At 63.5% G+C, this 56,890-nt stretch carries 52 protein-coding genes and 1 other RNA gene (2 of these 53 only partly in view); 21 read left to right on the top strand and 32 right to left on the bottom strand.

All coding sequences use genetic code 11. The features are described 5' to 3' along the window. Both ftsH and CMN27_RS13520 read right to left on the bottom strand, forming a co-directional pair. Window positions 1-785, bottom strand: the 5' portion of a protein-coding gene (gene ftsH, locus CMN27_RS13525; RefSeq protein WP_293627232.1) for an ATP-dependent zinc metalloprotease FtsH. 1,177 nt of this gene lie to the left of the window's left edge; the window shows 785 of its 1,962 coding nt (coding positions 1-785); the start codon lies at window positions 783-785; the stop codon falls past the left edge of the window. Between the two features lie 106 nt (window positions 786-891). Next, entirely contained in the window at window positions 892-1,509 is a 618-nt protein-coding gene (locus CMN27_RS13520; RefSeq protein WP_293627230.1) for an RlmE family RNA methyltransferase, read from the bottom strand. Between the two features lie 49 nt (window positions 1,510-1,558). Here CMN27_RS13520 and yhbY point away from each other — a divergent pair, with 49 nt between their 5' ends. Beyond that, entirely contained in the window at window positions 1,559-1,843 is a 285-nt protein-coding gene (yhbY, locus tag CMN27_RS13515; RefSeq protein ID WP_293627228.1) for a ribosome assembly RNA-binding protein YhbY, read from the top strand. A 32-nt stretch (window positions 1,844-1,875) separates the two neighbouring features. Here yhbY and greA read toward each other — a convergent pair whose 3' ends face one another. From greA to ubiA, 3 genes are all read right to left on the bottom strand, one after another. Beyond that, complete coding sequence (greA, locus tag CMN27_RS13510) at window positions 1,876-2,358, bottom strand: transcription elongation factor GreA (RefSeq protein ID WP_293627226.1); 483 nt, start codon at window positions 2,356-2,358, stop codon at window positions 1,876-1,878. A gap of 137 nt (window positions 2,359-2,495) precedes the next feature. Continuing rightward, window positions 2,496-3,854, bottom strand: a complete 1,359-nt coding sequence (locus tag CMN27_RS13505) for an adenosylmethionine--8-amino-7-oxononanoate transaminase (RefSeq protein WP_293627224.1) — start codon at window positions 3,852-3,854, stop codon at window positions 2,496-2,498. Between the two features lie 85 nt (window positions 3,855-3,939). Next, window positions 3,940-4,815: a 4-hydroxybenzoate octaprenyltransferase gene (gene ubiA, locus CMN27_RS13500; RefSeq protein WP_293627222.1), complete on the bottom strand. Its 876-nt coding sequence runs from the start codon at window positions 4,813-4,815 to the stop codon at window positions 3,940-3,942. 203 nt (window positions 4,816-5,018) lie between these two features. Here ubiA and CMN27_RS13495 point away from each other — a divergent pair, with 203 nt between their 5' ends. Next, window positions 5,019-6,383 carry a glutamate--cysteine ligase gene (locus CMN27_RS13495; protein WP_293627220.1) on the top strand — a complete coding sequence of 455 codons (1,365 nt, stop codon included), beginning with the start codon at window positions 5,019-5,021 and terminating at the stop codon, window positions 6,381-6,383. 274 nt (window positions 6,384-6,657) lie between these two features. On the opposite strand, the gene CMN27_RS13490 is transcribed toward CMN27_RS13495, so the two are convergent. Both CMN27_RS13490 and CMN27_RS13485 read right to left on the bottom strand, forming a co-directional pair. Then, window positions 6,658-7,851: a cation diffusion facilitator family transporter gene (locus CMN27_RS13490; RefSeq protein WP_293627218.1), complete on the bottom strand. Its 1,194-nt coding sequence runs from the start codon at window positions 7,849-7,851 to the stop codon at window positions 6,658-6,660. 61 nt (window positions 7,852-7,912) lie between these two features. After that, complete coding sequence (locus CMN27_RS13485) at window positions 7,913-8,641, bottom strand: epoxyqueuosine reductase QueH (protein ID WP_293627216.1); 729 nt, start codon at window positions 8,639-8,641, stop codon at window positions 7,913-7,915. 83 nt (window positions 8,642-8,724) lie between these two features. Between CMN27_RS13485 and CMN27_RS13480 the strand changes: the two genes are divergently transcribed. After that, a complete protein-coding gene (locus CMN27_RS13480; RefSeq protein ID WP_293627214.1) occupies window positions 8,725-9,036 on the top strand; it encodes a hypothetical protein in 312 nt (103 codons plus the stop codon). Between the two features lie 97 nt (window positions 9,037-9,133). Here CMN27_RS13480 and CMN27_RS13475 read toward each other — a convergent pair whose 3' ends face one another. From CMN27_RS13475 to grpE, 10 genes are all read right to left on the bottom strand, one after another. Beyond that, the gene (locus tag CMN27_RS13475) at window positions 9,134-9,523 is read right to left on the bottom strand and encodes an ectoine synthase (protein WP_293627212.1); all 390 of its coding nucleotides are present in this window, start codon (window positions 9,521-9,523) and stop codon (window positions 9,134-9,136) included. A gap of 81 nt (window positions 9,524-9,604) precedes the next feature. Beyond that, window positions 9,605-10,882 (bottom strand): diaminobutyrate--2-oxoglutarate transaminase, encoded by a 1,278-nt coding sequence (ectB, locus tag CMN27_RS13470; RefSeq protein ID WP_293627210.1) that lies wholly within the window; start codon window positions 10,880-10,882, stop codon window positions 9,605-9,607. A gap of 67 nt (window positions 10,883-10,949) precedes the next feature. Then, window positions 10,950-11,492 carry a diaminobutyrate acetyltransferase gene (ectA, locus tag CMN27_RS13465; RefSeq protein ID WP_293627322.1) on the bottom strand — a complete coding sequence of 181 codons (543 nt, stop codon included), beginning with the start codon at window positions 11,490-11,492 and terminating at the stop codon, window positions 10,950-10,952. Between the two features lie 167 nt (window positions 11,493-11,659). After that, window positions 11,660-14,884: a carbamoyl-phosphate synthase large subunit gene (gene carB, locus CMN27_RS13460; RefSeq protein WP_293627208.1), complete on the bottom strand. Its 3,225-nt coding sequence runs from the start codon at window positions 14,882-14,884 to the stop codon at window positions 11,660-11,662. 44 nt (window positions 14,885-14,928) lie between these two features. Beyond that, the gene (locus tag CMN27_RS13455; RefSeq protein WP_293627206.1) at window positions 14,929-15,312 is read right to left on the bottom strand and encodes a GxxExxY protein; all 384 of its coding nucleotides are present in this window, start codon (window positions 15,310-15,312) and stop codon (window positions 14,929-14,931) included. Between the two features lie 27 nt (window positions 15,313-15,339). Continuing rightward, complete coding sequence (gene carA / locus CMN27_RS13450; RefSeq protein ID WP_293627204.1) at window positions 15,340-16,467, bottom strand: glutamine-hydrolyzing carbamoyl-phosphate synthase small subunit; 1,128 nt, start codon at window positions 16,465-16,467, stop codon at window positions 15,340-15,342. Between the two features lie 110 nt (window positions 16,468-16,577). After that, window positions 16,578-17,390, bottom strand: coding sequence for a 4-hydroxy-tetrahydrodipicolinate reductase (dapB, locus tag CMN27_RS13445; protein ID WP_293627202.1), 813 nt, complete (start codon window positions 17,388-17,390; stop codon window positions 16,578-16,580). A 30-nt stretch (window positions 17,391-17,420) separates the two neighbouring features. Further along, window positions 17,421-18,557: a molecular chaperone DnaJ gene (gene dnaJ, locus CMN27_RS13440; RefSeq protein ID WP_293627200.1), complete on the bottom strand. Its 1,137-nt coding sequence runs from the start codon at window positions 18,555-18,557 to the stop codon at window positions 17,421-17,423. A gap of 79 nt (window positions 18,558-18,636) precedes the next feature. Further along, on the bottom strand, window positions 18,637-20,583 hold the full coding sequence (gene dnaK, locus CMN27_RS13435; RefSeq protein ID WP_293627198.1) for a molecular chaperone DnaK: 1,947 nt from the start codon (window positions 20,581-20,583) through the stop codon (window positions 18,637-18,639). A gap of 124 nt (window positions 20,584-20,707) precedes the next feature. Next, the gene (gene grpE / locus CMN27_RS13430) at window positions 20,708-21,337 is read right to left on the bottom strand and encodes a nucleotide exchange factor GrpE (protein WP_293627196.1); all 630 of its coding nucleotides are present in this window, start codon (window positions 21,335-21,337) and stop codon (window positions 20,708-20,710) included. Window positions 21,338-21,521: 184 nt separating this feature from the next. Between grpE and CMN27_RS13425 the strand changes: the two genes are divergently transcribed. The 3 genes from CMN27_RS13425 to bamE all read left to right on the top strand — a co-directional run bounded on the left by CMN27_RS13425 (window position 21,522) and on the right by bamE (window position 24,644). Further along, the gene (locus CMN27_RS13425) at window positions 21,522-22,415 is read left to right on the top strand and encodes an NAD(+) kinase (protein ID WP_293627194.1); all 894 of its coding nucleotides are present in this window, start codon (window positions 21,522-21,524) and stop codon (window positions 22,413-22,415) included. Then, window positions 22,415-24,088, top strand: a complete 1,674-nt coding sequence (gene recN / locus CMN27_RS13420; protein ID WP_293627192.1) for a DNA repair protein RecN — start codon at window positions 22,415-22,417, stop codon at window positions 24,086-24,088. The genes CMN27_RS13425 and recN overlap by 1 nt, the downstream gene beginning before the upstream one ends. Before the next feature lie 115 nt (window positions 24,089-24,203). Beyond that, window positions 24,204-24,644, top strand: coding sequence for an outer membrane protein assembly factor BamE (gene bamE / locus CMN27_RS13415; protein WP_293627190.1), 441 nt, complete (start codon window positions 24,204-24,206; stop codon window positions 24,642-24,644). On the opposite strand, the gene CMN27_RS13410 is transcribed toward bamE, so the two are convergent. Both CMN27_RS13410 and CMN27_RS13405 read right to left on the bottom strand, forming a co-directional pair. Then, window positions 24,630-24,956, bottom strand: a complete 327-nt coding sequence (locus CMN27_RS13410) for an RnfH family protein (RefSeq protein ID WP_293627189.1) — start codon at window positions 24,954-24,956, stop codon at window positions 24,630-24,632. The two genes, bamE and CMN27_RS13410, sit on opposite strands and share 15 nt — an antisense overlap. Further along, on the bottom strand, window positions 24,953-26,362 hold the full coding sequence (locus tag CMN27_RS13405) for a sodium-dependent transporter (protein ID WP_293627188.1): 1,410 nt from the start codon (window positions 26,360-26,362) through the stop codon (window positions 24,953-24,955). The genes CMN27_RS13410 and CMN27_RS13405 overlap by 4 nt, the downstream gene beginning before the upstream one ends. 172 nt (window positions 26,363-26,534) lie before the next feature. Between CMN27_RS13405 and smpB the strand changes: the two genes are divergently transcribed. Both smpB and ssrA read left to right on the top strand, forming a co-directional pair. Beyond that, a complete protein-coding gene (gene smpB / locus CMN27_RS13400; protein WP_293627187.1) occupies window positions 26,535-27,008 on the top strand; it encodes an SsrA-binding protein SmpB in 474 nt (157 codons plus the stop codon). Between the two features lie 68 nt (window positions 27,009-27,076). Then, window positions 27,077-27,439, top strand: a transfer-messenger RNA (tmRNA) gene (ssrA, locus tag CMN27_RS13395). Between the two features lie 171 nt (window positions 27,440-27,610). On the opposite strand, the gene CMN27_RS13390 is transcribed toward ssrA, so the two are convergent. Together CMN27_RS13390 and CMN27_RS13385 are read right to left on the bottom strand one after the other, a co-directional pair. Beyond that, window positions 27,611-28,237, bottom strand: a complete 627-nt coding sequence (locus CMN27_RS13390) for a LysE family translocator (protein WP_293627185.1) — start codon at window positions 28,235-28,237, stop codon at window positions 27,611-27,613. Between the two features lie 46 nt (window positions 28,238-28,283). Further along, the gene (locus tag CMN27_RS13385; protein ID WP_293627183.1) at window positions 28,284-29,063 is read right to left on the bottom strand and encodes a 2OG-Fe dioxygenase family protein; all 780 of its coding nucleotides are present in this window, start codon (window positions 29,061-29,063) and stop codon (window positions 28,284-28,286) included. Between the two features lie 133 nt (window positions 29,064-29,196). Here CMN27_RS13385 and CMN27_RS13380 point away from each other — a divergent pair, with 133 nt between their 5' ends. Continuing rightward, window positions 29,197-30,075 (top strand): LysR substrate-binding domain-containing protein, encoded by an 879-nt coding sequence (locus CMN27_RS13380; protein ID WP_293627181.1) that lies wholly within the window; start codon window positions 29,197-29,199, stop codon window positions 30,073-30,075. 550 nt (window positions 30,076-30,625) lie between these two features. Next, window positions 30,626-32,404, top strand: coding sequence for a potassium/proton antiporter (locus CMN27_RS13375; protein WP_293627179.1), 1,779 nt, complete (start codon window positions 30,626-30,628; stop codon window positions 32,402-32,404). 29 nt (window positions 32,405-32,433) lie between these two features. On the opposite strand, the gene CMN27_RS13370 is transcribed toward CMN27_RS13375, so the two are convergent. Both CMN27_RS13370 and CMN27_RS13365 read right to left on the bottom strand, forming a co-directional pair. Then, entirely contained in the window at window positions 32,434-32,916 is a 483-nt protein-coding gene (locus tag CMN27_RS13370) for a DUF1249 domain-containing protein (RefSeq protein ID WP_293627177.1), read from the bottom strand. Between the two features lie 63 nt (window positions 32,917-32,979). Continuing rightward, complete coding sequence (locus CMN27_RS13365; RefSeq protein WP_293627175.1) at window positions 32,980-33,816, bottom strand: pyruvate, water dikinase regulatory protein; 837 nt, start codon at window positions 33,814-33,816, stop codon at window positions 32,980-32,982. Window positions 33,817-33,961: 145 nt separating this feature from the next. On the opposite strand from CMN27_RS13365, the gene ppsA reads away from it, so the two are divergent. From ppsA to CMN27_RS13345, 4 genes are all read left to right on the top strand, one after another. Further along, a complete protein-coding gene (ppsA, locus tag CMN27_RS13360; RefSeq protein WP_293627174.1) occupies window positions 33,962-36,334 on the top strand; it encodes a phosphoenolpyruvate synthase in 2,373 nt (790 codons plus the stop codon). A gap of 30 nt (window positions 36,335-36,364) precedes the next feature. Next, the gene (locus CMN27_RS13355; protein WP_293627173.1) at window positions 36,365-37,183 is read left to right on the top strand and encodes a sulfurtransferase; all 819 of its coding nucleotides are present in this window, start codon (window positions 36,365-36,367) and stop codon (window positions 37,181-37,183) included. Between the two features lie 164 nt (window positions 37,184-37,347). Then, complete coding sequence (locus CMN27_RS13350; protein WP_293627172.1) at window positions 37,348-38,226, top strand: DMT family transporter; 879 nt, start codon at window positions 37,348-37,350, stop codon at window positions 38,224-38,226. 13 nt (window positions 38,227-38,239) lie between these two features. Further along, window positions 38,240-39,271, top strand: coding sequence for an MBL fold metallo-hydrolase (locus CMN27_RS13345; protein ID WP_293627171.1), 1,032 nt, complete (start codon window positions 38,240-38,242; stop codon window positions 39,269-39,271). 18 nt (window positions 39,272-39,289) lie between these two features. On the opposite strand, the gene CMN27_RS13340 is transcribed toward CMN27_RS13345, so the two are convergent. The 5 genes from CMN27_RS13340 to CMN27_RS13315 all read right to left on the bottom strand — a co-directional run bounded on the left by CMN27_RS13340 (window position 39,290) and on the right by CMN27_RS13315 (window position 45,743). Then, window positions 39,290-40,936: a bifunctional diguanylate cyclase/phosphodiesterase gene (locus CMN27_RS13340; protein ID WP_293627170.1), complete on the bottom strand. Its 1,647-nt coding sequence runs from the start codon at window positions 40,934-40,936 to the stop codon at window positions 39,290-39,292. A gap of 131 nt (window positions 40,937-41,067) precedes the next feature. Beyond that, window positions 41,068-41,838, bottom strand: coding sequence for a molybdopterin-binding protein (locus CMN27_RS13335; protein WP_293627169.1), 771 nt, complete (start codon window positions 41,836-41,838; stop codon window positions 41,068-41,070). Window positions 41,839-41,928: 90 nt separating this feature from the next. Then, window positions 41,929-43,698 carry an isocitrate dehydrogenase (NADP(+)) gene (icd, locus tag CMN27_RS13325; protein ID WP_366515456.1) on the bottom strand — a complete coding sequence of 590 codons (1,770 nt, stop codon included), beginning with the start codon at window positions 43,696-43,698 and terminating at the stop codon, window positions 41,929-41,931. 73 nt (window positions 43,699-43,771) lie between these two features. Beyond that, the gene (gene grxD / locus CMN27_RS13320) at window positions 43,772-44,101 is read right to left on the bottom strand and encodes a Grx4 family monothiol glutaredoxin (RefSeq protein WP_293627168.1); all 330 of its coding nucleotides are present in this window, start codon (window positions 44,099-44,101) and stop codon (window positions 43,772-43,774) included. Window positions 44,102-44,168: 67 nt separating this feature from the next. Continuing rightward, complete coding sequence (locus tag CMN27_RS13315) at window positions 44,169-45,743, bottom strand: hydantoinase B/oxoprolinase family protein (RefSeq protein WP_293627167.1); 1,575 nt, start codon at window positions 45,741-45,743, stop codon at window positions 44,169-44,171. A 333-nt stretch (window positions 45,744-46,076) separates the two neighbouring features. Here CMN27_RS13315 and CMN27_RS13310 point away from each other — a divergent pair, with 333 nt between their 5' ends. The 3 genes from CMN27_RS13310 (at window position 46,077) to argF (ending at window position 48,911) form a co-directional block, all read left to right on the top strand. Further along, window positions 46,077-46,685 carry a superoxide dismutase gene (locus tag CMN27_RS13310; RefSeq protein ID WP_293627166.1) on the top strand — a complete coding sequence of 203 codons (609 nt, stop codon included), beginning with the start codon at window positions 46,077-46,079 and terminating at the stop codon, window positions 46,683-46,685. A gap of 121 nt (window positions 46,686-46,806) precedes the next feature. Beyond that, on the top strand, window positions 46,807-48,012 hold the full coding sequence (locus tag CMN27_RS13305; RefSeq protein ID WP_293627165.1) for an acetylornithine transaminase: 1,206 nt from the start codon (window positions 46,807-46,809) through the stop codon (window positions 48,010-48,012). A gap of 2 nt (window positions 48,013-48,014) precedes the next feature. Then, window positions 48,015-48,911: an ornithine carbamoyltransferase gene (argF, locus tag CMN27_RS13300; protein WP_293627164.1), complete on the top strand. Its 897-nt coding sequence runs from the start codon at window positions 48,015-48,017 to the stop codon at window positions 48,909-48,911. Window positions 48,912-49,106: 195 nt separating this feature from the next. Here the strand turns inward: argF and egtD are convergent, their stop codons facing one another. Further along, a complete protein-coding gene (gene egtD / locus CMN27_RS13295; RefSeq protein ID WP_293627163.1) occupies window positions 49,107-50,105 on the bottom strand; it encodes an L-histidine N(alpha)-methyltransferase in 999 nt (332 codons plus the stop codon). Window positions 50,106-50,195: 90 nt separating this feature from the next. On the opposite strand from egtD, the gene CMN27_RS13290 reads away from it, so the two are divergent. From CMN27_RS13290 to nadC, 3 genes are all read left to right on the top strand, one after another. Then, entirely contained in the window at window positions 50,196-50,963 is a 768-nt protein-coding gene (locus CMN27_RS13290) for a class II glutamine amidotransferase (protein ID WP_293627162.1), read from the top strand. Beyond that, window positions 50,960-52,090, top strand: coding sequence for an SUMF1/EgtB/PvdO family nonheme iron enzyme (locus CMN27_RS13285; RefSeq protein WP_293627161.1), 1,131 nt, complete (start codon window positions 50,960-50,962; stop codon window positions 52,088-52,090). Before CMN27_RS13290 ends, CMN27_RS13285 begins: the two co-directional genes overlap by 4 nt. Before the next feature lie 238 nt (window positions 52,091-52,328). Next, window positions 52,329-53,198, top strand: a complete 870-nt coding sequence (gene nadC / locus CMN27_RS13280) for a carboxylating nicotinate-nucleotide diphosphorylase (RefSeq protein WP_293627159.1) — start codon at window positions 52,329-52,331, stop codon at window positions 53,196-53,198. 189 nt (window positions 53,199-53,387) lie between these two features. On the opposite strand, the gene CMN27_RS13275 is transcribed toward nadC, so the two are convergent. Further along, entirely contained in the window at window positions 53,388-54,056 is a 669-nt protein-coding gene (locus tag CMN27_RS13275) for a hypothetical protein (protein ID WP_293627157.1), read from the bottom strand. A gap of 57 nt (window positions 54,057-54,113) precedes the next feature. Then, the gene (gene metC / locus CMN27_RS13270) at window positions 54,114-55,277 is read right to left on the bottom strand and encodes a cystathionine beta-lyase (protein WP_293627155.1); all 1,164 of its coding nucleotides are present in this window, start codon (window positions 55,275-55,277) and stop codon (window positions 54,114-54,116) included. A 119-nt stretch (window positions 55,278-55,396) separates the two neighbouring features. On the opposite strand from metC, the gene CMN27_RS13265 reads away from it, so the two are divergent. Then, entirely contained in the window at window positions 55,397-56,167 is a 771-nt protein-coding gene (locus CMN27_RS13265; protein WP_293627153.1) for a glycerophosphodiester phosphodiesterase, read from the top strand. A 28-nt stretch (window positions 56,168-56,195) separates the two neighbouring features. Here the strand turns inward: CMN27_RS13265 and CMN27_RS13260 are convergent, their stop codons facing one another. After that, window positions 56,196-56,890, bottom strand: partial view of a glutathione S-transferase family protein gene (locus tag CMN27_RS13260; protein WP_293627151.1) — the 3' portion only. The gene runs 280 nt beyond the window's last position; the window shows 695 of its 975 coding nt (coding positions 281-975); the start codon falls outside the window, past its right edge — the gene reads right to left on this strand; it ends in the stop codon at window positions 56,196-56,198.

The raw sequence follows: 56,890 nt of genomic DNA, 5'->3' as shown, positions 1-56,890 counted from the left end.
CCGACCGCGTCGATTTCGTCGATGAAGATGATGCAGGGCGACTGCTTCTTGGCCTGCTCGAACATGTCGCGCACACGCGATGCGCCCACGCCGACGAACATTTCCACGAAGTCGGAGCCCGAAATCGAGAAAAACGGCACCCCGGCCTCGCCGGCGATGGCCTTGGCCAGCAGCGTCTTGCCGGTACCCGGCGAGCCGACCATGAGCACACCGCGCGGAATCTTGCCGCCCACGCGCTGGAACTTGCCCGGCTCGGAGAGGAATTCGACCAGCTCCTGCACCTCGGACTTGGCCTCTTCCACGCCGGCCACGTCGGCGAAGGTGATCTTGACCTGGTCGGCCTGCATCATGCGCGCCTTCGACTTGCCGAAGGACATCGCACCACGGCCACCGCCGCCGCCCTGCATCTGGCGCATGAAGTAAATCCACACGCCGATCAGCAGCAGGAACGGGAACCAGGAGATGAGAATCTGCTTGAGGAACGAGCCCTGATCCGGCGGCTCACCGACGATCTCGACGTCGTGCTCGCGCAGCGTGCCGATCATCGCCTTGTTGTCGGACTCGGGACTGAAGGTCGCGAACTTCTGGCCGGACTTGAGCTGACCGCGGATGCGCTGGTCCTCGATATTGACCTGCGCGACGCTGCCGTTTTCGACCTGGTCGAGGAACTGCGAGTACGGCACCTCGTTCGCGTTCGACGTCGACGGGGCGAAGCTCGAGAACACGCTCATCAACACGAGCGCGATCACGACCCACAACAGCAGATTCTTAGCTAGTTCGTTCAAGATCTACATCCTCGACCGCGATCGTGCGGCCGTATGATTGGTGTCCGACCTGGTAGCGGACAGTATAAACAATCGGCCTGTCGGCCCGCTGCTTTATCCCACAGCTTCATGTACGCCAGCCCTGGCCCAGCAGATACATTTCCCGGCTGGCATCGCGCGAGGCCTTGGGCTTGCGCACCGCCACGCGTCGAAAGCGTTGTCGCATATCGACCAGCATTTCGTCGAAACCCTCGCCCTGAAACACCTTGATGAACAGATCGCCTTCGGCGTCCAGAACCGAAGCGCACAGGTCCAGCGCGAGTTCTGCCAACTGCATCACACCGGCCTGATCGGCCACCATGATCCCCGTCAAATTGGGGGCCATGTCGGAAAGTACAAGATCGACGCGGTCGTTGCCCAGCGTTTGCATGAGCGTATCCACCCCGGCCTGTTCGGCGAAATCGACGTTGAGGAAATCCACCCCGTCGATCGGCTTCATATTCAGGCGATCCAGCGCCACGACCCGCGCCTGCGGGCGCTGGCGACGGCAATACTGGCTCCAGCCGCCGGGCGCGGCCCCCAGATCGACGATGCACTGCTTGGACTTGAGCAGCTGATCGCGCTCGTCGACCTCGGCCAGTTTATAGACCGCGCGCGAGCGGTAATTATCCTTCTGGGCGGCCCGCACATAGGGATCGTTTCGATGCTTGTCCAGCCAACGGCGTGTATCGCTGCGCTTGCTCATGGGTCGTATACTGTTGCGCTGTTTTCAGCCAGCTGTCGTGAAACCGCCAATGTCCCTAGACCTCGATGCCGCATCCCGCCGGGCACTCAAAAAACAGGCCCATCATCTCAAGCCTGTGGTGCAAACCGGCGCGGCCGGGCTGAGCGAGCCGGTACTGGCCGAGATCGATCGGGCCCTGTTCGACCATGAGCTGGTGAAGGTCAAGCTCGCCACCGAGGAAAAACAGGACCGGCGCGCCGAGGTCGAACAGATTTGCGAACGCCTCGGGGCGGCCTGTGTTCAGCAGATCGGACGCACCGCGACCCTGTATCGCCCCAACCCTGAAAAGGCGTAGTCAGGGGCGCGGCCGCGGCGTCGGGACGGCGATCAGATATAGCGCACCTCGACGATTTCAAGCGTACGGCGGCCACCGGGCACCTCGATATCGACCACGTCGCCTTCGGTCTTGCCGATCAGGGCACGGGCGATAGGCGAGGCAAACGACAGCAGCCCCTTCTTGATGTCGGCCTCGTCCTCGCCAACGATCTGGTAAGTGAACTCTTCGCCGCTGTCCTCGTCGGCCAGATCCAGCGTGGCGCCGAACACCACGCGCCCGTTCGCCTGCGCACCCACACGGGCGACATCGATGATCTGAGCGGTGGCAAGCTTCGACTCGATTTCGTTGATACGGCCTTCGTTGAAGCCCTGCTCTTCCTTGGCTGCGTGGTACTCGGCGTTCTCCTTGAGATCGCCATGGGCACGCGCCTCTTCGATCGCCGCGACGATGCGCGGGCGCTCGGTTTTCTTGAGTCGCTTGAGCTCATCACGTAGCGCGTCGGCGCCGGTCTGCGTCAGCGGTGTCTTGTCCATCGCTCCACCTTGAAAACAACGCACCCGAAAAGAAAACGGCCGCCGTGGTGGCGACCGTTTCTCGTTTGCGGGTGCAAGAATCGGTTGTGTCTGGGCCGGCATCAGCCGGATAGGCTCAGGCTAGCAGCGCTTTCGGCTCAAGTCGAGACAGCGCGTTCTATGCCTTGTGCAGCGACTTTTCCCAGATGCTCGATCTGTTCGGGCGTGATTACGTAAGGTGGCATGAAATAGATCACGTCACCCAGTGGGCGCAGCAGCGCGCCCTGACTCAAGGCATGCTGGTAAACGCGAATACCACGGCGCTCACGCCAGTCGAAAGGCGTCCCGCTGGCCTTGTCGGCGACCATTTCGATGGCCAGCACCATGCCGGTCTGGCGTACTTCGCCGACGTTCGGATGCTCGGCCAGCGGTGCGACCGCGTCGGCCATGTGCTGGGCCAGCTGACGATTCACCGCGATCTGGTCGCGGCGCTCGAACTCGTCCAGCGTCGCCAGCGCGGCCGCACAGGCCAGCGGATTGCCGGTATAGGAATGCGAGTGCAAAAACGCGTTGAGGTTGGCGTAATCGTCGTAGAACGCCGCGTAGATGTCGTCGGTGGTCATGGTGATCGACAGCGGCAGGTAACCGGCCGTCAGCCCCTTGGACAGGCACATGAAGTCCGGCGAGATACCGCGCTCGCCGGCCTGCTCGCAGGCGAACAGGGTGCCCGTACGGCCGAACCCGACCGCGATCTCGTCGGCGATGAGATGCACGCCGTAGCGATCGCAGGCCTCGCGCAGCAGTTCCAGATACACCGGGTGATACATGCGCATATGGCCGGCACACTGCAGCAGCGGCTCCACGATCACGGCACAGGTTTCATGGGCATGCTCGGCAAGCAGCGCTTCCATGTCGGCGAATACCGCACGGCTGTGTTCTTCCCAGCTCACGCCGGGTTCACGCTGGTAGCAATCGGGAGAGCGCGCCGTCAGTGGCTTGAGTAGCAGCGGCTCGTAGGTCTTTTTATAGAGATCGACGTCGCCCACCGCGAGCGCGCCCAGCGTTTCGCCGTGATAGCTGTTGCCCATATTGATGAAACGGGTCTTTTCGCCATGTCCGGTGTTACGCCAGTAATGAAAACTCATCTTGAGCGCGACTTCGACCGCGGCCGAGCCGTTGTCGGCATAGAAGGCACGGGTGAGCCCGGCCGGGGTGAGATCGACCAGCCGCTCGGCCAGTTCCACCGCCGGCTCGTGTGAAAAACCCGCCAGCATGACGTGTTCGAGGGTGTCCAGCTGCGTCTTGATGCGGTCGTTGATGGCCGGGTTGGCGTGGCCGAAGATATTCACCCACCAGGAGCTCACGGCGTCGATATAGCGATTGCCGTCAAAATCTTCCAGCCATACGCCCTCGCCGCGTCTGATGGGCACCGGCGGCATGGCCTCGGTGTCCTTCATCTGGGTACAGGGATGCCAGACGACTTTCAGATCGCGCGCGATCAGATCAGCGTTACTCATAGACGATTACCGTATTCATTGAAAGATGGGCCAGCACGGCGGCCGGCCTTGCATCGAAAGCGAGTACCGAGCGCTTAACGCCCGCCTAGCGAAGGGCGAGATCCGCCACCACGCCGGCGAAGATGACCCCGCCAAGAATGTTGTGCTGCATGAAGGCGCGAAAACAGGCATCGCGCTCGCGATGGCGTGCAAGCCATTGATGATTCACCGCCATCGCCGCGCCGCCGTCCAGGCCGAGGTAGTACAGCCAGCCCAGCTCGAACGCGCTCCCTACACCGATCAGCAGCGCAAAGAACAGCAGCTGGAAGGCACCGATCACGGCCCGATCGTAGCGGCCCCATAGAATGGCGGTGGACTTGACCCCGATCTTGAGGTCGTCGTCGCGATCGACCATGGCATAGAAGGTGTCGTAGACCAGTGCCCAGATGAGCGTAGCCACGAACAGCAGCCAGCCGCCCCACGGCACGAAGCCGGCCTGGGCTGCGAACGCCATGGGTACCGCCCAGCCAAAGGCCGCGCCCAGAAACATCTGTGGCCAGTGGGTCAATCGCTTGGTGAACGGGTACAGCACGGCCAGCCCCGCACCCACGACGGACATCGCAATGGTCAGACCGTTGAGCGTGAGCACCAGCGCGAAGGCGGCCAGGCACAGCACGGCAAAAAGGATCAGCGCCTCGCGTGAACTCACCTCGCCGGTGGCCAGCGGACGCTCCTTGGTGCGACGTACGTAGCCGTCGATCTTGCGATCGGCGAAGTCGTTGATCACACAGCCGGCCGAGCGCATGAGTATCGCGCCGAGCACGAACACGCAAAGCACCCACGGATCGGGCATCCCGCCAGCGGCCAGCCACAACGCCCACAGCATGGGCCAGACCACCAGGAAGATACCGATCGGCTTGTGCAAGCGCGTGAGCCGAAACAGCGCTTCGATATGGGCCGATTTGGAGGTGGCCGTACTCATGATGAACTCCAGACAAACGCGCGCGCTCGCGCCGTCGATTCAGCGCGAATTGCGCACGCGGCCGCTCGCTGGCCTGCGCCCTGTATTGATTGCATTCGCCAACTATCCCGGTAGATGCTTTTTAACGTTACCATGCGCCAAATTCAGACTGCAGCATGATGCGCCTGGCCTGCGGCCAGCGATCATGACCGATTGGAGAATCCATGTCGGCGCCTTCACAATCCGGCGGCGCGACGATCACGGATCGCCGCCAGCTCATCGAATACTTCGAAAACGCCTGCAAGCCGCCGAGCCGTTGGCGCCTGGGTACCGAGCACGAGAAATTCGTGTTTGATCGCGACACCCTCAGGGCCCTGCCCTACGAGGGCGAGCGCGGCATCCACACCTTTCTGGAAAAGCTGCAGCGCTTCGGCTGGCAGCCGATGACCGAGAACGGCAATCTCGTCGCACTTGAACTGGGCCGTTGTCATATCACGCTCGAACCCGGCGGCCAGCTCGAACTCGCGGGCGCCCCGCTGGATAGCGTCCATGAAACCTGCGACGAGATCCATGTGCATCTCAAACAGGTCAAGGAAGTCGCTGCCGAACTGAATGTCGGCCTGCTGGGCCTGGGTTTTCAGCCCAAATGGGCCCGTGCCGACGTGCCGTGGATGCCCAAACAGCGCTACGACATCATGAAGGCCTATATGCCCAAGGTGGGCACGCTCGGGCTCGACATGATGCTGCGTACCTCGACTGTCCAGGTGAATATCGACTACGGCTCGGAAGCCGACATGATCCAGAAGTTCCGGGTCGGCCTGGCGCTTCAACCGGTGGCCACGGCGCTGTTCGCCAACTCGCCCTTCACCGAGGGCAAACCGAACGGCTTCGTGTCGTACCGCAGCCAAATCTGGACCGATACCGACAACGACCGCTCCGGCATGCTCGACTGGGTATTCGACGACGACATGGGCTTCGAACGCTATATCGAGTACGCGCTCGATGTGCCCATGTACTTCGTCTATCGCGACGGGCGCTATATCGATGCGTCCGGCCAGTCGTTTCGCGATTTCATGGCCGGCAAGCTGCCCGCCCTGCCGGGCGAACTGCCCACGCTCTCCGACTGGGACGATCATCTGACCACGCTCTTCCCGGAAGTGCGCCTCAAGCGCTTCATGGAAATGCGCGGCGCCGACGGGGGCCCCTGGCGACGCCTGTGCGCCCTGCCCGCGCTGTGGGCGGGCCTGTGCTACGACAGCGAAGCCCTCGACGCCGCCTGGCAGTTGTGTCGTGACTTCAGCGCCGAAGAACGCAATCGCCTGCGCCGCGAAGCCCCCATCCATGGCCTGAAAACGCCGTTTCGCGATGGCACCCTGCAGGATGTGGCACGCGAAGTGGTCGCCATCGCCCAGGGCGGGCTGGAAAGACGCGCACGGCTGGACAGCCAGGATCGCGACGAACGGATGTATCTCGACCAGCTGGCCGAAATCGCCGAGACCGGCGTCACGCCTGCGGAAACGCTGCTGGATCTGTATGCCGGCCGCTGGAATGAATCGGTCGACCCGGTGTTCACCGAGTTCGCCTATTAGCGGCGGGTCGGCAAACGCCCACTGTGTAACCTGCGGTTTTGTTTTCAAGAAAATAAAACGGTCCGCAAATGAACGCCAATAAACGCGAATGCAAGACAAGACGGCTGATGCACGGCGCTATTCGACCGTAACGGCTTCGTTGCGCTCGATTATGGGGGTAAAACCAATATCAGGCTTGAGCGCTTAAAGCTGACCTGACGCCCGATGATTATCGGTCTTCATGCTTAATCGCGTTTGTTTACGTTCATTCGCAGACGTTATCTTGCCCACGCGATCACTCGTGACGCTGCGTGCGTTGCGGTGCGGCGTAGAGCAGCCGGATTTCGGCAATCGGGCTGATCTCGCGGGCGATGGCATCGAAGGCGGCCTGATCGCGCTCGTGGAACGGTACCCGCGCCAACGGTAGCTGGACCTCGACTTCGATGACGTCGTCGAGATAATGCAGCGTCACCCGCTGAATCCCGTCTGCCGCCGGCAGGTCCTGCCAGGCCCGTTCGAGTTCGGGCAGGATCTGTTCGCGCAGGGGTAGCGCATGGGCCGCGTCGGAATCGGCATGACCGTCCGGCTCGATATGTACGCAGATATCGGCGATCTCGTCCACGTGGCGCACCAGCCTCGATGTGATCGCCTCGCTGATGCGATGCGCCTCTGTCAGGCTCACGTAAGGGTCGACGAACACGCCCACATCGGCGAACGCGTCGTGACCGCCCATCGTGCGGGTGCGCAGGCGGCGCATGTGCCGCACGCCGGGCACGGTGGCGATCTGTTCGCGCACCACCTGAATACGGTCAGCCTTCAGCCCCGTATCCACCAGTTCGCGAAAGCTCTGCCAGCCATAGCGTATGCCGATGAAGGCAAGCATGAGGCCGATGAGAATGGCGCCGAGCGCGTCGAGCGCCGCATAGCCGAGCATGGACCCGCCGATCGCTACGAGGGCCGCGATCGACGACAGCGCATCGCTGCGGTGATGCCAGGCATTGGCTTCGATGAGCTGGGATTTTGCCTTGCGCGCGACGCGCAGGGTGTACCAGAACAGGCCTTCCTTGAGCACCAGCGACAGAACCGCGACCGCCAGCGCGAGCAGCGTGGGTGGCGTGCTGGGCGCGTCGGTGGCCAGATGGCGAATCCCGTCGTAGGCCAGCGCGCCGGCGGTGATGAGCAAGAACAGCGACACCAGCGACGTCGCCGCGGTTTCCATACGGGCATGACCATAGGGATGGTCATGATCGGCCTGCTGCATGCCCATTTGCACGGCGCCGAGCACCACCGCGTCGCTGAGCAGGTCAGCCGCGGAATGCACGCCGTCAGCAATAAGCGCCTGCGAATGCCCGATTACCCCGACCAGCACCTTGATCAGCGCCAGCGGCAGATTCACCAGGGCACCGACGATCGTCGCCCGGCGCTTGGCGCTGAAGTCCGAGCGCGCCTGACGATGCGCGGCGGCGGAATGCACATGGGGGCGGGTCATGGCGAAATTATAGCGAGGCGGTCGTAAGAATGGCGTCAGCCACGCGCCGACGCGCCGCGATTCAGTCCGTGCTCCGATCGAGCGTCGGATATTCGCCACGGCCGGGCACGTTCGCGCTGCGAATGGCCTCGCGGCCGTAGAACTTGATGCCTTTCTGAATCCGGGGCCTACCGCTCGCCGTGCGGTGGCGGTTGGTATCCCGCAGGCTGTACACACAGCCGCAGTATTCCTGCTGGTAAAAGGCCTCGCGCTTGGCGATCTCGATCATGCGGGCAGCCCCGCCCTGCTTGCGCCAGTTCAGCGTCCAGTAGGTGACATCGTCGTAGCGATTGGCCGCGCGCACGCCGGCTTCGTTGATCTGGGCCATGTTCTTCCAGCGCGAGATGCCCAGCGTGCTGGAGACCAGGCCATAGCCGTGCTCGGCGGCATACAGCGCCGTACGCTCGAAACGCATGTCGAAACATACGGTGCAGCGACGCCCACGCTCGGGCTCGTTTTCCAGCCCGCGAATACGGTCGAACCAGTTGTCGGTATCGTAATCGCCATCGATATGCGGGATGCCGAGCTGTTCGCAGTAGCGGATGTCTTCCGCCTTGCGCATCTCGTATTCCTGAACCGGATGGATGTTCGGGTTGTAGAAATACACGGTGACATCGATACCGGCGGCCTTGACCGCGGCCAGCACTTCTCCGGCACAGGGCGCACAGCAGGAATGCATGAGCAGCTTGGCGTCGGTTTGCGGCGGCTCGAGTTCGGGCCGCTCGTAGTTGTCGAGGCTGTAACGATTCATGGCGATTGGCGCTCAAATGCGATAATCGGCGTCATTGTCCGGCTTTGACGGGCACTCGTCCATGCAAGAAAGGTAAAGATCGAATGAAACAAGGCAGTCTCGTCATGGCCATGATCTGGATGGCCGTCCTCTCCCTGCTGCTGTTCTGGCTGCCGCTGCTCGGCCCCCTGATCGCGGGCTTCGTGGGCGGTCGCACCGCGGGCAGCGCCGGTCGCGGCCTGCTCGCCGCCGTACTACCGGCGGCCGTGCTGTGCTTCGTGCTGGTCGGCTTTGGTACGGCGCTGGCCGGCCTGCCGCTGATCGGCATCATCGCCAGCGCGGGCCTGTTCGTGCTCATCGTGGCGCAGAGCCTGCCCCTGCTCGCGGGTGCGCTCGTGGGCGGACTGACCGCCTAGAGCGCCCCGCCCCGCAGACGCCAGGCACAAAAAAGCCCCGGTCTTTCGACCGGGGCTTTTTCAGATCCGTACTGAATCTCGCGAGCTAATCGCGTGATCAGTCTTCCGGCGGCACATAGGCGCCGTCTTCATCATGGATCTCGCGGCCGGTGACCGGCGGGTTGAAGGCACAGACCAGCTTCATTTCCGTCTTGGCCTTGAGCGTATGCTTGTCGTGGTTATCCAGCGCATACACGGTACCCGGCTCGATCTTGTGCTCTTCGCCGGTGTCACGGTTAACGATCGTGCCTTCGCCCTGATAGCAGAACACCGCTTCGAGGTGGTACTTGTACCACATGTCGAACTCGAGGCCCGGCGGGAAGGTCGTTTCGTGAAACGAAAACCCCATGCCGTCGCTTTTGAGCAACCAGCGCACGCTGGTCCAGCCGTCCGGGCTGATGACTTCGCGATCGGTGCCGCGCAGGTCTTCGGTACGCACAATCTTCATATAAGACTCCTAGCGTCTTGTGATGATCCACACCTCTGCATCCTACAGTATGTGTGAAGGATTGCAGTCAAAAACGAACGATCAGGCCGCGCTGTTGAGCAGGCCGTGACGTTCGAGCACGGTGGCCAGCGCCTTTTCGATGATGTCCAGGCCTTCGGCGATATCTTCATCGGTGCTGATCAGCGGCGGCATGACCTTCATGACGTTGTCGTCGGCGCCCGCCGTTTCCAGGATCAGCCCGTTTTCGAAGCATTCGCCAGCGATCTCGTCGGCCAGCTCTGCGTTCTCGCAGTCCATGCCGATGAAAAAGCCACGGCCACGGATTTCAGCTTTGAAGGACGGCTGTGCATCCACCATCGCGTTCAGGCGCTGCTTGATGGTCTCGCTCTTGCGCAGCGTTTCCTTCTCGAGCTTGTCGTCGCTCCAGTAGGTTTTCAGCGCCGCGTTGGCGGTGGCGAAGGCGTGGTTGAAGCCACGGAAGGTGCCGTTGTGCTCGCCCGGGCTCCAGATATCCAGATCCGGACGGATCATGGTGATCGCCAGCGGCAGGCCATAGCCGGACAGCGACTTCGACACGGTGATGATGTCGGGTTTGATACCCGCCGGTTCGAACGAGAAGAACGGCCCCGTACGGCCGACGCCGGCCTGGATATCGTCCACGATGAACAGCATGTCGTGCTCGTGGCAGAGTTTTTCGACCTTCTTGAGCCAGTCGAAGCTGGCGACGTTGATGCCGCCCTCGCCCTGCACCGTTTCAACGATGATCGCCGCCGGCTTTTCCAGACCGCTGGAGCTGTTCTTGAGCATGGCCTCGAGATCGTCGGCGGTATCCCGGCTTTCGCCGAAATAGCCGCAGTACGGCAGCGGGGTGGCGCCCGGCATGGCCACGCCGGCACCACCGCGCTTGGAGGCGTTGCCGGTCACCGCCAGCGCACCCAGCGTCATGCCGTGATAGGCATTGGTGAAGAACAGCACGCCCGGACGCTTCTTGACCTTGCGCGCGATCTTGAGCGCGGCTTCCACGGCGTTGGTACCGGTCGGCCCCGGGAACTGGATCTTATATTCCATGCCGCGCGGCTTCATGATCACGTTCTCGAAGGTTTCGAGGAAACGCACCTTCTCGGCCGTGGCCATGTCCAGGCCGTGGGTCACGCCGTCGGACTGGATGTATTCGATCAGCGCGGCTTTCATGGTCTCGTCGTTATGACCATAGTTGAGCGCGCCGGCGCCGGAGAAGAAGTCGAGATACTCGCTTCCGTCCTGGGCCTTCATGCGGTTGCCCTTCGCCCAGGTAAACACCTTGGGGAAGGAGCGGACATAGCCGCGGACTTCGGATTCAAGACGATTGATGATTTCCATAAATACTCCTGAGCTGTTGCTCGGATAATCGATGACCTGCGGCCGCATGGCAAGCGGCCGAGCGATGCTATTCGGTGTCGTGCGCGATCACGCTCGCGCGGTCGAACGGGCCGATGCGGAAAAGAATTTCCGGCTCGTGGGGTTCGTCGTCGAAATCGCCGAACATTTCGCTGGAAAAAAGCTCGCTTTCGTCGACGGTCGTTTCCAGGCGACGCGCGAGACCACGGAACAACGCGATGGACGGGTCGTTGCTCGGCCCGATGGTGGTATCCAGATAGCGCACGTTCTCGCAGGCCTCGCGTTCGAGGATTTCGAAAAGCATGCGCGTGGCCAGACCGCGACCGCGGCCGGCTTCGGCCACGCCGACTTGCCATACGAAGACGATATCGGGCTGGGCCGGGAGAATATAGGCGGTAATGAACCCCACCAGTTCGCCGTCGATTTCGGCGACCACGCTGGTCGCCGCGTGATGCTCGCCAATGAGCATGTACGCGTAGGCGGAGTTGACGTCGAGCACGCCCAGGTCGTGGACGAGTCGGAGAATGCCGGCGCCGTCCTCTTTACGGGGCGGGCGAAACCGGACTTCGTTTGCAGAATGTTGGTCGCTAATGGCTACAGTCTGTGTTTTGGTTTGATCGCATTATAACGAGTTCGCAGACTTTTTTCGGCCTCGGGCCGCGCACCACTGCCGCAAGGGGTGCCGCCCGACCGTCCAGACCCGCACGTATCGCAGGCCTGGTGCGGGCTTCGAGCCCGCACCACCGGCTGCTGTATCCGCTAGGCCGGGATCGAGGCCTGAATGGATTGCAGCGAATAGACCTGCGCCGCGCGCCCATCCGCGAGTGCCGTGCAGCTGGCCTGGGCACCGGCGATGGTGGTGAAGTAGGCCACCTTGTAGCGCAGCGCGGTAATGCGGATCGAACGCGATTCCTCGATCGCCCGCTTGCCCTCGGTGGTATTGACCACCAGCTGGATTTCGCCGTTCTTGATCATGTCGACGAGATGCGGCCGGCCTTCCTTGACCTTGTTGACCACCGTGCATTCCACGCCGGCCTCGCTGATCGCCCCGGCCGTGCCGTGCGTGGCCACGATTTTGAAGCCGGCATCGGAGAGTTCGCGTGCAAGCTTGACCGCATGGGGCTTGTCGCCGTCGCGTACCGTGATCAGCGCCGTGCCGCCCTCGGGCAGACCCACGCCCCCGGCGAGCTGCGACTTGGCAAACGCCTCGCCAAAGGTACGCCCAACGCCCATGACCTCGCCGGTGGACTTCATCTCCGGGCCCAGCAAGGGATCGACGGTCGGGAACTTGGAGAAGGGGAACACCGCCTCCTTGACCGCGAAATGCTCGATCTTACGTTCGGCGCCAATGTTCTGCTCGGCCAGCGTCTGCCCCGCCATGCAGCGTGCGGCGATCTTGGCCAGCGGCACACCGGTGGCCTTGGACACGAACGGCACGGTACGCGAGGCGCGCGGATTGACTTCCAGCAAATAGACCTCGCCGCCACGAATGGCGAACTGCACGTTCATCAGGCCCACCACCGACAGCCCGCGCGCGAGTGCGGCGGTCTGGCGGCGTACCTCGTCGAGCACCTCGGCGCCAAGACTGTAGGGCGGCAGCGAACAGGCCGAATCGCCCGAATGCACACCGGCCTGCTCGATATGTTCCATGATGCCGCCGATGAACACATCCGTGCCGTCGCAGATGGCATCGACGTCCAGCTCGATCGCATCTTCCAGAAAGCGATCCAGCAATACCGGCGAATCCGGCGAGACCTTGACCGCGGCGGTCATGTAGCGCTGCAGATCCTCCGGCTCGTAGACGATTTCCATCGCCCGGCCACCCAGCACGTACGACGGGCGGACCACCATGGGAAAGCCCACTTCTTCGGCCAGGCGCATGGCCTCGGCCTCGGAACGTGCGCTGCGGTTGGCCGGCTGCTTCAGGCCCAGCTTGTTGACCAGATTGAGGAAGCGATCGCGATCCTCGGCCAGATCGATCGAATCCGGCGTGGTGCCGATGATCGGCGCGCCGGCAGCTTCCAGACGGCGTGCGAGCTTCAACGGGGTCTGGCCGCCGTACTGCACGATCACGCCCTTGGGCTTCTCGACATCGATGATCGACATCACGTCCTCGAAGGTCAGCGGCTCGAAATAGAGCCGGTCCGAGGTGTCGTAGTCGGTGGAGACGGTTTCCGGGTTGCAGTTGACCATGATGGTCTCGTAGCCGTCTTCGCGCATCGCAAGTGCTGCGTGCACGCAGCAGTAGTCGAACTCGATGCCCTGGCCGATCCGGTTGGGGCCGCCGCCGAGCACCATGATCTTGTCGCGATCCGTGGGGTTGGCCTCGCATTCCTCGTCATAGGACGAATACTGGTAGGCCGTGGCGGTCGGGAATTCGGCCGCACAGGAATCCACCCGTTTGTAGACCGGCACGATGCCGTTTTTCAGCCGCGCGCGGCGCACCGCGAACTCGTCGCAGCCGAGCAGCGTGGCCAGCCGCAGATCGGAAAAGCCCTTGCGCTTGTAGGCGCGCAGCGTATCCGCGTCGATATCGCCCAGCGTGGACTGCGCAAGCGCGCCCTCCATGGCGATGAGCTCCTCGATCTGGTCGAGAAACCAGGGGTCGATATGGCTCAGCCGGTGCACTTCCTCGAGGGTGAAGCCGGCCCGGAACGCGTCGCCGATGTACCACATGCGTTCGGCACGCGGCGTCGACAGCTCGGCCCGCAGGGTGTCCTTGGCCGCGTCGCTGGTCAGGTCGTCGAGCTTCGGCTCGAAACCGTCGGAACCGATTTCCAGGCTGCGCATCGCCTTCTGCAGCGATTCCTGGAAGCTGCGGCCGATGGCCATCGCCTCGCCTACCGACTTCATCTGCGTGGTCAGGCGACTGTCGGCGGCCGGAAACTTCTCGAAGGTGAAGCGCGGCATCTTGGTGACGACATAGTCGAGCGCCGGCTCGAACGAGGCCGGCGTGGCACCGCCGGTGATCTCGTTGTCGAGCTCGTCGAGCGTATACCCCACCGCCAGCTTGGCCGCGACCTTGGCAATGGGAAAACCCGTCGCCTTGGAGGCCAGCGCGGAGGAGCGCGACACGCGCGGGTTCATCTCGATGATGATCATCTTGCCGTCGGCGGGATTGATGGCGAACTGCACGTTCGAGCCGCCGGTATCCACGCCGATCTTGCGCAGGCACGCCAGCGAGGCGTCGCGCATGACCTGGTATTCCTTGTCGGTCAGGGTCTGGGCCGGCGCGACGGTGATGGAGTCACCGGTGTGCACGCCCATGGCGTCGACGTTTTCGATCGCACAGATGATGATGCAGTTGTCCGCATGGTCGCGCACCACCTCCATCTCGTATTCCTTCCAGCCCAGCACGCTCTGTTCAAGCAGCACTTCGTTGGTCGGCGACAGCTCCAGACCGCGCGAGAGCAGATCCTCGAACTCCTCACGGTTGTAGGCGATGCCACCGCCGGTGCCGCCGAGGGTGAAGGACGGGCGCATGATGATCGGAAAGCCGATGCGGGCCTGTACTTCGATGCCTTCATCCATCGTATGCACGACCGCCGACTCGGGCGTGGCCAGCCCGATCTCGGTCATGGCCGCACGAAAGGCGCTGCGGTCCTCGGCCATGTCGATGGCCTCCTGCGTGGCGCCGATCATTTCGATGCCGTGCTTGGCCAGCACACCCGAGTTATACAGATCGAGCGCGCAGTTGAGCGCAGTCTGGCCGCCCATGGTGGGCAGCAAAGCATCCGGCTTTTCGGCCTCGATGATGCGCTCGACCGTCGCACAGGTGATCGGCTCCACATAGACCGCGTCCGCCGTTTCCGGGTCGGTCATGATGGTGGCCGGATTCGAGTTCACGAGAATGACGCGAAAGCCCTCGTCCTTGAGCGCCTTGCAAGCCTGCATGCCCGAGTAGTCGAACTCGCAGGCTTGGCCGATCACGATCGGGCCGGCACCGATGACTAGGATGCTTTTCAGGTCTGTGCGCTTAGGCATAAATCACTTGTCCGCAAATTGACGCAAATGAGCGCAAATAAAAGTCAGATCGGCGAAGAGTCGTCGTGCGACTTAACAATGCGCTTCACGCCGAGGCGTTGGGTACCAAAATTCAAGAGCAGGCCAACAGTAATACCCGTCGCCTGCAGGTAATTCATAAGTTGCGCTTCATGGGTCGACGTGATTGCCGCCAACGCCTTGATCTCGATGATCAAACATTGCGCGACCACGATATCCGCGACGTATTGGCCGATCACCACGCCACGGTAATAAACCTTGAGCGCCTTTTGCTGTTCGAATTCGATGCGCTGGTCGCGAAGCTCGATCGCCAGCGCATTCTCATAAACATTTTCGAGAAAACCGCAACCAAGCTGGTTGCTTACCGTAAATGCACAACCGATGACACGCTTTGAAATATTGTCTTCCATTTGCGCTCATTCGCGTTGATTTGCGGACTACCGATGGCTTTCCATCGCCCGCATGAAGCGATCGAAGATCGGCGCCACGTCATGCGGGCCGGGGCTGGCTTCCGGATGCCCTTGGAAGGAAAACACCGGCTTGCCGACGATCTCCATGCCCTGCAGGGAGCCGTCGAACAGCGACCGATGGGTCACGCGAGCGGTCTCGGGCAGGCTGGCTTCGTCGATGGCGAAGCCGTGGTTCTGGCTGCTGATCATCACTTCGCCGGTATCCACGTCCTGCACCGGATGGTTGGCGCCGTGATGGCCGAACTTCATCTTCAGGCTGCGACCGCCGGCGGCTAGGCCCAGAATCTGGTGGCCCAGACAGATACCCAGCGTCGGAAAGCCCCGCTCGATGAGCTCGCGACAGGTCGCGATCGCATAATCGCAGGGTTCCGGATCGCCCGGCCCGTTGGCCAGCAGCACGCCGTCCACGCCCATGTCCAGTACGTCGGCAACCGGCGTGCGCGGCGGCACGACCGTGAGCTTGGCGCCGCAATCGACCAGGCGACGCAGGATGTTGTACTTCACGCCGTAGTCGTAAACGGCAACGTGATAGCTCGGCGGCGCGGCCGAATGCGCGTCGTTGGGCCCGACCCAGGTCGGCTCGGACCAGGTGTAGATCTCTCGCGTACCCGCATCGGCGGCCAGATCCGCGCCTTTCAGACCCGGGAAGGCGCGCGCCTGGGCAAGGGCTTCGTCGGTGTCGATCGTATCGCCGGCCACGATACATCCGTTCTGGGCGCCCTTTTCCCGCAGCAGGCGCGTCAGCCGTCGGGTATCGATATCGCCGATACCGACGATGCCGTTCTCCTCGAGGTATTCGATCAGCCCGCTGGATGCACGCCAGTTGCTCTGGGCCCGCGGGACTTCGCGAATAATCAGGCCGGCCGCCTGAACCCGATCGGATTCGACGTCTTCGGGGTTGGCCCCGGTATTGCCGATATGCGGATAGGTCAGGGTGACCATCTGCTGGCGATACGAGGGATCGGTGAGGATTTCCTGGTAGCCGGTCATGGCCGTGTTGAACACGACCTCGCCCACCGTCGTGCCAGGGGCACCGATTGCACGACCGTGAAACAGGCTACCGTCTTCGAGCGCGAGCACAGCTTTAGGGCGCAACAATGCCTCCAGGATCCGTGGGTTGGGTAGACGTTCCGGCGTTCGACGAACGAAACCGGGCGCGGGCGGCGCCGAATTATAGCGGCTCGAACCTCGCGCGGCCAGTTTCCTCAGTCGCCGCCCAGGCCCAGCACATCGTTCATGTCGTAGCGCCCGGCCGCCTGCGAGACCACCCACGCCGCGGCCCGCATCGCGCCGCCGGCAAAGGTCTGGCGGGAGGAGGCCTTGTGCGTGATCTCGACGCGCTCGCCTTCGCCGGCAAAAAGCACCGTGTGTTCGCCGACGATATCGCCGCCGCGAATGGTCTGAAAACCAATGGTGCGTTGCTCGCGCTCGCCCGTATGCCCCTGGCGGGCATAGACCGCACAGTCGTCGAGATTGCGGCCGGTGGCATCGGCCAGCACTTCGCCCATGCGCAGCGCGGTTCCCGAGGGCGCATCCACCTTATGGCGATGGTGAGCTTCGATCACTTCGATATCGAAATCGTCGCCCAGCGCTTTTGCTGCTGTTTCAAGCAGTTTCAGCGTCAAATTCACGCCAGCGCTGAAGTTCGGCGCGAATACCAGCGGGATTTTCTCGGCCGCGGCATCGAGCCGGGCAAGCTGGTTTTCATCGAAGCCGGTGGTGCCGATCACCATGGCCGCGTTACCCGCCACGCAGTCGTCGAGTGCGGCCAGACAGGGCTCGGGGCGGGTGAAATCCACCAGCACGTCGAATGTCGACGCATCGCGATCGGCCGCGCTGGCAATCGCGACGCCGAGATCCTCGCCGGTGGCCAGACGACCGGCATCCTGGCCCAGCGCCGGGCTGTCCGGCGCTTCAAAGGCGGCGGCCAGGGTCAGCGCCTCGTTGCGCTGGCAGGCGATGATCAGCTCCCGCCCCATGCGCCCGGCGGCGCCGTTGATTGCTACGCGTGTGGTCATGGCCTGCCCGTCCTTGTGCGCTGTTATCGACTAGCCGAGGTGTTCGTTGAAGAAGCGTTTTGCCTTGTCCAGCCAGGAACTGGTGGCCGGGCTGTGACTGCGACCGCTGTTCTCGAGGCTGTCGCGAAACTCTTCGAGCAGCTTCTTCTGCTTGGCGTTGAGGTTGACCGGCGTTTCCACCGACACCTTGCAGAGCAGATCGCCCGGTGCCGAGGTGCGTACCGACTGTACGCCCTTGCCCCGCAGCCTGAACGTCTTGCCGGACTGGGTTTCGGTGGGAATGCGCAGGCTCACCTTGCCATTCAGGGTCGGCACGTCGATCTCGCCGCCGAGTGCGGCCGTGATCATGTCGACCGGCACATTGGCTCGCAGGTTGTTGCCGTCGCGCTCGAAGAACTCATGCGGCTTGACGTTGATCTGTACATACAGATCGCCCGAGGGGCCGCCCATTTCGCCGGCTTCGCCTTCGCCGGACAGACGGATGCGATCGCCGTTGTCTACGCCCGGCGGCACCTTGACCGACAGCGTCTTGGACGACTGCACACGGCCCTCGCCGCCACACTTGCGACAGGGGTTGCGGATCTTCTTGCCGCTGCCGTGGCAATCCGGGCAGCTTTGCTGGATCGACAGGAACCCCTGCTGAATGCGTACCTGACCCACACCCTGACAGGTCGGGCAGGTATCGACCGGCGAATCCTTCTCGGCACCACTGCCGTCGCAGGCGTCGCACTGGTCGAGCGTGGGAATACGAATTTCGACGGTATCGCCGCCGATCGCGGTTTCCAGATCCAGATCCAGATCGTAGCGCAGATCCGCGCCGCGCGAGGCACGCTGACGACCGCCGCCCATGCCGCCACCGAAGATATCCGAGAAGATATCGCCAAAGATGTCGCCAAATCCGCCGGCACCGGCGCCACCGAAGCCGCCGCCTCCGGCCGCTCCGCCGAGCCCGGCATGACCGAACTGGTCGTAGGCCTGGCGCTTCTGGTCGTCCGAGAGCACCTCATAGGCCTCGGAGGCTTCCTTGAAACGCGCCTCGGCATCGGCGTCGTCCGGATTGCGGTCCGGATGGTTTTTCATCGCCAGCCGGCGATAGGCTTTCTTGATTTCGTCCTTCGACGCGCCTTTCGACACGCCAAGCACTTCGTAGTAATCGCGGTTCGCCATGAATCCTTGACCTTTACAACCAAAAACGCCGGGACAACGGCTGGCGCTGCCCCGGCTGTAGGACTACCCGATCGTCAGATCAGGAGTTGGTGCCCGACTTCTTGTCGTCGTCCTTGACTTCCTCGAAGTCCGCATCGACGACGTCGTCGTTCGAGCCGCCCTGATCCTGGGCCTGGCCTTCGCCGGCGGCCGCGGCGTCTTCGCCCTGGCCGTCGCTATAGGCCTTTTCCATGACCGGCGCAGAGGCTTCGGAGAGCTTCTGCGTCTTGGCGTCGATCTCGTCCTTGTCGTCGCCTTCGAGCGCGGTGCGCAGTTCGGCGATGGCGTCGTCGATCGGCTTCTTCTCGTCTTCGCTGACCTTGTCGCCGAGATCGCGCATGGCTTTCTCGATGCCGTGGATCAGGCTGTCGGCCTGGTTACGCGCCGTGATCAGCTCGTTGAACTTGGCGTCTTCCTCGGCGTGCGCCTCGGCATCGGCCACCATCTTGTCGATTTCCTCGTCGGACAGGCCGGAGGAGGCCTTGATGACGATCGACTGCTCCTTGCCGGTCGCCTTGTCCTTGGCAGACACGTTCAGGATGCCGTTGGCGTCGATATCGAAGGTGACTTCGATCTGCGGCGTGCCACGCGGCGCCGGCGGGATATCCGACAGGTCGAAACGGCCCAGCGACTTGTTGCCCGAGGCCTGTTCGCGCTCACCCTGGAGCACGTGCACGGTCACGGCCGGCTGGTTGTCTTCGGCGGTGGAGAACACTTCCGACTTGCGGGTCGGAATGGTGGTGTTCTTCTCGATGAGCTTGGTCATCTTGCCGCCCAGGGTTTCGATACCCAGCGACAGCGGCGTGACGTCAAGCAGCAGCACGTCCTTGGTGTCGCCCGACAGCACCGAGCCCTGGATGGCGGCACCCACGGCCACGGCTTCGTCCGGGTTCACGTCCTTGCGTGCTTCCTTGCCGAAGAAGCTCTTCACTGCTTCCTGCACGGCCGGCATGCGCGTCTGGCCGCCGACGAGGATGACGTCGTCGATATCCGAAGCCTTCATGCCCGCGTCCTTGAGCGCGGTCCGGCAGGGATCGATCGTACGGGCGACCAGATCCTCGACCAGGCTTTCCAGCTTGGCCCGGGTCATCTTCATGTTCAGATGCTTCGGGCCCGACTGATCGGCGGTGACGTAGGGCAGGTTGATTTCGGTCTGCTGCGTGGAGGACAGCTCGATCTTGGCCTTCTCGGCGGCCTCTTTCAGGCGCTGCAGGGCCAGCTTGTCCTTGCGCAGATCCACGCCCTGTTCCTTTTCGAACTCGGCGGCGATGTGCTCGATGATGGCGTTGTCGAAGTCTTCACCACCCAGGAAGGTGTCGCCGTTGGTGGCATGCACCTCGAACTGGTGCTCGCCGTCGACTTCGGCCACTTCGATGATGGAGATATCGAAGGTACCGCCGCCCAGGTCATAGACCGCGATCTTCTTGTCGCCGCCTTTCTTGTCCATGCCGTAGGCCAGCGCGGCCGCGGTCGGCTCGTTGATGATGCGCTTGACGTCGAGACCGGCAATACGACCGGCGTCCTTGGTGGCCTGACGCTGTGCGTCGTTGAAGTAGGCCGGCACGGTGATCACGGCTTCGGTGACCTTCTCGCCGAGATAGTCTTCGGCGGTGGCCTTCATCTTCTGCAGGACCTTGGCCGAGACTTCCGGCGGCGCCATCTTCTGGCCACGGGCTTCGACCCACGCATCGCCGTTGTCGGCCTTGACGATCTTGTAGGGCACCGCGTCGATGTCCTTCTGCGTGGTCGGATCGTCGAAAGTACGACCGATCAGACGCTTGATCGCATACAGCGTGTCGTTGGGGTTGGTGACCGCCTGGCGCTTGGCCGGACGACCGACCAGCGTCTGGTCGTCGTCGGTGAACGCGACGACCGACGGCGTGGTGCGCTCGCCTTCCGCGTTCTCGATCACTTTAGGCTGGTCGCCTTCGAGCACGGCCACGCACGAGTTCGTGGTGCCGAGGTCGATACCGATAATCTTACCCATGTTTAATTCCCTCTACTTCGCACTGCATTGGCAGCGTCTTCAAACTTGACTTGACAATCGATCTGGGGCGCACGGTGTACGTTTTCAAGCGCCCCACCCCTTTATGCGCCGTATTTTCCTTCGCCTATGAGCCGCTGTCGGCCGGCTTGGCGACGACCACCATGGCCGCACGCAGAACACGCCCGTTGAGCGTGTAGCCCTTCTGCATCACCTCGGCGACCGTGTTCGGCTCCAGCTCGCTGCTGGGCTGGGTCGAAACCGCTTCATGGAACTCGGGATTGAAGGCCTCGCCCTTGGGGTCGATCGCTTCAATGCCGACCTTTTCCATGCTCGACACCAGCATGCGCACGGTCATGTCCATGCCTTCCTTGAGCTTGTCGTAGTCGCCGCTTTGTTCCTCGGCGGCCTTGAGACCCAGCTCCAGGCTGTCGCGCACGCCCAGCAGCTCGGAGGCGAATTTTTCGATCGCGAACTTGCGCGCCGATTCCACGTCGCGCTGGGCGCGCTTGCGCACGTTTTCCATCTCGGCATGCGCACGCACGGCCTGATCGCGATACTGCTCGGCTTCGGCGCGTGCCTGGTCGAGTTCGGCCTGCAGCTCGTCGGTTTCCGCGATGCTGTCGGCGGTGACATCACCGGGCTCGACGTAATCCTCGGTGCCGGTCTGGATACCTTCCATATCCGGCTGCGGCGTGTTTTCGGCCGCGGAATCCGTTTCGTCGTGCGGTGTGTTGTGTTTTTCGTCCTGGCTCATCTGTTGCAAATCCCCGCTTGTTGGACGGTGCCGGCGAGAACTGCCCTGCGCCGGCTTGACTGCCTTCACCATTGGGCTGGCTGCAGCCATTTCAAGCACGGCGTACGCCCGGTTTTCGTTGAAATTGTCGGACAAGGCGTGAATGCTTACGCGATCGACTTCCCGGCAGGCCGCAGGCAAGCGCATGGCGCAACAGTTCGAAACCGTCGGCATCCTGGCCAAGAAACACGACGACGGCGTACGCCAGACCCTCAAGAACCTCATCGCCGATCTACAGACCCGCGGCAAGCAGGTGTTGCTTGACGAAGGCCACGCCAGCGCGCACGAGGGGGTACAGACCTGCGCGCGGGCCGATCTCGGCGAACGCTGCGATCTGGTGGTGGTCGTCGGCGGCGATGGCACCCTGCTGGATGCCGGGCGCGCGGTCGCGGCCTCTGGCACGCCGTTGCTGGGCGTGAACCTCGGCCGGCTCGGCTTCATGGTGGACGTACTGCCGGCCGACATGAGCGCCACGCTCGACGATATCTTCGCCGGCGACTACATCGCCGAATCGCGGCTGATGCTGTGCGCACAGATCGAGCGCGCGGACGGCGCTTTCCAGGATGAACTGTTCCCGGCGATCAACGAATGTGTGATCCGCAATCAGGCCTTCGCACGGGTTCTGGATTTCGATACCTACATGAACGGCGCCTTCATCAGCCATCACCGCGCCGACGGCATGGTGGTGGCCACACCGACCGGCTCCACCGCCTATGCCCTGTCCGGCGGCGGGCCGGTGCTCCACCCCGCGCTCAACGCGCTGGCGCTGGTGCCAATCTGCCCGCATACGCTGTCGGATCGGCCGCTGATCGTCGACGCCGATCATGAAATCGAGATCCGCGTGGCCGGGACCCTCGACGGCGCGGCGCTATTCACCAGCGACGGCCAGGTCAGCCAGCCGCTGGGCGCGGGCGACTGCGTGCACATCCGCCGCGGCGCCCACGATCTCAAGCTCATCCACCCGCCCGGCTACGACTATTTCAATATCCTGCGCAACAAGCTGCAGTGGGGCCGCGGCCAGCAGCTGGCGTCTTCCTGATGCTGGCCGAAATCACCATCCGCAATTTCGCGATCATCGATCGGCTGGACGTCGAGTTCGAAGCGGGCATGACGGTGCTCTCGGGTGAAACTGGCGCAGGCAAGTCGATTCTGGTGGACGCGCTCAACCTCATCCTCGGCGATCGCGCGGATGCCCAGGCCGTGCGTGAAGGCGCCGAACGCGCCGAGGTCAGTGCCCGCTTTACGCTCGACGATGCCCCCAGCGCCCGCGAGTGGCTGGCCGAACACGAACTCGACGACGACAACGAATGCCTCATCCGCCGCGTGGTCGCCACGGAAGGACGCAGCCGCTGCTGGATCAACGGCACGCCCATGCCGGCCCGCGAACTGCGCGAACTGGGCGAACGACTGGTGGATATTCACGGTCAACATGCGCATCAATCGCTGCTGCGTCGCAGCGCCCAGCGCGACCTGCTCGACGAATACGGCGAACACGCCAACGTACTCGCCGCCGTGGCCGAGGCCGCCGACAAACTGCGCGAAACACGCGCAGCGATCGCGGCCATCGAACAGGTCGACGATGCCGGCGCGATGCGTATCGATCTGTTGCGCTACCAGGTCAGCGAACTCGAAGCGCTGGATCTGGGTGCGGACGAACTCGACGAGCTGGAAGCCGAGCACCGCCGGCTGGCCAGCGCAGAACGGTTGATAGGCGACGGCCAGCGCGCGCTGACCCTGCTCTACGAAGCCGAAGAAGGCGCGGCCATGGATCAGCTCGGCAGCGCCGAGCGGCTGGTGGGCGATCTGGCCGAAATCGACGACGGCTTCGCGCCCATCCTCGAACTGGTGGCCAGTGCGCGTATCCAGGCACAGGAAGCGGTCGATGCCCTGCGCCACCACGTGGATACGCTGGATATCGACCCGCAGCGCTTCAAGGAAGTCGAACAACGCCTGGGCAGCATTCAGGATCTGGCCCGCAAACATCATTGTGCGCCGGCCGAGCTGCCGGCTCTTGCCGCTCGCCTTGCCGAAGAACTCGACACACTGGAAGGCGCCGGCGCGCGCCTGGAAACGCTCAAGAAGGACGAGGCCCGGCAGACCGAGGGCTATCACGAGGCCGCCGCGGCGCTCAGCACGAAGCGCAGCGCCGCCGCCAAGCAGCTGGGCGCGGCCATCACCGACATCATTCGTTCTCTGGGCATGCCGGAAGGCGAGTTCAGCGTACGCATCACGCCGGGCGCGCACGCGCGCATCAACGCGAGCGGCACCGACGAAATCGAATTCCTGATTGCCGCCAACCCGGGCCAGAGCGCACGTCCGCTCGAACGCGTCGCCTCCGGCGGCGAGCTGTCGCGCATCAGCCTGGCGATCGAGGTGGTGGCCGCCACCCGCACCCGCGTGCCGACCCTGGTGTTCGACGAGGTCGATACCGGCATCGGCGGCGGCGTCGCCGAAATCGTGGGCCGCCAGCTACGCTCGCTCGGCGCCGCCGGGCAATCGCTGTGCGTGACCCACCTGCCGCAGGTCGCCGCGCAGGCCGCCCACCATCTGCATGTGGCCAAGCAGGTGCGTAACGGCCATACCTCGACGCGGATCACCTATCTCGATGCCGATACACGCGTCGAGGAGATAGCGCGCATGCTCGGCGGCGTCGAGCTGACCGCCCAGACGCGCGCCCATGCGGCCGACATGATCGAACGGGCCCGCGATTGAGCCCGCGTATATTCGAGTTCGTACACGCATGCCCGGTGTTCGGGCCGCGACCGTTTGGCAGCCATAAAACGGCTGCCGTATGATGCCCATCGCCAACTACGGGTCCAAGAAGTCTATGAGAACAGCCGCCGTACTCGTCATGCTGCTCATGCTCAGTGCATGCAGCCTACCGGTCTTTTTCCGCGTGCCGGTGGTGCAGGGCAACGTGGTGACGGCCAAGAACGTCAACCAGCTCGAAATCGGCATGACCAAGCGTCAGGTCGAGTACGTCATGGGCACGTCGCTGATCGACAGCAGCTTCGAAAACGATCGCTGGGATTATGTCTTCTACTACCGCGATCCGCGCGCACACGTGCGCAAGAGCGAGCTCAACCTCTACTTCGTCAACGACAAGCTGGCCGAGATCGATGGCGACGAGGAATACACCACGCAGATCATGGACGACGAACCGGTGCCCTCGAGCGTGACCCCCGGCCCGGATAACGACCTGCCCGGCAGCGACGACATCGACCGCTCCGCAGATCGCCAGCTCAGCCGTCCCCTACCCGGCACCTGAGCCGTCGGAGCCCGCCCGCTCGCTGCGGCGACGGGCATCCACGCGCGCTCGGCGTCGCTGGCGCGGGTCGGCCGTAAGCGGCCGATATATTTCCAGGCGTTCACCGTCCTTGAGCAGCTGCTCGGGTCGGATCTTTCGCCCATAGACGCCCAGCGGCGGCACATCATCGCCTACCCGTTCGCGATAGACACGGTCGAGACCGCTGGCCTGAAGCGCATCGGCCGCGCATGCCGGCGTTTGCAGCCGCACGCGCTCGCGCAGGCATTCGCCCGGCAGGGCCAGCACGACCTCCACTTCGATCGATTCGCTCACGGAAACCACACCATTTCGATCAGGCGCAGTGCGCCCAGGGCATAGGCCAACACGAGCACCAACACGATGCGCGTGGGATAGCGAAGCAGCGCATGCCAGAGCGCGAAACCGGTCGCCCGGCTGTATTGGCCGGCATGCTGCCAGGCATCCACCAGCCGCTTGCGGGCCAGCACCCGCCCGAGCAGGATGCACAGCAGCAGCCCGGTCAGAGGCCCGATCAGCTGGGCGGTGATCAGCATCAGCCAGCCGAACAGGTTGTAGCCGCACAGCGTTACCCGATCCAGCACGCCAAACGACAGCAAGGCGGCCATGCCCAAAAGCGCCAGTGCGAGCCCCGCATAAAGCGTTGCGCGCAGGCGCGTATAACCGCTGCGCTGCTGGACCAGTTGGACCACCGGCTCGAACAGGCCGATCGCGGTCGAAAGACTCACCAGCGCCACCAGCACGAACATGATCGGCGCCTGCCAGTCGCCCGCCATGGCCACCGGCAGAGTTTCGAACAGACTCTGGATGCCGACGTCCAACTGGGCTTCGCTGGGGCCCACGAACACGGCCAGCATGAAGGCACAGGCCAGCGATACCGCCAGATCAACCCCCAGGATCACCAGCGAGAGGCGCACCACCGGCGTATTGCTGGGCAGATAACTGCCGAAACAGACCACCACGCCGGTGCCGAGGCTGAGCGTGAAAAACGCCTGATACAGCGCTTCGAACACGCCGCGCCAGCCCAGCGCGGCGAAGTCGACCGCGAATATCGCATAGAGCGCGTCATCGGCGCGCCCGTGCATGGCCGCCGAGACAACCAGCGCGGTCAGCGCCATGAGCATGCAGAACGCGAGCGTGCGCATGACCGGCTCGACGCCACGGCGCAGGCCGTGTGCGGCGGTGGCGACTATCAGGGCAAAGAACAGCAGCAGCCAGCCGAAACCGCGCTCCGAATCGCGCGCAAACGTCACGAACTGCGCGCTCGCCGCCGATACCGAGCTGCCATCGAGCATGCCGGTCACGCCGCGCAGGCTGTAGGCCAGGCTCCAGGCCGCCACAACGCTGTAGGCAGCCAGCAGCATGCCCGCGCCGGCCACCGCGAGATAGCCGCTCCAGATCCAGAGCCGCGAATGCGGCGCGTTACGGGTCCAGGCCGCGATCACCCCCGGCACATCTGCCCGCGTGCCGCGCGCCATGAGCAGCTGCCCGGAAAACAGCGGCAGCCCCATGCTCAAGAGTGCGATGGCATAGACCAGCAGAAACGCCCCGGCGCCGTAATCCGATAACAGATACGGCAGCCGCCAGAGGTTGCCCAGGCTTACCACCGCCGCCGTCATCGCGATGACGAAACGCGATGAGGACGACCATTCCGGACGCTGTGCGAAGGCCACCATCAGCGCGGCATGCGCCCGAATGGGCACCCGCTTGCGTGGGTCCCCGCATGGATTAAGGGCGGGTTTTGGCTGCCTGTATGAAGTCGGTCGTGCACGTACGCCCCGTGACTGACACGCGTTTCGCGCCCACGCGCTGTAAATAAGGCCTGCAAATCGTCCCCCCGGTTCCCTGCTTGCCCTGGCCCGCTATACTAAGGCCATGGCAAAGCAAAAAAACAGCAAACAGCCCAGTTCGACCATCGCGCTCAACAAGCGTGCGCGTCACGACTTCTTCCTGGAAGAGCGTCTGGAAGCCGGTCTCGTGCTCGAAGGTTGGGAGGTCAAGGCGCTGCGGGCCGGCAAGGGGCGCATCACCGAAGCCTATGTGCTGATCAAGGACGGCGAAGCCTTCCTGCTCGGCAGTCATATCCAGCCGCTGGTATCGGCGTCGACGCATGTGGTGGTGGACGCCACGCGTACGCGCAAACTGCTGCTGCACGAGCGCGAACTGGCCACGCTGATCGGCGCGACCGAACAGAAAGGCTTCACCGTGGTACCGCTGGCGATGTACTGGAAGCGCGGCAAGGCCAAGCTCGAGATCGCGCTGGCCAAGGGCAAGGCCAACTACGACAAGCGCCAGACCAAGAAGGAAGCCGACTGGAATCGCCGCAAGGCCCAGATTCTGCGCACCTGATCACGGCGGCTTGATTTTATTTCCGTCGCCCGCACCCTGTTTACTGTTACAATCTGATTGCCTTTTTCGGGGGCGACATGGCTTCGACGCGGATGTCAAAACCCGAGGTGCATGCCGAGGTCGCAAATCAACCTCGTTAATCAATTTGCAACCTAAGCTAGTTGCGAACGACGACAACTACGCTCTAGCAGCTTAAAAAGCCTGCTAGTGCCCGACCGGTAAGTGTCTGTGCTTCCGGACCCGGGTATCGACTCTTACAGACTCGCGGCAAGGCCCCGCTTCGGGCCGACCCGTTAAGAGCAAACGAAGATACGCGCAGGTTTTCCCTTTTCGTCGGGTAACCTCGCGCCGACAATCAAAGACGAAATAAGCATGTAGACCCGAGGGTCGAGAATCCGCGGACGCGGGTTCGATTCCCGCCGCCTCCACCACTCGATAGGAAAAGCCGTCTTCGGACGGCTTTTTTTATTTGCCACATCCACCTTCAAGCCGCTCGTGGTTCAGCGGCTCTTGCTTGAGAGACCCGCCCTGCCGTACGGGTTTAAAGCGCATGGTTCGTCTCGGTGCCGAGCGCAATGCGACAAAGTGACCGATTCGGCTGCTCAGGAAAGGATCAAATGCGCCGCCAGCGCGAGAAGAACCATACCCATCACTCGCTCGATCCAGGGCTTGAGTCGCCAGATCCTGTTCAGCAAAACGGGCGTCGATAGCCAGACGGCAACCCCTGTAAACCAGGCCAGATGCGCTAGCGATATGATCAGGCCACATATCAGCTGGAGCACGAGCGGTGTCGAGGGCTTGATGACCTGGGTGAAAATGCTCAAAAAGAACAGCGTCGTTTTCGGGTTCAACGCATTGCAGAGAAAGCCCGAACTAAACGCGGAGCGGTCACTCACCGGTCGATGCATACCATCGGCGGCGGCGTGCGCGGATGCCGAAGCGAGAATACTCTTGAGACCGAGGTAGACAAGATACCCGGCGCCGATCCAGCGAATCGCGCCGTAGATCGCGGGGAATTGCGTGACGAGCACGGCCACGCCGCTGATGCAGTAAGCCACATGCAGCCAAACCGCGAGCGCTATGCCGATGCTCGCCCATACGCCGGCGCGACGAGAATGCACGATGGCGTTCTGGCTCACGAGGGCGAAATCCTGGCCGGGGCTAATGGCCATTCCGACCGCGATCGCTGTGATGGTACCCAGCAACGGCAGGTAGGTAAATTCGATCATGACGATAGTGGTGCGGCCCTCGCCGCGCGAGGGCCGCCGCTCCTGGTTAGAATTGCTTGCGGAAAGTGACCACCAGCACGTCGCGAACAGCGGGGCGCCGACGGTCTACGGCGCTTATCGGCGACACGCCGTGAAAGACCTGCTCATCGTTGACGATCGCCAGATCCAAAGGCTTGTTGAGCGTGAATTTGCGAAGCGGATTCTTACCCAGGTCGTAGACGGTGGATTCGCCGCTGGCCATGTTCCGATGCTGAACCATCGCCATGATCACGAAGTTCACGCCGTCTCGATGAATGCCTTCTGGCGTGGGCTTGCCGACGAAGTCTCCTTCGGTTTCTATACGGAACTGATGGACTTCGATATGCCACGGGTAATATGGCGCCATGCGGCCGAACACACGGCAGCCCAGTCCGACGAGGCTGGCGAGCGTGTTGCCCCTGAGAACTGAGGCCTCGATCGGCTGGTAATGCCGCGCGATACCGCCGTTGAGCGTATTGAAATCCCGGCCCTGGTAGTGCGGCTGATGGGCCTTTTCGAACCACGTATTGCTGCTGGCAGCCGCGGCGAGGGTGGCATGGCGGCGACGGCGATATGTACCGCCGTCTGCCATATGGCCGTCTCGCGGCATGTTGTCCCAACTCGTCGCGAACGCATCCCAGTCGGCCAGTGCAGCACTGTCGAAACCGGTCAGCAGATCGGCGACCGTCGGACCATCGATCAGCGCATAGCTTTGTTTGGCCACACGGCGGCACACGTCATCAATGTCGATACGTTTCGAGACCGAGGCCACAGGGCGGCCCGATATGGAGGGGTTCAGAATCGCCACGGCTGCTCTCCTTGCTCTGCGGTGAATTCATGGGTTCGCCTTGCAGAAACACGATTGAGCAACAGCACTCAACTGTGAAACGATTAGTTTTCACAAGCGAGAGCGACCTATTTTCAAGCAGGCCGGGCCCACGATGATTCGATCTCTCGATGCGCTTCGTGTCTTCATCGCGGTAGCGCGGGCGCAATCCATGACGGTCGCGGCCGAGCAGCTATTCGTCACGCCCGGCGCAGTGAGCAAGCGGATCCGCGACCTCGAGCGCGAGCTGGGCGCGCGATTGTTCGAACGCGAGCATCACGTTGTCCGTCTGACAAACAAGGGCCGCGAGCTCTACCGTGTCAGCCAGGATCTGTTCGACACGCTCGCAAACACGCTGACGGCTTTCGAAAAAACCACCGACTTCGATCAGCCGCTCGTCGTTTCCTGTGAGCCGACGATCGCGATCCGATGGCTCATACAGCGGCTTCCTGCGTTTTACCGCGCATACCCGCATATCACGCTGCATTTATTCGCAGCCGGCGGGCCGGTCGATTTCCGGGCATCCGCGATCGATGTCGCACTCCGTCGCGATGACTTCGACTGGGGGCCTGCACTCTATAGCCGCCGCATCGCCGACGAGATCACCGGCATTGTCGGACTGCCCGAAGCCGCCGCGGATACATCCCCATGCACGATTCTGCACACAAGCTCACGGCCCTCCGCCTGGCAGGCATGGCGCCCCCAGCTCGCAAAGTGGCGGCCGATCGAACGTGAGCTGACCTTTGAGCATTTTTATCTCAGCCTGCAGGCTGCGCGGGCCGGGCTCGGGTTTGGCATCGGATCGGTCTACATGGTCGAACAGCAGATCGGCGCCGGCGAATTGGAAGCCCCGCTCGGCTTTAAAGCCGACGGATCGGCTTACTGGCTACTTTGTCCCTCCCCGATCGACCACGACCCGCGCAAACGCGCTCTTGTCGACTGGCTTGAAACGCAGATGCAGGCGAGTGCCCGGCGTTGCCTCGAACAACAATAGGTGTGCCAGGCCAGCGTGTGGCGCCCGGTACGCGCTGAACTATCTGTATAGCCATACGCCACCGAGCCGATGGCACCTTGCAAACGGCCTGTTCGAAGCGTGACGCGGGCATGATCCACGGGCGATCCAGGCCACCACGGCGCAACCCGACGACTCGACAATCAACTCGTTCGGGCAGGCATGAGATAACAAGGGTCGAACCCTCTGCGAAGCTGCCAACCGCATGTCAATTCAGACGAAGGTTGCTCTTGGCCTTGTATCATCGCTCTCGTGAGTGCCGGATGGCTTAACGCGCCAGGTTTTCAATACGGTGGGATGCGCTCGGGCCGACGATACGTTTTCCAGGCGCCGTAACGATCATCGGGCGGTGGCGAACAGTGCCCGCCTGGCACTGTCCAAGCGGCGGCGCGGCTCTAGCCGGCGGGATGTTAAGAGCCGCCTTTACAGCCAGTTCTTCGGCACATGGCATAGTTGATGCTGCGCCCGTGCCATGGGTGGCCGCTTCGCGTGCGCCCGGCAGCCTTTGTTTGACGACCGCTATTCGGATTCGATGACCGACACCAACATCATTCTCTTCTTTGTCGGCCTGCTGCTGTTTCTGAGCGTAGTCGCCAGTTCGCTGGCCCGCTTCGGGCCCCCGCTGCTGCTGATCTTTCTGATGGTGGGCATGCTGGCCGGCCAGGACGGCCCCGGCCAGATCAACTTCGACAACGTGCCGCTGGCGTTCTTTATCGCCAATCTGGCACTGGCGATCATCCTGCTCGACGGCGGGCTGCGCACTCATCTGCAGACGTTCCGGGTCGCGCTGTGGCCGGCGTTATCGCTGGCGACCGTCGGCGTGCTCGTATCCGCGTCGCTGGCCGGCGCGTTCATCGCCGTGTGGCTGAACCTGGACTGGCGTTATGGCCTGTTGCTGGGGTCGATCGTGGCCAGCACCGACGCAGCCGCGGTGTTCTCCCAGCTGCGCAGTTCGGGGGTGACCTTGAACCAACGCGTGAGCGCCACGCTGGAGATCGAATCCGGCACGAACGATCCGATGGCCATTTTCATGGTTACCTTTCTGCTGGCAACCATCGATGCGAGCGAGGGTTTCAGCGCCTCGACCATTGCCAGCGAAATCGTCTCCCAGTTCGGTATCGGTATCGCGGGCGGCCTGTTGCTGGGCTACGGCCTGTCCTTTCTGGCTTCGCGTGTGCGCCTTGTGGAGGGCCTGTATGCGCTGTTGGTGGCATCGGGCGGGCTCATGGCCTTCACCGCCATCAACCAGCTGGGCGGCAGCGGCTTTCTGGGCATTTACCTCGTGGGCCTGGTGGTGGGCAACCGCCGCAACCATGCCTCCGAACACGTCTTTCGGGTGATGGACGGGCTGGCCTGGATCGCCCAGGCCGGCATGTTTCTGGTGCTGGGCCTGCTGGTCAACCCGCACCAGCTCTGGGCCCATGCCGGCGCGGCCGCGTTGATCGCGGCGTTTCTGATGTTCGTGGCCCGGCCGCTGGCGGTCTGGCTGAGCCTTTTGCCGTTCAACTTCCCGACGCGCGAGCAGGGTTTCATTGCCTGGGTCGGCCTGCGCGGCGCGGTGCCTATCGTGCTGTCGCTGTTCCCATTGATGGCCGATCTCGAAGGCGCCCAGTTTCTGTTCGATATCACCTTTGCGGTGGTGCTGGTATCACTCATCGTGCAGGGCAGCTCGCTGGCCTGGGCCGCGCGCATGCTCAAACTCGAGGTACCCCAGGAACCGGGGCCACAGGCGAGCTTTGGTTTTCTCGGCCAACGCCGGCAGAACTATGTGTTGCTGGCTTTTCGCATCGAGCCTGCCTCGAGCCTGGCCACCACTCAGGGTGAAGCCTTGCAGCGCTTCGAGGGGCTGCGCTGCGTCGCCGTCACCCGCGCACACCACCTGCTGTTTCCCAAGGCGAAGTTCGTCTATGCGGTCGGCGATCTGCTGTACCTGATCACGCCGGCCCACTACAGCGATGAACTGGGCAAGCTATTTCGTGGCGATACCAAGCATGCGCCCGAGGCTCGCCGCTTTTTCGGCAGCTTCATCCTGCGCGGGGACGCGGCGATGGCGGATCTGGCCGAGATGTACGACCTCGGCCTGTCGGATCACGACTGGGATCTGTCGATTGCCGACTATATGCGTCGGCGTCTCAAGCGCCGCCCGGTCGAGGGCGACGTGGTCGATATCGACGGCCTGCGGCTGACCGTGCGTTCATTGCATGCCGGCATCATCGAGAACGTCGGCCTGCAGCTGCGCACGCCCGACGACGCAGAAGAGGAGCACAAGGGCCACAAGGGGCCGAAGCGCCGTCGGCGCGCCTCCGGGTAGGCCTGCCGGGGCCGTCGGCGTGCCTGCGGCTATGCCTTCTGGGGCCGTTGGCGCGGGCGATTGGCCCCGCCGAACCCGTGGCCCTGGGCCAGACAGTAGGCCAGCCACTTGTTAAGTAACAGATTGCGCGGCCACTGGGTGGCGAGCACGTCTTCGTCGATCTGCGGCACGCCGGCGAGCGCGACATAGCGAGAGCGCGCATCGCAGGAGATGGCTTCGGCGAGCTGGGCATCCTGATAGACGCGTAGCAGCAGGTCCGGATCGGGATGGCGGGCCTCGCCTTCGCCGAACCAGTAGGTCAGATGCACGGTGGTGGTATAGCGACAGCGCTCGACCACGCGCAGATACAGCGTATCGTCCGCGCCGTGCGACTCGGCCGTTTCGAACGGCAGATCCAGCTCCGGCACCAGGCGTTCAAAGCGCCGATAGTTGCTCTCGTAGAGCCCCATCAGGCCCGTAAAGCTCCGGGGCTGTGCCGCGGCCAGCCAGTGATTGCGTTGTAGTGTGGGCATCTAGCGGACTATACGGCAGGGTTGGCGCTTTTCAAATCCGCGGGCGTCCGCCACGCCGGCCCATCAGAACGAGCGCCGGCGGATATTCTTGTCCTGCATGATCATTGTCGCAATCTCTTCGATCGACTTGTTGGTGGTCTCCGAGTAGGACAGCCCGTGGCGCTTGTAGAGCCCTTCGGCCTGGCGCAGCTCATAGGACACCTGGGGCAAGGCCGCGTACTGGCTGCCCTTGCGGCGTTCGCTACGAATCTGGTGCAGGCGCTCGGCGTCGATCCACAGGCCGTAGAGCTTGTCCTTGTGGTCGGCCAGCGACGGCGGCAGCGTGCGCCGCTCCAGATCCTCCTCGGTGAGAGGATAGTTCGCGGCATATACGCCGTGCTGCATGGCCAGATAGATACACACCGGCGTCTTGCCGCACCTGGAAGGCGCGACCAGGATGACCTGGGCCTTGTGATAACCGTTCTCGCCCACGCCGTCGTCGTGGGTCAGCGCGTAGTTCATCGCATCGATACGGGACTCGTAGATATCCTCGTCGGCGATGCCGTGGGCACGGCCTTCGCGATGCGTGGACTTGGTATCGAGCGCGCCTTCCAGCGCCGGCACGAACTGATCGAACAGATCCAGGAACACGACGTTGCCTTCGCGCAGGATCTCGCGCACCTTTTCGCTCACCGTGGTCGAGAACACGATGGGTTTGAGCCCGCTCGCCGCGCCCGTGTGCTCCATGTACTCCAGCGCCGAACGCGCTTTCTCCGGCGTGTTGACGAAAGGCAGCGTCGACTGACGGAAGGAGCCTTCATCGAACTGTGTGAGCAGCGTCGCGCCCAGTGTTTCGGCGGTGATGCCGGTGCGATCCGACAGAAAGAATATCGAGCGTTTGGGGTGATCGTTCGTCGTCATGGGCGCTATCGTGCACGAGCGCCGAGGCTTCGCCTAGTCGGGCCGACCCGAGCATTCGGTCGCGCGCGATGCGTTTTTCGACCCGACAGCATTCGCGAATGTGTAAAATCGCGCTTTCGAACGTTTACCTTTGAGGACTCACATCTTGCAAAGCGAGCACGTGGCCTGGTTCAGCCAGTTGGGAATGAACGACGTCGAGACGGTCGGCGGCAAGAACGCCTCTCTGGGCGAAATGATCAGCCATCTCGCCGATGCCGGCGTGAATGTGCCCGACGGTTTCGCGACCACCGCCGATGCCTATCGCCAGTTTCTTGCCCACGACGGGCTGGCCGATCGCATTAACGCCGCGCTTGATGCGCTGGACGTCGACGATGTCGATGCCCTGGCCGAGACGGGTGACAAGATCCGGCGTTGGGTGATCGACCACCCCTTCCCGCCCGAACTGGAAGACGCGATCCGCGAGTCGTTCGAAACGCTGGCCGGCGACAACGCGGATATTTCCGTGGCCGTGCGCTCCTCGGCAACCGCGGAAGACCTGCCCGACGCCTCCTTCGCCGGCCAGCAGGAAACCTTTCTCAACGTGCGCGGGCTCGACAACGTCATGCTCGCGATCAAGGACGTGTTCGCTTCGTTGTTCAACGACCGGGCGATCTCCTATCGCGTGCACAAGGGCTTCGAGCACAGCCAGGTCGCGCTCTCGGCCGGCATCCAGCGCATGGTGCGTTCGGATACGGGTTCTTCGGGCGTGATGTTCACCATCGATACCGAATCCGGGTTCGACCAGGTGGTCTTCATCACCAGTTCCTGGGGCCTCGGCGAAGCCGTGGTTCAGGGCGCGGTGAACCCCGACGAATTCTATGTCTACAAGGCCAACGTCGACGCCAAGCGCCCGGCGATCCTGCGACGGGTGAACGGCGGCAAGGCCGTGAAGATGGTCTATACGGCCGATCGCAGCCACGGCAAGACCACCGAGTTCGTGGACGTCGACGCCGCCGACCAGAGCCGCTTCTCGATCACCGATGCCGACGCCGAGGCGCTGGCCGCCCAGGCGCTGATTATCGAGCGCCACTACGGCCGCCCGATGGATATCGAATGGGGCAAGGACGGCGAGACCGGCGAACTCTATATCCTGCAGGCCCGTCCGGAGACGGTTAAATCCAACAGCGGCGGCACGCTCGAGCGTTACCAGCTCAACTCCGCCGGCCGCGATGTCCTGGTGGAAGGCCGTTCGATCGGTCAACGCGTCGGCGCCGGCAAGGTGCGCAACGTCAAATCCATCAAGGAAATGAACAAGGTCCAGGCCGGCGATATCCTGGTCACGGACATGACCGACCCGGACTGGGAACCGGTCATGAAGCGTGCCGCAGCGATCGTGACCAACCGCGGCGGGCGCACCTGCCACGCAGCGATCATCGCCCGCGAGCTCGGTATCCCGGCCGTGGTGGGCAGCGGCGATGCCACCGAAAAGCTCAGCGACGGCATGGCCGTGACCGTGTCCTGCGCGGAAGGCGATACGGGCTATGTCTACGACGGCGAGATCGACTTCAACGTCGACGAGGTCTCGCTCGACAAGATGCCCGAGATCAATACCAAGATCATGATGAACGTGGGCAACCCCGAGCGTGCCTTCGACTTCGCCATGACGCCGAACGCAGGCGTGGGCCTGGCCCGGCTGGAATTCATCATCAACCGTCAGATCGGCGTGCATCCGCGTGCCCTGCTGGAATACGACGACCAGCCGGATGACCTGAAGAAGACCATCGATGCGCATATCGCCGGCTACTCCAGCCCGGTCGAGTTCTATATTGACCGCCTGGTCGAAGGCATTGCCACCATCGCCGCGGCCTTTGCGCCCAAACCGGTGATCGTTCGCCTGTCGGACTTCAAGTCCAACGAATACGCCAACCTCATCGGCGGCGAGCGCTTCGAGCCCGACGAAGAGAACCCGATGATCGGCTGGCGCGGTGCCTCGCGCTATCTGGCCGAGGATTTCACCCCCTGCTTCGAGCTGGAGCTGGCCGCGGTCAAGCGCGTTCGCGACGACATGGGGCTGAAGAACGTCCAGATCATGATTCCGTTCGTGCGTACCCTCGGCGAAGCCAAGGGCGTGAGCGAGCTGCTGGCCGCCCACGGGCTCAAGCGCGGCGAGGACGATCTCAAGGTCATCATGATGTGCGAGCTGCCCTCGAACGCCATCCTGGCCGACGAGTTCCTGGAGTATTTCGACGGCTTCTCGATCGGCTCGAATGACATGACCCAGCTCTCGCTGGGCCTGGACCGCGACTCGGGGCTGATTTCGCATCTGTTCGACGAACGCGATCCGGCGGTCAAGGTGATGCTGGAAAAGGCGATCTCGGCCTGCAAGCGCAACAACAAGTACGTCGGCATCTGTGGCCAGGGCCCTTCCGACTACCCGGATCTGGCCAAGTGGCTGCTCGAACAGAACATCGAGAGCATGTCGCTGAACCCGGATACCGTGGTCAGCACCTGGCTCTATCTGGCGGGCGAGACCGTATAGTCCCTGTATTTCGTTAAATCAGGAGACCGTATGTCCGCCAAGCTCCCCCTGTTCGTCGATGCCGAGCAGCTGAACGCCGCGATCAGCGACGTTCAGATCGTCGCGATCGACAGCCCGCAGGACTATGCCCAGGCGCATATTCCGGGGGCGCTGCAGATCACGATGGCCGATTTCACCACCGGCGCACCGCCGGTGGCCGGTCTGCTGCCTGACGCACAGCAGCTTGCCGAAGCCTTCTCCGATGCCGGGCTGTGCAACGATGCCCATATCGTGGCCTACGACCGTGCCGGCGACTCCCAGGCCGCACGCCTGCTGTATACGCTGGACGTGATGGGGCATGACCGTATCTCGCTGCTCGACGGCGGGTTGGCCGCCTGGCATGAGGCCGGCCTCACGCTGGAAAGCGGCCCGCCTCAGGACGGTGCCAGCTCGTTCAAGGTGGAACGCCGGCCCGAAGGCATTGCGGATCGCGAATGGATCCAGGCCCATCTGGACGACCCGGATGTAGCGTTTCTGGACGTGCGTAGCGCCCCCGAATACGCGGGCGCCGATGTGCGCAGCGCCCGCGGCGGCCACATCCCCGGCGCGATCAATCTCGACTGGAACCTGCTCAAGGGCCCGGACGGCCGCCTGCGCCCACGCAGCGAGCTGCTTCAGGTTATCGCCGAGCACGACGTCGAAAGCGAGCACGATATCGTCAACTACTGCCAGAGCCATATGCGCTCCTCGTACAGCTATCTCGTGCTCAAGTATCTCGGCTTCGACAAGGTCCGCGGCTATCCCGGCGCCTGGTCGGACTGGGGCAACGCCCCCGATACGCCCGTCAGCGATACGCTCGACGCAAGCTGACCATGGCCGGCGCTGCAACGCGAAAAGTCGCGTACGCGGCGCACGTCCGACGGGCCGATCTGGCCGATTCGGCCCGTCGGGTATTCGTCTCGAATCGAACCTGCGGTGTGTCGATACACCGCGGCGTCGCGGACCGGCGCTATCGATAGCTCGCCGGGTGCCCCATGAACGCCCGCACGACCGATCTGCGCCGCGGCGCGCTGATGGCCGTCGCGGGGGCGGGCGCGTTTGCCGTGGTCAGTGCCTGCGTGAAGCTCGCCGGCAACGAGCTGCCCAACGCGGTGGTCGTATTCTTTCGCAACCTGTTCGCGCTGCTGGTCCTCCTGCCCTGGCTTGCGCGGCGCGGCCCGTCTGCCGTATCGATGCGCACAGCCCGCCCCGGCATGCATCTGCTGCGCGCCGCGACGGGGCTGGGCGCCATGTACTGCTTTTTCTATGCCCTGTCGCAGATGCCGCTGGCCAGTGCGGTGCTGTTGAACTACAGCCAACCGCTGTTTCTTCCCTTCATCGCCTGGATATGGCTGGGCGAGCGCCCGGCGCCGCGTATCTTTCCGGCCGTGATCATCGGCTTTGTCGGCGTGGTGCTCATCCTCAAACCCGGCCTGGGATGGCAGGGGCCGGCCGGGTTGGCAGGTCTTGCAGCGGGCATTCTCGCGGCCACCTCGATGGCTGCCATTCGGCGCATGTCGGATACTGAGCCGACGGTACGTATCGTGATGTATTTCAGCGTGCTCGGCACCCTCGTATCAGCCATACCGGCAGCCCTGGCCTGGCAGACGCCTACAACCACGCAGTGGCTGGCGCTGGCGGGCGCCGGCAGTATCGCAACGGCCGGCCAACTGCTGCTGCCCCGGGCCTATAGCCTGGCGCCCGCTGCCCATATCGGTGCGCTGATCTATACGACGGTATTGTTCGCCGCCCTGATCGGCTGGGTGGTATGGCAGGAAACGCCCGATCTGCTGAGCGCGCTCGGTGCGGCGGCGGTGATCTGTGCCGCCTTGATCGTGGTCGTCACCCGCCGCCCGCGTCGCCAGCGCAGCTGACGGCCCGCCCTGCATGAAACACACGCTACGCATATTGACCCAACGGCTCTTGCCGAACATCAACGCGGGTGACCGCGGTCCGACGAGCGATCATTTCGATGGCCGGCGTTTTTATAACCCGAGCCCGATCCGGCATAGCGCCTGCGACCTGCTGCGCTGGTGGCGCGAGCGAGACAGTCAGCCGTGGCAACGGGTCGAGCACTTCGAGCCGCCGCCCGCACCGCCGCAGCGCCTGGAACATGGGCTGCGTATTACCTGGATCAACCACGCCACCCTGCTCATTCAGACCGCCGGGCTGAACATTCTCACCGATCCCATCTTTTCCGAGCGCGCCAGTCCCCTGTCCTGGGCCGGCCCGCGCCGCTATCACCCGCCCGGGGTGGCCTTCGATGCGCTGCCGGCCATCGATATCGTCGCCGTCAGCCACGCACACTACGACCATCTCGACCGCGTATCGATAAAGCGCCTGATCGCCCGATTCGATCCGTTGTTCGTGGTGCCGCTGGGTCTCGACGCCCCGATAAAGCGTTTTGGCGGCCGACACATCGTCAGTCGCGACTGGTGGCAGGGCCTCGATTTGAACGAGCGCGTTCGGGTCACGCTCACACCGGCCCGACACTGGTCGCGGCGCGGCCTGTTCGACCGCAACCGCTCGCTTTGGGCCGGCTTCTGGTTCGACACCCCCGCCGGCGCCGTCTACTTCGCCGGCGATACCGGCATGGGATCGCATTTCCAGGCGATCCGGCAACAGCTGGGCCCGCCGCGCATCGCCCTGCTACCGATCGGTGCCTATGAGCCGCGCTGGTTCATGGCCCCGCAGCACATGAACCCCGCCGACGCCGTCGAGGCGCATCAGCTGCTCGGCGCGGACCAGAGCATTGGCATTCATTTCGCGACGTTCAAACTTACCGACGAAGGCCAGCACGCCCCCGCCGCCGCATTAGCGAGGGCGCGCTCCGAAGCCGGGCTGGCCGCCGAGCGCTTTATCGCCCCCGCATTCGGGCAGGCCGTGTCTATCGACGCGCACGGATCGTACCCGCACTAGCTACGCGCCACACCGTGGCTAATAGCTGCCGCGCGCCGATTCACCCACCGCCATGGCCTCTGGCTGGTGGTGCAACTGCCATTCGGCCAGCCACTCGCAGAGTTTGTCGTAAGGCATGGGACGGCCCATGTAGTAGCCCTGAATGATGTCGCAGCCCAGCTCGCGCAGCTTGACGCTCTGGTTCTCATACTCGATACCTTCCGCTACCGCCCGCAGACCCAGCGCATGCCCGAGTTCGATGGTGGCCTTGACGATGGCCATGTCGGTATCGGATTCGAGCATGTCGGTCACGAACGAGCGATCAATCTTGATTTCGCTGGCCGGCAGACGCTTGAGATAGGTCAGCTGCGAGTAGCCGGTGCCGAAGTCGTCGATCGAGATATGGATACCCATATTCGACACCCGCGTCACCACATCCATGGTGCGGCGCTGGTCCGACATCAGGGTATCTTCAGTGATCTCGATGGTCAGCACTTCCGAAGGCACTTCGTAGGTTGCCAACAGGTCAGCCAGCAGATCCGGAAAATCCGGGTCGAGAAGCGAGCGTGCCGACAGGTTGACCGATACGCCGATCGACCAGCCTTGCTTGCGCAAGGCCGCGTTGTATTCGAGCGCCCGGCGCAGCACCCACTTCGATAGCTCGTTCATCAGCCCGGCGCGTTCGGCACGGGGTATGAACTCACCGGGCGGCAGAAAGCCGCGGCGTGGGTGTTGCCACCGCACCAGCGCTTCCACGCCGTGTACTTCATCGGCCTGAACATCGATGAGCGGCTGCAGATACAGCACCAGCTGGTCCTGCTCGATGGCGGTACGCAGTTCGGCGCTGAGGCTGTGCATCTCGGCGTCTTCGACCGGTATCGCGGTCTGGACCAGCTCGAAACCACCGCCGCCCGCTTTTGCATGCTGCATGGCGCCGTCCGCGGCATTCACCAGCCCGAACGAGTCGGTGGCATTGTCGGGATAGACTGCCCCGCCCACGCTCGCCGCCAGGTTCAGCGACAGCTTGTCGAGCGTACAGGGCGGCACCAGCACGTCGCGCATGCGCTGGGCGAGGTCCTCGAGCGCCTGGGTGGATTGCAGGGCGTCGATCGCCAGGCCGAAACTGTTGCCGCCCAGTCGCGCCAGAATCGACCCCGTATTTTCCGTCGCGTTGGACAAACGGCGTGCCACGCTCTTGAGTACGCGATCGCCAGTGGCCGCGCCGAACTGGTCGTTGACCTCGGAAAAGCCGTCCAGGTCGAGCACGATGACGCCCACCCGCGTACGGTTGAGCTCGGCATCGCGCAGGCTTGCATCCAGCTGTTGCAAAAAATGGGCGCGATTGGCCAGCCCGGTCAACGTGTCTTCCTGTTCGAGCCGACGGGCTTCGGCCTTGAGAGCGAGCTTTTCGCTTTGCTCAGTATCCGTCTTCTTCGATCGGGCGCCGGCTTTTTCGTCGGAAAAGCCCGCGGCCAGCCCCTGAGCCCACAGGGCAAAGATAAAGGGCATCAGGTCCAGCGCCATCAGCATGGGGTTGCTGGCCTGCGCCGCGTAGAGATTCGCCAGGGTGAGCGCCTTGCCCGACAGCATGACCGCGGCGACCGTCGCCATTAAAACCGCAATCACGGCGATTGCGAAGCCATACAGCGCGTAGCGCGACAGACCGCCGCTGAAGATCGACGTCATCCGGGATAAAGGTGTTGCGTTCGACTGCTGCAAGAAGGCCTCCCCCGGGCGAGTGTTCACTCCGACACCGGCAGCTTCAGAAAATATTCAATAACACGGCACTACAACGCGATAACTGAACCGGCCCATGGTTATGGCCGGCCGCGCCCGAGCGGTACGTCGGCCGCTTCCAAGGCGGCGACGAGCGCTGAGAAGGCATTATCGGCCGCAACCGGCGTTCCCCTTACCCCAAATTCGATAGATCGTTTGCCGCTGGCATTCGGCAGGCAGGCAATCCGTACCTCGGGGTGCGCATCCATGACCTGCTGCATGAGGTCGATCAACGCGCTTTCCGGGGTGTCGAGCACCTCCAGCAGTCGTTCGACATTGCGCTCGGCGCGCTGCAGATGCGGGTAGTGGGTATCCAGCACCCACTCGATCATCGGCCAGGCCATATTGGGAAACCCCGGCACGAAATGATGATGGCCGAAGGAGAAGCCGGGTACCTGATTGACCGGATTGGGGATGACCTGGGCACCGACCGGCCATTCCACCATGTGAATCCGCTTGGGATAGGCCTCGTCGCCAAAGCGGGCTTCCAGCAGCGCCCGCCCTTCGGCATTGAATTCCAGCGCCACGCCGGCTGCGGCGGCTGCACATTGGCGTGTGCGATCGTCCGGGGTCGCACCGATACCGCCGAAGCTGAACACGATATCGTTGGCCGCCAGCGTTTCACGCAAGGTGGCTTCTAGCAGACCGGCATCATCGCCCACCATGCGGGCCCAGGACAGTTCCATGCCGCGCGCATCGAGGATCTCGATGACCCGGGGCATGTGTTTGTCCTGACGCTTGCCCGAAAGCAGTTCGTCGCCGATCAGCACAATGCCGATGCGGTCCGGTGAAGAAGACGAGCTGTTGTCCACGCGCTGCGAAGCCTCTTTGTTTTTTCGGATACAAACAAACGGGCCACGTCGAAACGTGGCCCGCTCGTATCACTTCATGTCATGCCGACATCAGGCTTCGGGCAGCCAGCCGGACTGCTCGATGGCGCCGAAGATATCGGTTTCCGTGGTGATGCCCATCGGCTCGCCGTCCTTGCCGGCCACCAGCAGACGGCTGATGTTCTTTTCGGCAATGACGTTGGCCGCTTCCCGCAGATGCGTTTCCGGGGTGACCGTAACCACGGGCCGTGAGGCGATCTCGCCCACGGTCAGATCGGTCGGGGACTTCCCTTCGCGCACGATCTTGGTAACGATATCGCGACGGGTCATGATGCCCCACTCGCCGGAATCGTTGGGCTCGACCACCAGCGAGGAGACTTCGTTCTTGCGCATCTCGTGCATGGCATCGTGCACGCTGGTGTCGTCGGTGACCGTGATCAGCGAACGCGTCATCACGTCCGATACGCTGGTGGGCGTACGTCCGCTGGCGATCATTTCTTCCATGGGCTGAAGCAGACGACGGATCTCGCGCTGCTTGCGCTCGCGGGCAAGCTTTTCGCTGCGCTGCTTGCGCTTGGTTTCCAGATCGATGCCGCCGTTGATCTGCTCGATCAGCGCATCGGCGAATTCCTTGGTGCCCACTTCCGTGGCCCCTTCCATGTTGCGGGCGAAATCGTAGGTCACGATCTTGTCCGCGAGCACTTCCGGGTAGGCCAGCGAAATCAGGTCCGCGGCTTCCTGCCAACCGATGTATTCGAGCATGTTCACGCCCGAGAACAGCAGCGAGCCGGGGTTGACCTTGTTCTTGTCGGCGTACTTGGGCGCGGTGCCATGGGTGGCCTCGAACACGGCGATGTTGTCCGACATGTTGGCACCGGGGGCAATACCGATACCGCCGACCTCGGCTGCCGCGGCGTCCGAGAGATAGTCACCGTTGAGGTTCATGGTGGCCAGCACGTCGAAATCGTCCGGGCGCAGCAGCATGAGCTGGAAGATGATGTCGGCGATGCGATCCTTGATCACGATCTTGCCTTCCGGCTGACGACCGTTGTACTCGGAGTAGAGCTGGTCTTCGGTGATCGTGCAGTGGCCGAATTCCTCGCGGGCGACTTCATAACCCCAGGCACGGAAGGCGCCCTCGGTGAACTTCATGATGTTGCCCTTGTGCACCAGGGTCACCGATTCGCGGCCGTTATCGATCGCGTACTGGATGGCCTTGCGCACCAGGCGCTTGGTGCCGAATTCGGAAATGGGCTTGATGCCCAGGCCCGCGTCGTCGAAGAAGTCGGCCTTCATTTCCTCCTTGAGGAACTTGGCCAGTTTCTTGTTCTCGTCGGTGCCGGACTGGTATTCGATGCCGCAGTAGACGTCTTCGGTGTTCTCGCGAAAGATCACCACGTCGACCTTGCCCGGGTCCTTGAGCGGGGACGGCACGCCGGCGTAATGGCGCACGGGGCGCACGCAGGCGTAAAGATCCAGTTCCTGACGCAGGGAGACGTTGAGCGAACGAAAGCCCTCGCCCACCGGCGTGGTCAGCGGGCCCTTGATCGCGACCCACAGATCCTTGATGGCTTCCAGCGTTTCGGCCGGGAAGTAGTCGCCGTCATAGACCTTGGCGGCCTTCTCGCCCATGAACAGCTCGGCCCAATGAATCTTGCGCTTGCCGCCGTAGGCTTTTTCGACCGCTGCGTCCCAGATGCGCAGACAGGCCTTGGTGATATCGGGGCCGATCCCGTCACCCTCGACATAACCGAGGATGGGGTTGTCCGGCACATTCATCTGATCGTTTTCGACGGTGATCTTCTGACCGTCTTCGGGCAAGCGCACGTGCTTGTAGGCCATGGGCCACTACTCCTTGTGTATCTCGCGACAAAAAGCACGCCGCCGGCGGTTGCCGGCGGCGCTGGTATTCGTATCAGCCCTTGTTGGCTGCGTTTTCGAGCATCGTCTTGAGCTCGCCGGACTGGAACATGTCGATGACGATATCCGAACCGCCCACCAGCTCGCCGTTGACGAACAGCTGCGGAATGGTCGGCCAGTTCGAATACACCTTCACGCCCTGGCGATAGATCTCTTCGTCGTCGAATACGTTCACGGCCTTGAACGGTACGCCGCAGGCCTTGATCGCCTCGGCGCTGCGGGCCGAGAAACCGCACTGCGGGAAGTCCGGCGTGCCTTTCATGTAAAGCACGATCGGATTGTTCTCGACCTCGTTCTTGATGACTTCCATTGCCTTCGCGCTCATGGCGTTGTCCTCTGATTCGAAAAAACTGTTGTATTGCCCCGATTATAACGCGCCTGTCGAGGCCACGTTACGACGAAACGCCGTAGCCGCCGCCGCCGGCCGATGCGATGGTCAGACGCTGCCCCGCGCTTGCCACGCCGGTGCATTTCGGTGCGAGGCTATCGCCGTCGAGCCGGTTCTCGCCCGGCGCGCCATCCGCCCCGCCCGCACGCCCCCAGGGCGCATGCCGCCGGCGTTCGGCGAGCACGGTGTAGCTGGCTTCGGCCAGGAACTCGATCTCACGAATCAGCCCGTCCCCGCCGCGCTTTGCCCCCGCGCCGCCGCTGTCGCGACGCAGCGCATAGCGGCGCATGCGCAGAGGGAAATGGCGTTCCAGCACCTCGACCGGCGTATTGAGCGTATTGGTCATATGCGCCTGCACCCCACTCGCACCGGGCCGGTTTGGCCCTGCGCCCAGCCCGCCGCCCATGGTTTCGTAGTAGTCCCAGGACGTATCGGCGCCATGCGAGCCGAGCGCGACGTTGTTCATGCTGCCGTGGCTGGCGGCGGGAATCCGGTCGCCGATGGCCTGGGCGAGCGCGCCGAGCACGGCGTCCACAACACGCTGGCTGGTTTCGACGTTGCCGGCCGCCACCGCGTGCGGATGGCACGCGTTGAGCAGCGAGCCTTCCGGCGCACTGATTTCGATGTCCTCGAACGCCCCGGCACAGGCCGGCACCTGTTCGGGCATGAGGCAGCGAAATACGTAGAGCGCGCCGGCGGCGGTCACCGACAGCGGGCAGTTCACGTTGCCTGCTGTCTGCTGCGCGCTGCCGGCGAAATCGACGGCGATATGGCCGTTATCGATATCGATCCGACAGGCGATCGCCAGGTCGCGGTTGCCCTGACCGTCGTCGTCGAGCACATCGGTGAACGTATAGCGGCCGTTGGGCAATTCGCGCAGCGCGCTGGCGGCCAGTTCCCGGGCATAGTCGTTGTACTCGCGCAGCCGCTCGCGAAAGGCATGCACATCAGCGGCCTCGCCCTCGCCGATCAGCGCCGACAAACGTTTCAAGCCGACCCGGTTGGCCGCGATCTGGGCGCTGAAATCCCCGCGTGCAATCGGCGGGTTGCGCAGGTGCTTAAGCCAACCACCCAGTACCGATTCGTCGATACGATCGTTATCCACCAGCGCGACCGGCGCGATCACGAGCCCTTCTTCATCGAGGCTGCTCGACAGCGGCATGGACCCGGGCGAGTCGGCCCCGATATCGGCGTGGTGGGCACGATTGGCCACGAAGGCGACCAGCTGCTCGCCCACGAACAGCGGCGCGATCAGGGTCACGTCCGGCAAGTGCGTGCCGCCCAGATACGGATCGTTGAGCGCGATCATCTGCCCCGGCGCCCAATCGCGCGCGGCGACGATATCGGCCATCGCATACGCCATGCTGCCGAGATGCACCGGGATATGCGCCGCCTGGGCGCACAGGCGCCCCTGCGCATCGAACACCGCGCAGGAGTAATCCAGCCGATCGCGGATATTGGGCGAAAAGGCAGCCTGCGCGAGGCTCGCGCCCATCTCTTCACAGACCGCGGTGATACGGCTGGCGAAAATCGCCAATTCGATGGCGTCGGCGGGCTTGGAATGCGCTTTATCGTTCATGGGGTCGAGTCTAGGGCCTGTCGACGTTTCGTACGAGCCCGCGCTTGGCGGGCACTCGTCGGCACGGCCTGGATCGCCCACCAGAATAAGCCGGCGCGGCCCGCGGCGTTGCGCGTATTGGTCCTCGCACGCTCGACACGGCGACTCGCCCCTTGCGGACAGGCTGCGCGATACCGCGACAGGCCCTCGCAGCGCCCGCGCAAACCGCCCGTCGTGTCGTGCGGCAAAGCCGCGTGGCAGCGCGGATATGCCCGCCGCGCTTTGAAAAATGACGGACAAACCCTATATAACTAGTCGGCGTTGATTCACTCATCTCAATACAAGGGATACGTCATGGCATTTGAACTGCCCGATCTACCGTATGACTACGATGCGCTCGAGCCGTATATCGATGGTCGTACGATGGAGATCCACTACGAGAAGCATCACAACGCTTATCTGACCAAATTCAAGAAAGCCATCGAAGGCACCGAGCTCGAAGACCAGGATCTGGAAACGATTCTGTCCAAGGCCGGCCAGCACGGCCCCGGCGTGCGCAATCAGGGCGGTGGTTACTACAACCACATTCTGTTCTGGGACAGCATGTCGCCTTCCGGCGGCGGCAAGCCGACCGGCGGCCTGGGCACGGCCATCGACTCCAGCTTCGGCTCCTTCGATGCCTTCAAGGAAGAGTTCACGAACGCGGCCACCGGCCTGTTCGGCTCGGGCTTCGTATGGCTGGTGCCGCAGGGCAACCAGCTCAAGATCGTGTCCACCCAGAATCAGGACAACCCGATCATGGACGTGGTGTCCGAGTCCGGTAAGCCGGTCATGGGCCTGGACGTCTGGGAGCACGCCTTCTATCTGAAGTACCAGAACCGCAAGCCGGAATACGTGGATGCCTGGTGGAACGTCGTCAACTGGGACGGCATCGCCAAGCGCTACGACGAGCAGGTCGACTAGAACGATCCGCAGTTTGCGCTAGAATACGGCCCCGTCGCGATGCGGCGGGGTCGTTTTTCGTTTGGGGATCGGTATGCGGCGATCGGGTTTCGCCGGCACGCCCACCCCATCAGGACGCCTTATGGCCAACTCGCATCTGATTCCGACTTATAAACGCCAACCCATCGCCTTCGAGCGCGGCGAAGGCGCCTGGCTGTTCGACAGCCACGGCAGGCGCTATCTCGATGCCCTGTCCGGCATCGCGGTGAACACGCTCGGCCATGCCCATCCGGCACTGGTCGACGCCATCGCCGATCAGGCCGGCCGACTGCTGCACACGTCCAATCTCTACGAGATCGAGGTACAGACCCGCCTGGCCGACCGCCTGTGCGAAGTCGCCGGCATGGAGGCCGTGTTCTTCGGTAACAGCGGTAGCGAAGCCAACGAGGCCGCCATCAAGCTGGCCCGGCTGCACGGCCACAATCGCGGCATCGACAGGCCCGTGGTCGTGGTGATGGAGAATTCCTTTCACGGACGCACCCTCGCCGCCCTGGCCGCGACCGGCAACGTCAACGCCCAGAAGGGCTTCGAGCCGCTGCCGGAAGGCTTTCTGCGCGTGCCCTATGGCGATGTCGACGCCATCGCCGCGCTCGACGATGCCAACATCGCTGCCGTGCTGGTCGAACCGATCCAGGGCGAAGGCGGCGTACGCGTGCCGCCGGCCGACTTTCTCCCGGGCGTGCGTCGGCTCTGCGACGAACGCGACTGGCTGATGATGGTCGACGAAGTACAAAGCGGCGTCGGCCGCACCGGCCACTGGTTCGCCCATCAGGCCGCCGGTATCACCCCGGATGTAATGGGGCTGGCCAAGGGGTTGGCGGGTGGCGTGCCCATCGGCGCGGCGCTGGTCGCCGGCAAGGCCACGCCGCTGTTCGGCCCGGGTAGCCACGGCTCCACCTTCGGCGGCAATCCCCTGGCCTGTCGTGCCGCACTGGCCGTACTGGAAACCATCGACAAGCAGGGCCTGCTGGCCCACGCCCAGGCCATGGGCGATTCTATCCGCAGCCAGATCGAGGCACGGGTCGACGGCCTCGACCATGTCCGGGAGATCCGCGGCATGGGGCTGATGATCGGCATCGAGCTCGCCGAACCCTGCGCCCACCTCGTGGACACGGCCCGCGAGCAGGGCATTCTGCTCAACGTCACCGCCGCCAACGTCATTCGCCTGCTGCCGCCGTTGATCATCGGCCCGGCCGAAGTCGAACGACTGGTGGATGGCGTGTGCTATCTCATCGAAAGCGTCGCCGCGCCGGCGTCGCATTCCACACGTTCCAACCAAGCAAGCTGACCATGACCCTGCGCCATTTTCTGAGCCTGGATGACCTGGGCGCCGACGGCATTCGCCGTGTGATCGACAATGCCATTGCCCTCAAGCGCGAGCCGCGCGGCAAACAGCCCTTCGTGGGTCGGACGCTCGGCATGCTCTTCGAAAAGGCCTCGACGCGCACGCGCGTGTCGTTCGAAGCGGGCATGACCCAGCTCGGCGGCCATGCCATCTTTCTGTCGCCGGGCGATACCCAGATCGGGCGCGGCGAACCGGTGGAAGACACCGCCCGCGTACTCTCGCGCATGGTCGACGTGGTGATGATCCGCAACCACTCGCACGAGATGCTGGAACGCTTTGCGGCCTATTCCAGTGTGCCGGTCATCAACGGGCTCACCGATCGGCTGCATCCCTGCCAGCTGCTGGCGGACCTGCAGACCTATCAGGAACACCGCGGCGATATCGCCGGCAAGACGGTGGCCTGGATCGGCGATGGCAACAACATGTGCCACTCCTACATGCTGGCCGCCCGTCTGCTGGGTTTCGAGCTGCGGATCGCCACGCCCGAGGGCTACGGCCCGAACCCGCAGATTCTCAAGACCTGCGGCGAGCGAGCGGTGATCTGCGAAGACGCCCCCCAGGCCGCCGACGGCGCCGACCTGGTGGTAACCGACGTCTGGGCGAGCATGGGCGACGAGGACGACCGCGAGGTCCGTCTGGCCGACTTTGCCAACTTCCAGGTCAACAAGGCGCTGATGAGCTGGGCCAAGGACGATGCGCTGTTCATGCACTGCCTGCCCGCCCATCGCGGCGAGGAAGTCAGCGCCGAAGTCATCGACGGGCCCCACAGCGTGGTCTGGGACGAGGCCGAAAACCGCCTGCATGCCCAGAAAGCCCTGCTGCTGGATCTACTCGATATCTGATACCGGCCCGAGGTCGAACGCATTCGAAGCAACACGGTTTCTCTGCGCCGACTCACGCCGAAGAACGCTGATTCAAGGTGCGTATCTCGCTTCGGCCGGCTACACGACGGGTCCGGGCGTTTACGCCGGACCACCACCGACCGCTGCTTCAATCCGTGAATGCGGCGACCTGCCCTGGTCGACGGCCGTTCCAGCTCAGGGGTTGGCCTTGCCGGCCAGTACCAGCGAATAGGCGCCGCCTTCGGCTTCGAAGTGGCGATCGATGGTCAGCCCGGCGGTTTCGAGCAGCGCGGCGAGCGTGTCCGGGGTGAACTTGTGGCTGAATTCGGTGACGATTTCCTCGCCCGCCTCGATATCGATCGTCGTATCCAGCGCGGCCAGGGTGACCCGGTGGGCATGATCGGCCGCGAGACGCATCTCGATACGTGCCATGTCGCGGTCGAACACCGCACGGTGGCTGTAATCCTGCACCGGGAAATCGCCGTCGAGCTCGCGGTTGAGCACGCGCAGTACGTTGCGGTTGAAGTCCGCTGTCACGCCCTCGGCATCGTCGTAGGCCGCCTCGAGCGTCGCCGTGTCCTTGACCCGATCGACGCCGAGTAGAAGCCGGTCGTCGTCGCGCATGAGCGCAGCAATCTGCTCGAGCATGGCCAGCGCATCCGCCGGTTCGAAATTGCCCAGCGTGCCGCCCAGAAACACGATCAGACGGCGCCCCTGGTCGGGCAGCGGCACATTCGCAAGCCCGCCGGTGTAGTCGCCGATCAGCGCATGCACCGACAGCCAGTCGTAGTCGGCCACCAGCTGCGCGCCGGCGTCCAGCATCATCTGCGCGCTGACGTCGAACGGCCAGTATCGACAGGGGCGGTTCAGGGCGTCGCAGGCGTCGAGCAGATGCCGCGTCTTGCGCGAGCTGCCGCTGCCCAGTTCGAGCATATGCTCGGGCGCGGCCGCTTCGATGATCTCGCGGCCGTGCGCTGCGAGCAGGCCGGCTTCGCTGCGCGACGGGTAATACTCCGGGGTGGCACAGATGGCCTCGAACAGGGCCGAGCCGTGATCATCGTAGAAATATTTCGGCGACAGCCAGCGCGGAGGCGCCAGCAGGCCGGCGCTTACATCATCGGCAAGAGACGCCAGCTGCCGCTCGGGCGCCACGTCCGTGCTCGTCAGGCGTGTGCCGGTCGGGGAATCGGTCATAAGATGCTGTTCCGCTGTGCGGTTCTTTGGGCGTGTTGATGCCGGAAGGTTATCATCGGTGGGTAACCTTAATATTTCGGACTTGTACGGATGTGCCGAATCGCCGGCTTCATCGGCGCGCACCCGCTTTCTCTGCGCACGCTGATCACCGACCCGCCGCATGGCCTCGGCCATCAGGCCTGGGCCGCGCGCGAAATGGCCAGCGCGACGGTCAACGCCGATGGCTGGGGTGCCGCCTGGCTCGATGAGTCGGGCCGCCCCGCCGGTTATCGACAAATTCTGCCGATCTGGGCGGATATCAACCTCGCCTCGCTCGGCCGCAGCCTGAAGTCGCCGCTGTGGCTGGCCAATGTACGCAGCGCCACCGCGGGCCTGGGTACCGACTATGCCAATACCCAGCCGTTCTACAGCGACGACTGGCTGTTCACCCACAACGGCTTCATCGACAACTTCGCCCGTACGCTGCGCTCGCAGCTGCGCGCCCAGATCGCGCCCGAGATCGAAACCACCATCAACGGCAATACCGACTCCGAATACCTGTTCGCGCTGATGCGCCAGCAGACCGGCACGCTCAGCGAACGGCTGCGCGCGGTGATCGGGCTTATCCGTAGCTGGCTTGCCGATGCGCCCGAGGTACGGGCATTGCTGAACATGATTGCCAGCGACGGTCGCCAGATGGTGGCCGTGCGTGCCGCGGTGAACGGTGATGCGCCGTCGCTGTATTTCCATGCCGACTGGCATGGCGGCACGGCGATCGGCTCGGAAGCGTTTGATGACCAGCCGGGCTGGACCCGTGTAGCGTCGGGCGAGATGATCATCGCCGAAGCCGGCCAATCACCGCGACGGGAATCGCTATGACCGCCAACCCGCCCACTCGTATCGCCCAGCTCCGACAGGCGAGCGTTGCCATGCTCGACGGACTCAGCCCCGCCGAGCAGCGCTGCCAGAGCCATCCCGAACTCAGCCCCATGCTCTGGCACGTCGGCCATGTGCTGTTCATGGAAACCTACTGGCTGGCCGAGCGCGTGTTCGGCGACAGCTCGGTTACCGAGGCCTGGCGCGACTTGTACGTGCCGGAAATCTCGGCCAAGGACGCCCGCAGCGCACGTCTGCCCGACGCCGCCGATCTGCGCGCCTGGGCGAGCGCTCTGGCCGAAGAAAACGATGCCTACTGGCAGCGCGCGAACGACGTCGATCACCCGTTGCTTACCGACGACTACCTGGCCGCATTCGTACGCCAGCACTATGCCCAGCACCTGGAAACCATGCGCCTCGTGCGCGCCCAGCTTGCGCTGGCCGCGGACGACGTCATGCCCGCAGCGATCGAGCCGGCACAGCCCGATGGCCGTTTCGAAACGATCGCCGCCCATAGCGTGGATATCGGCACTCCGACCATCGATGCCTACGATAACGAACAGCCAGTCTTCACGGCCCACCCGGCCACCTTCGCGATCGCGCCGTACTGCGTAACCAACGACCAGTGGCTCGGGTTCATCCAGGCCGGTGGTTACGAGTGCCGAGAGTGGTGGGACGCCGCCGGCTGGGCCTGGCGCGAACAGGCACAGGTACAACACCCGCAGCACTGGCAGCCGCTCGCCGATGGCTGGGCGATTGCCGGCGACACTACGCCCGATGTGGGCGCACGGCCCGTACACGGTATCGGCTGGTACGAAGCCCGCGCTTTTGCCCGCTATGCCGGCGCACGGCTGCCGCGCGAACTGGAATGGGAAGCCGCCCGCCGTGCCGGCGTTTTGGGCGACGTGGAGCAGGTCTGGGAATGGTGCGACGACGCCTTCTATCCCTACCCCGGCTTTCGTGCCTTTCCCTACGACGGCTATTCCATGCCGTGGTTCGACGGCGCGCATTTCGTGGCCCGCGGGGCCAGCGTGCACAGCGAGCCGGAGGTGTGTCGGCCGGGCTTTCGCAACTTCTATCCGCCCACCCATCGGCACGTACACGCCGGCCTGCGCCTGGCACGCGCCTGAGGCGAACGGCCGCGGTCGCAAACGGCCGATGTCTTATACTGCGCCCTGCGGTTATGGGCCCGGTATGAGCAAACCCGGGTTATCGAGGCATGTATGCGAAGGCATACGTAGCGTTGCCAAAGGCCGCGAAGCCATCGAAAAAACACCGCCACCTGCGGTCGTTGGTTTCTCGATGGCGTTGAAAACAGCGCACGTAGTCAGCTGTTTGTTGCCGGATTAATAACACGCGAGACACACCATGTCGCAGATCGATCTCACCCTGCCCGACGATATCGACAGCACGGTCGAACGCGCGCTTGCCGAGGACATCGGTGACGGCGACCGCAACGCGGCGCTGGTCGACGACAGCCTGCAGGCCAAGGCACGGGTCATCGTGCGTGAAAACGCAATCCTCTCCGGCGCGCCCTGGTTCGAACGCAGCTTCACGGCGCTCGACGAGCGGGTGCGTATCGACTGGCTTTCCAACGACGGCCAGCGCATCCACTCGAACACGCCCGTCTGCGAGATCACGGGCCCGGTACGGGCACTGCTCAGCGGCGAGCGCACCGCCCTGAATTTCCTGCAGTTGCTATCCGGCGTCGCCAGTTCCACATCCGACTTCGTGGAACGGGTCAAGGGCACGAACACCCAAATCATCGATACCCGTAAGACCCTGCCCGGCCTGCGCAGCGCCCAACGCTATGCGGTGCGCTGCGGCGGCGGCATAAACCATCGCTTCGGGCTGTTCGACGCCATCCTCATCAAGGAAAACCACATCATGGCGGCCGGTTCCATCGAAACCGCGGTCGCGAAAGCACGCGAAAGCGCGGCCGGCCAGTTCGTGCAGGTCGAGATCGAAACGCTCGAGGAACTCGAACAGGCGCTGGAAGCCGGATGCGACGGCGTCTTGCTCGACAACCTCGCAAGCCACGTGCTCGCACGCGCGGTGAACATGGCCGATGCACATCGCCGGCGTTTTCGCCGCGATATCGTCATCGAAGCCTCGGGCGATATCAGCCTGCGCAATGTACGCGAGGTGGCCGATACCGGCGTGGACCGCATTTCCATCGGCGGGCTGACCAAGCATATTCGTGCCACCGATTTCTCGATGCGCATGCATACCGACTGAGGCCGCGTTGATCGACGCGACCTGAACGCTCTAGCTAACCCGACATGACACACAAGCCGTTTCAGGTTAACGGCGCGCGTATGCGAGCACTCGCGCGCCGCCCCAAGGCTTCGGCAAAACAGCTGGCCCAGTCAGCCAGCTGTTTTGGTGACGGATTGATACGCCCGCCCGACCGGCGAGCGCAATCATTCAGAAGCGATAGTCCAGGCCCAGCATCACCACCGGGTAGATCGGCAGCTTGTCTAGATCATCCTGGATACCGTCTTTTTCCTCTTCTACCGCATCCCGGGCGATCGGATTGACGCTGGATGCGCCGCTGAGTTCGACGTTCACGTCGGGGTCGCCCAGATAGAACACACCGATATCGGCGCTAAAGCCCAACCCACCCTCGGCGCCCGGCGACTTGCCCCAGCCGAAGCCGATATAGGGCGAAACCGAATCGTAGCGTGCGGTCGCGTCGAGCCGGTCGCCCTGCACGAGGATGCCTTCGTTATCGCCCAGATCGCAGGTGGTCTGTTCGCAGACAGCGCTGCCGTTGATCTTGTCGTCGTTGAGCATCACGCCGCCGGTCAGGCGGAACACGCCGCCGAAGGGGTGGTAGTCCAGCAGCAATGCGCCGTGCAGCAGATCGACGTTGCCGCTGTAATCGAGATCGCTGCCGCCATCGGCCGTAAAATCCACGTCGGTGCTGAAGCCCGCGACCATGGCACGCGTCTGTACGCGCTCTGTCCATGCATAGGAAACCTGGCCACCCACGCCGAGCGTACCGGCCACGGCACCCACACTGAAATCACCTGCCTGCGCACCGCAGGCCATCGCCGCGAGACCAACGGCCCCCAGCCACTGCATTTTTTTCATTGAATCGCCCTCGCAATACGCACCGCCGGCTGCAGCACGCTCTGTCGGGCATATCGGCTAAGCGGCCAACCTCTTTAAGCCGGCTGCCAGATCGGCGATCAGATCGTCCACTGCTTCAAGACCGGCATGGATACGCAGCGTCGGCCCCTCGTCGGACCAGCGTGTCGCCGTACGGCTGCGGTTCGGGTCGACCGCGAGGATCAGGCTCTCGTAACCACCCCAGGAAAAACCCATGCCGAACAGTTCGAGATGATCGAGCATGGCGGCCAGGCGGTCCCGCTCGATCGGCGCCAGCACGACCGAAAACAGCCCGCTCGCGCCCGTGAAATCCCGGGCGAACAGCGCATGCTGTGGATGATCCGCACGCGCTGGATGGATCACCCGGGCCACCTGAGGCTGGGCCGCCAGCCATTCCGCCAGGGCGATGCCGTTGGCCTGATGGGTGGGCAGACGCTGGCCCAGCGTGCGCAGCCCGCGCAGGCCGAGATAGATATCGTCCGGGCCGGCACAGTAGCCCATGCCGGCCGCGGTCTTGCGCACGTTCATGTAGTGCGCCTCGTTGCAGTTGATTACGCCGAGCATGGCATCGGCGTGACCCACCAGATACTTGGTCGCGGCATGAATCGAGATATCCACGCCGTGGTCGAAGGCCTTGAAATACAGCGGCGTGGCCCAGGTGTTGTCCGCCATGACGGTCACACCGTGGCGATGGGCCACCTCGGCCAGGGCCGGGATATCGCTGATTTCAAAAGTCAGCGAGCCCGGGGCCTCCAGAAAGAGTACGCGCGTGGCATCGGTCACGCGGGCTTCCAGAGCCTCGGGATCAATCGTCGGGTCGAAATACTCGGTGGTCACGCCCAGCTGCTTGAGCAGACCATCGCAAAGCTTGCGCGTGGGTCCGTAGACGTTGTCGGTCACCAGAAAGTGGGCGCCCTGCCTGGCGTGGCTCATCAGCGCCGCGGTGATCGCCGCCAGACCCGAGCAGGCGGTGACCGCGCCGTGCGCGCCTTCCAATTCGGCCACGGCGTCCTCGAAGGCGAACTGCACTGGCGTGCCGTTACGGCCATAGTAAACACCCTCGAAGGGATTGGCCGCCGCACGCTCGAGGGCGTCGAGCGATTCGAACAATACTGTCGATGCATGATAGACGGGCGGGTTGACCATGCCCTGTTGCCGGGCCGGGTCACGTCCGGCGTGCACGAGTCGGGTGGCGGTTTTCATGCGTGCTTCGATCCTTTGTGTTCGCTGAGCCGGCCCTGTCAGGCTGGCGGGCCTCTATACTTGCGCCCATCCTTCGGCTTGAAACGCAGTCTGCCGTGAATCGACATCTTGAAGCCTTATTGTCCCATACGGCAGAGGCCGTTCTTGCACGGCTGCCGCATCGGGCCCCCGATCAGCAGGCGCTGGCGAACGCCCGTATCGTGTCGCATCGCGGCGAACGCGATGGGCGCCGCGTTCGCGAAAACACGTTTGCGGCATTCGATCCCGCCGTCGCTGCGGGCGTGGCCGGCATCGAATTCGACATTCGTTATACGCGGGACGACGAACCGGTGGTGGTCCACGACGCCGATCTGAAGCGCGTGTTCGGCCTGAACGACGTCGTCGCCGAGACGCCCTGGCCCACCCTGCGTCGGCGGGTGCCGGAGCTGCCCCATCTGGACAGTTTTCTGGAGCGCTATGCGTCGCGCGCCCACCTCATGCTCGAAATCAAGACACGGGGTACACCCCCGGCCGAACGGCGCCTGCTCGACCTCCTGTCGCCGCTGGTTCCCCAGCAGGATTTTCACGTGCTGTCGCTGGATACGAAGCTGTTCGAAGCGGTGGCCGAGCTACCTGCGCGCTGCCACCTGCCGGTTGCCAAGTTCAACCTCAATACCCTGTACGAGTGGGCGCTGAACCACGAATGCGCCGGCCTGGCCGGGCCCTTCGGCCTGTTACGCCCGCATCATATCCGTGGCCTGCATGAAAAGCGGTCGCTCGTTGGCAGCGGCTTCATCTGCAGCCCTGCCATGTGCCGGCGCGAGATCGCGCGCGGCGTGAACTGGGTGTTTTCCAACCACGCCGTGCGCCTGCAGCGCAGCCTGGAGAGCGCCCGCCAAAACGGGCGATGACAGATCGCTGGCCTGAGACGCCCGGGGCCTAAGTCACCGCCCCGGCCGCGGCACGCCCATGGGGCGCATACAAATCGAGTGCCGGACCCACCGGCACGATACCGGTCGGATTGATGGTCGGATGGCTGCGGTAGTAGTGCTGCTTGATATGGTCGAAATTGGTGGTTTCGGCAATTCCCGGCACTTGGTAGAGCTCGCGCAGATAGCCCGACAGATGCGGATAGTCGGCAATACGGCGCAGATTGCACTTGAAGTGGCCGACATAAACCGCGTCGAAACGCACCAGGGTGACGAACAGCCGCCAGTCGGCTTCGGTGATACGACTGCCGGCCAGATAGCGCTGTTCGGCCAGGCGCGCATCGAGCCAGTCGAGCGTGGCGAACAGCTTTTCGAAAGCCTGTTCGTAGGCGTCCTGGGTGGTCGCGAAGCCGGCCTTGTACACGCCGTTGTTCACGTCGTGATACACGCGTTCGTTGACGGCATCGATCTCGGCACGCAGCTCGCTCGGGTAATAATCGCGCTCGGGATGCTCGGCCACGGTATCGAAGGCGCTGTTGAACATGCGCACGATATCCGCTGATTCGTTCGAGACGATGGTTTCGTGGTGGCGATCCCATAGGGTGGGCGTGGTTACACGACCGGTATAGCCGCTCGCCGCCTTCTGGTACAGCTCGAACAGATGATCCAGGCCGTACAGCGGGTCCCGGATCGTGCCGGGCGCAT

Origin of the sequence: Salinisphaera sp., assembly GCF_002729955.1 — a bacterium.
Classification (GTDB): Bacteria; Pseudomonadota; Gammaproteobacteria; order Nevskiales; family Salinisphaeraceae; genus Salinisphaera.
This window is presented reverse-complemented; position numbering and strand designations above follow the sequence as displayed.

What these genes read in the sequence shown, in the direction of transcription:
- CMN27_RS13365 (WP_293627175.1), bottom strand. Translation starts at nt 33,816, where the DNA reads ATGACGACGAACGATCACCCCAAACGCTCGATATTCTTTCTGTCGGAT.
- CMN27_RS13455 (WP_293627206.1), bottom strand. Translation starts at nt 15,312, where the DNA reads ATGGAAGACAATATTTCAAAGCGTGTCATCGGTTGTGCATTTACGGTA.
- carB (WP_293627208.1), bottom strand. Translation starts at nt 14,884, where the DNA reads ATGCCTAAGCGCACAGACCTGAAAAGCATCCTAGTCATCGGTGCCGGC.
- argF (WP_293627164.1), top strand. Translation starts at nt 48,015, where the DNA reads ATGACCCTGCGCCATTTTCTGAGCCTGGATGACCTGGGCGCCGACGGC.
- recN (WP_293627192.1), top strand. Translation starts at nt 22,415, where the DNA reads ATGCTGGCCGAAATCACCATCCGCAATTTCGCGATCATCGATCGGCTG.
- CMN27_RS13475 (WP_293627212.1), bottom strand. Translation starts at nt 9,523, where the DNA reads ATGAAGATTGTGCGTACCGAAGACCTGCGCGGCACCGATCGCGAAGTC.
- icd (WP_366515456.1), bottom strand. Translation starts at nt 43,698, where the DNA reads ATGGCCTACAAGCACGTGCGCTTGCCCGAAGACGGTCAGAAGATCACC.
- yhbY (WP_293627228.1), top strand. Translation starts at nt 1,559, where the DNA reads ATGTCCCTAGACCTCGATGCCGCATCCCGCCGGGCACTCAAAAAACAG.
- metC (WP_293627155.1), bottom strand. Translation starts at nt 55,277, where the DNA reads ATGAAAACCGCCACCCGACTCGTGCACGCCGGACGTGACCCGGCCCGG.
- egtD (WP_293627163.1), bottom strand. Translation starts at nt 50,105, where the DNA reads ATGACCGATTCCCCGACCGGCACACGCCTGACGAGCACGGACGTGGCG.
- CMN27_RS13350 (WP_293627172.1), top strand. Translation starts at nt 37,348, where the DNA reads ATGAACGCCCGCACGACCGATCTGCGCCGCGGCGCGCTGATGGCCGTC.
- grxD (WP_293627168.1), bottom strand. Translation starts at nt 44,101, where the DNA reads ATGAGCGCGAAGGCAATGGAAGTCATCAAGAACGAGGTCGAGAACAAT.
- smpB (WP_293627187.1), top strand. Translation starts at nt 26,535, where the DNA reads ATGGCAAAGCAAAAAAACAGCAAACAGCCCAGTTCGACCATCGCGCTC.
- CMN27_RS13425 (WP_293627194.1), top strand. Translation starts at nt 21,522, where the DNA reads ATGGCGCAACAGTTCGAAACCGTCGGCATCCTGGCCAAGAAACACGAC.
- CMN27_RS13390 (WP_293627185.1), bottom strand. Translation starts at nt 28,237, where the DNA reads ATGATCGAATTTACCTACCTGCCGTTGCTGGGTACCATCACAGCGATC.
- dnaJ (WP_293627200.1), bottom strand. Translation starts at nt 18,557, where the DNA reads ATGGCGAACCGCGATTACTACGAAGTGCTTGGCGTGTCGAAAGGCGCG.
- CMN27_RS13380 (WP_293627181.1), top strand. Translation starts at nt 29,197, where the DNA reads ATGATTCGATCTCTCGATGCGCTTCGTGTCTTCATCGCGGTAGCGCGG.
- CMN27_RS13305 (WP_293627165.1), top strand. Translation starts at nt 46,807, where the DNA reads ATGGCCAACTCGCATCTGATTCCGACTTATAAACGCCAACCCATCGCC.
- CMN27_RS13490 (WP_293627218.1), bottom strand. Translation starts at nt 7,851, where the DNA reads ATGACCCGCCCCCATGTGCATTCCGCCGCCGCGCATCGTCAGGCGCGC.
- CMN27_RS13480 (WP_293627214.1), top strand. Translation starts at nt 8,725, where the DNA reads ATGAAACAAGGCAGTCTCGTCATGGCCATGATCTGGATGGCCGTCCTC.
- nadC (WP_293627159.1), top strand. Translation starts at nt 52,329, where the DNA reads ATGTCGCAGATCGATCTCACCCTGCCCGACGATATCGACAGCACGGTC.
- CMN27_RS13505 (WP_293627224.1), bottom strand. Translation starts at nt 3,854, where the DNA reads ATGAGTAACGCTGATCTGATCGCGCGCGATCTGAAAGTCGTCTGGCAT.
- ubiA (WP_293627222.1), bottom strand. Translation starts at nt 4,815, where the DNA reads ATGAGTACGGCCACCTCCAAATCGGCCCATATCGAAGCGCTGTTTCGG.
- CMN27_RS13275 (WP_293627157.1), bottom strand. Translation starts at nt 54,056, where the DNA reads ATGAAAAAAATGCAGTGGCTGGGGGCCGTTGGTCTCGCGGCGATGGCC.
- greA (WP_293627226.1), bottom strand. Translation starts at nt 2,358, where the DNA reads ATGGACAAGACACCGCTGACGCAGACCGGCGCCGACGCGCTACGTGAT.
- CMN27_RS13355 (WP_293627173.1), top strand. Translation starts at nt 36,365, where the DNA reads ATGTCCGCCAAGCTCCCCCTGTTCGTCGATGCCGAGCAGCTGAACGCC.
- bamE (WP_293627190.1), top strand. Translation starts at nt 24,204, where the DNA reads ATGAGAACAGCCGCCGTACTCGTCATGCTGCTCATGCTCAGTGCATGC.
- ectB (WP_293627210.1), bottom strand. Translation starts at nt 10,882, where the DNA reads ATGGAAATCATCAATCGTCTTGAATCCGAAGTCCGCGGCTATGTCCGC.
- CMN27_RS13340 (WP_293627170.1), bottom strand. Translation starts at nt 40,936, where the DNA reads ATGACGTCGATCTTCAGCGGCGGTCTGTCGCGCTACGCGCTGTATGGC.
- grpE (WP_293627196.1), bottom strand. Translation starts at nt 21,337, where the DNA reads ATGAGCCAGGACGAAAAACACAACACACCGCACGACGAAACGGATTCC.
- dapB (WP_293627202.1), bottom strand. Translation starts at nt 17,390, where the DNA reads ATGACCACACGCGTAGCAATCAACGGCGCCGCCGGGCGCATGGGGCGG.
- CMN27_RS13495 (WP_293627220.1), top strand. Translation starts at nt 5,019, where the DNA reads ATGTCGGCGCCTTCACAATCCGGCGGCGCGACGATCACGGATCGCCGC.
- CMN27_RS13285 (WP_293627161.1), top strand. Translation starts at nt 50,960, where the DNA reads ATGACCGCCAACCCGCCCACTCGTATCGCCCAGCTCCGACAGGCGAGC.
- CMN27_RS13310 (WP_293627166.1), top strand. Translation starts at nt 46,077, where the DNA reads ATGGCATTTGAACTGCCCGATCTACCGTATGACTACGATGCGCTCGAG.
- CMN27_RS13520 (WP_293627230.1), bottom strand. Translation starts at nt 1,509, where the DNA reads ATGAGCAAGCGCAGCGATACACGCCGTTGGCTGGACAAGCATCGAAAC.
- CMN27_RS13370 (WP_293627177.1), bottom strand. Translation starts at nt 32,916, where the DNA reads ATGCCCACACTACAACGCAATCACTGGCTGGCCGCGGCACAGCCCCGG.
- CMN27_RS13290 (WP_293627162.1), top strand. Translation starts at nt 50,196, where the DNA reads ATGTGCCGAATCGCCGGCTTCATCGGCGCGCACCCGCTTTCTCTGCGC.
- CMN27_RS13485 (WP_293627216.1), bottom strand. Translation starts at nt 8,641, where the DNA reads ATGAATCGTTACAGCCTCGACAACTACGAGCGGCCCGAACTCGAGCCG.
- CMN27_RS13375 (WP_293627179.1), top strand. Translation starts at nt 30,626, where the DNA reads ATGACCGACACCAACATCATTCTCTTCTTTGTCGGCCTGCTGCTGTTT.
- CMN27_RS13345 (WP_293627171.1), top strand. Translation starts at nt 38,240, where the DNA reads ATGAAACACACGCTACGCATATTGACCCAACGGCTCTTGCCGAACATC.
- dnaK (WP_293627198.1), bottom strand. Translation starts at nt 20,583, where the DNA reads ATGGGTAAGATTATCGGTATCGACCTCGGCACCACGAACTCGTGCGTG.
- CMN27_RS13315 (WP_293627167.1), bottom strand. Translation starts at nt 45,743, where the DNA reads ATGAACGATAAAGCGCATTCCAAGCCCGCCGACGCCATCGAATTGGCG.